Origin of the sequence: Clostridium sp. CCUG 7971 (assembly GCF_017590215.1) — a bacterium.
In the GTDB taxonomy this organism is placed as follows: Bacteria; Bacillota; Clostridia; order Peptostreptococcales; family Peptostreptococcaceae; genus Faecalimicrobium.
On record NZ_JAFFPK010000137.1, the window covers coordinates 1 to 47,762 of the forward strand.

Consider the following 47,762-nt stretch of genomic DNA (forward strand, 5'->3'; position numbering starts at 1 on the left):
AAATAATATTGAGTTAGTTAAGCCGGGAAGTAGAGAATTCAAAGAATTAGGAATGTAATGATATATATAAGACCTTAGAATATTCTAAGGTCTTTTTTATTTTATCCTTTGTCTAGTTCTGAAGTATACAGTTTAAATTCTTCTAAAAATATCTCTGCAGCTTTAGATATAGTAATATTTTTAGGCAAAATATAAGAGAAATTATGAGTGTAAGAATCATCTAATTCAATTATAGAAAGTTCTTTATTTTTCACAGCAGGAGCAGCTACAAACCTAGACATAATAGTAATTCCTAGTCCATTTCTAACAGCCTCTTTAACAGCATAATTACTTCCCAAAACAATTACACCTTTAGGTACAATTTCGTTAGTTCCTAAAAACATATTAAAAAATTCTCGACACCCAGATCCATCTTCACGTACTATCCATTTTTTATCTTGCAACATATCTAAAGAAAAATCATTCTTAATTAAATTTGGGTTATATGGGAATGCTAGTACCATCTTATCTCTTAATAAATACTCTTGCGAAAAATTAGAGTAAGAAGAAATACCTTCTATAAGTCCAATATCTAGTGTTAAGTCTTTTAAACTAGAACAAATAGTTGATGTATTTTCTATAAAAATTTTAATATCGATATCTGGGAATTTTTTACAAAATGTAGTTAAAAACTTAGGGAGAATATATTCGCCTGTAGTTAAACTAGCACCGATTTTTAGATGACCTTTAATAGAATCAGAAGTATTTAAAACTTCCATAGAGGTTATATCTAAAAGATTAACTATCTCCTTAGCTCTCTTATATAAAGTGTAGCCGCTTTCTGTTATAAATATAGTTTTTTGTTTAACAGATCTATTTATTAATGTAACTCCAAAAGTATTTTCTAAATTTTTTATATGAGTACTGACGCTAGGTTGAGACAAGTTAAGATGCTCTCCAGCTTTAGTAAAATTTTTATACTCAACGACAGCGATGAATGTTTTTAATTCTTCAAACAATGATGTTACCTCCTAATTATTAGCATACTTAATAAATATATTATACACCTAATCATAAAAAAATTTAATAGTAATTATTTTTTTTATAAATTTTACTTATGATTAATAAAATTATATACTAATTACAGAGAATATATTAAGTCAGAAAGGAGTTATACATCATGTTAAATTATAAAGGTATTTTTAAAAGTATTAAAGAGATACTACCAGGATTTATAGTATCTTTAACTATAGGGATAGTAAGTATATTTATTTCGAAATTTGTACCAAAGTTAGGTGCAGCGACGATTTCAATATTTTTAGGTATGTTTATAGGTAATGTATTTTTAGGCCAAAAAGTATTTCAAAAAGGATATAAATTCTCAGAAACAGATCTGTTATCATATTCAATAGTATTATTAGGAGCGACTCTTAGTGTATCAACTTTAATGGAGTTAGGATTTAATGGAATTTTATTTATTGTTTTACAAATGTCAGTAACTATAGCTGGTGCATTATATATAGGTAAAAAATTAGGTTTCAGTCAAAATTTTAGATTTCTTATGGCGAGTGGAAATGCAGTATGTGGATCTTCTGCAATAGCCGCAACTGCTCCCGTTATTGATGCAGATGATAAGGATAAAGGAATAGCAATAACAATAGTTAATGTAACTGGAATATTTTTAATGTTTTTACTTCCAATTTTAACTCAAAAGCTATATAGCCATGAAGCAGTACAAACATCTGCGATGATAGGTGGAACGCTACAATCTGTAGGGCAAGTAGTTGCAAGTGGAGCTATGGTAAGTGAAGGAGTGAAAGATTTATCTACAATATTTAAAATAGTAAGAGTTATATTATTAGTTGGAGTAGTATTCTTATTTGGTCATTTAAAGAATAAAACTAATCATGATATATTAGAAGAAGAAATAGAAGATACTAAAAAAGGAAAAATAAAAGTACCTTGGTATGTAATAGGTTTCTTTGTAACTTGTGCTTTATTTTCTACTAATATAATATCTCCACAAGTATCAGAAATCTGCAAATCATTAAGTAATAAATTTGAAATAATAGCATTAGCAGCAATAGGATTAAGAGTCAACATAAAAGATTTAATAAAACAGGGAAAAGCTGTATCGCTATACGGATTATTTGTTGGTATACTACAAGTAATAACAGCTATAACTTTAATAGGAATATTATTATAAGAATATCTATATAGATATTCTTTTTTTATTTAGACAACTATAAATTAATTTTATTAATTATAGATTTATAATTAATTTTACTTATAATAAAAATGAATGTATACTATAAAGGGAAATTATTACACAAAAGGAAGGGCAATGTTATTTATGACAAAAGAAAGTAAAATAATGAACAAGATGAAAGAAATACTACCAGGATTTATAGTATCCTTATTGGTAGCATTAATAAGTATACAACTTTCAAATATAATACCTAAAATTGGTGCAGCAACTATATCTATATTTTTAGGTATTGTAGTAGGAAATTTATTTTTAGGACAAAAAGTATTTCAAAGTGGATATAAATTCTCTGAAAGTAATTTGTTATCATACTCAATAGTTTTACTTGGGGGAACCTTAAGCGTATCTAAGTTGATGGAACTTGGATTAAATGGAATACTATTTGTTATAATACAAATGACAATAACGATAGTTGGGGCGTTATATATAGGTAAAAAACTGGGGTTTGATCAAAACTTTAGGTTTCTTATGGCAAGTGGAAATGCAGTATGTGGTTCATCTGCAATAGCTGCAACTGCACCTGTAATTGATGCAAATGATAAAGATAAAGGAATATCTATAACTGTAGTAAATGTAACGGGAATATTCTTAATGTTTTTATTACCATTGATTTCAGGATATTTATACAATCATGAAACTATACAAACATCAGCTATGATAGGTGGAACACTACAATCAGTAGGACAAGTAGTAGCAAGTGGCGCTATGGTAAATGAAGGTGTAAAAGATTTAGCAACAATATTTAAGATAGTAAGGGTTATAATGCTAGTTGTGGTAGTATTTATATTTGGTCACTTAAAACATAAGACTAATACTGAAATAGTTGCAGAAGAAATAGTTGATACAAAAAAAGGAAAGATAAAAATACCATGGTATGTAATAGGATTTTTTATAACATGTGCTTTATTTTCTTTAAATATTATAACTCCAGAAGTTTCAGATATATTTAAAAAGATAAGTCATAACTTCGAAATAATAGCATTAGCTGCGATAGGTCTTAAGGTAAATATAAAAGACTTAATACAGCAAGGTAGGGCAGTATCATTATATGGTTTATTTGTAGGTACGCTTCAAGTTGTATCCGTTATGGTTTTAATAAATGTATTTTTATAAAATTTAGATTGGCTTAAATTAAAAAAGTATTAGGAGTGTAGTAAACTACATTCCTAATACTTTTTTTATTTCATCGCATAATAAATCAAGATGTTCTGGATTTTTTATTAGATCAACTTCATTTATATTTACATATAAAACTGGAGATTGATCATACTCTCCTATCCATCTTTCGTATCTATTGTGAAGATTTCTCCAATAATCTATATCAACAGATTTCTCCATTTCACGTCCTCTAAGGCTTATTCTATTAACTATAGTATCTATAGAACCATTTAAGTATATCATTAAGTCCGGTCTTCTTAAATAAGGCACCATATCATTGAATAAATCTCTGTAAGTTATATAATCTCTTTTGCTCATTTTTCCGTTATCAAATAAGTTTCTAGCAAATATTTCTACATCTTCATATATACTTCTGTCTTGTATGTTATTTAACCCGTTAGTATCTATTTCCTTTTGTTGCTTAAATCTTTGAGCAAGGAAGTATAATTGTAAGTGGAATCCCCATTTTTCTTGATCTAAATAAAAATCTTCTAAGTATGGATTTCCATCAACTTTTTCGTAGTGAGTTTCAAATCCTAATCTTTCACCAACTAATTTTGTCAAAGTTGACTTTCCCGCTCCAACATTTCCGGCTACTGTTATAAATAAGTCTCTGTTTAAAGGCTTATTGCACTGGTTTACTAATTTAAACATTACGCTTGTCCTCCTAAGGTCTTTATTGCTTCTTCTACTTTATTTATTATAGATTGCCTGTCCTTATCATTATTTAAGAAATCTAAATCTGAGTTATCGACTTCTATTATAAGAGGCTCTTTACCCATAAAGTTATGTTTTATAGATAATGGATCGAAATAATATTTATACTCTAATCTTAGTTCATTTATATAATCTCTAGCCATTTGTCTTTCGAAACTTCTATCTCTCATAGCTATTCTTTTCATTAAAACATCCGTATCTGAATTTAAATATATTATTATATCTGGCTGAGGTAAATCGTTAACGAAAATATTATACATTTGCTTATATCTATGAAACTCCATCTTATCAAGAGTTATTCCTGCAAATATAAGATTTTTTATAATATGGTAATCACTAACCACGCCTTGAGAATTGCTTAATACATCTTTTTCTATATCACTTAATTGTTTTAATCTATTAAATAGAAAAAATGCTTCTGTTTGTAAAGCATATTCTTTAATATCCGTATAAAATTTCGATAAAAAAGGATTTTCTTCAACTATTTCTCTTAAAAGAGTATAGCCAAATGGTCATTAAGTATAGTTGCAAGTGTAGTTTTACCTACGCCTATAGGACCTTCTATTGCAATAAATATACCTCTACTGTTCATTTAAAATCACCCTCTAAAAATAATGTCTTATGTATTTTATCAAAAAAATATTTTAAATTCTACTCTAGACTTTTAAAATTATATTTGTATATACAAAAATAGTTTATTTAATTTACACGAAAATAGGGTAAATTAATAGTATTAACAATTATTACATAGATATAAAGGAGTAAAAAAAAATGAATGTTTATGAAAAAGATAATTCAGTAATATTAGAGGGAGTAGCAGATTTTGATTCAAAGCATATATTTGAATGTGGGCAATGCTTTAGATGGCACAAAGAAGATAATGGATCTTATACAGGTGTTGCTAAAGGAAAAGTTATAAATGTATTAAGAGAAAATGATAAAATTTATTTAAATAACACTAATTTAGAGGATTTCAATAACATTTGGTATAATTACTTTGATTTAGGAACAAATTACACCGATATAAAAAATACTTTAAAAAATATGGATGAATACTTAGATAAAGCTTGCGATTTTGGATGGGGAATAAGAATACTTAGACAAGATGGATGGGAAATGCTTATTTCATTTATTATTTCTTCTAATAATAGAATTCCTATGATACAAAAAGCTATAGAAAATTTATCTAGGAATTTTGGAAAATACATAGGGAACTATAATGGTAAAGATTATTATGCATTTCCAACACCAGAAGAGCTAAATAAAGCAACAGTAGAAGAAATAAGAGCTTGTCAAACTGGATTTAGAGATAAGTATATAAAAAGCACTACTGAAAGAGTGGTAGAAAATAATGAGAATGTATCGAAATATTCAAGCTTAAGCACAGACGAATGTATAAAAGAATTAACTAAGTTTAACGGAGTAGGTCCGAAGGTAGCAGATTGTATAGCATTATTTGGTATGACTAAAATAGATACTTTCCCTGTTGACGTCTGGGTTAAGAGGGTTATGCAAGAATTCTATGTAGAAGAGGATATGAGTTTGCCTAAAATAAGAAAGTACGCAATTGATAAATTTAAAGATCTATCTGGATATGCCCAACAATATTTATTCTATTATGCAAGAGAGCTTGGAATAGGAAGATAACTAAAAGAGGGATGAAACATGAGTGTTGTAGGTATTTTATTTTTAGGTTATTTGATTATATCATATTTAGCTAGTGCAGCAATTTCAATGGTTATTATACTTGAGAATAGAGACCCTGCTAGAACTGTAACATGGTTATTAATATTTTTACTACTTCCAGGAGTAGGGTTATTAATATATGCAGTATTTGGTAGAAATATAAGAAAAATAAAAATATTTAAAACTCAAAAGTTAGCAAATGACATAAAAGAAGAAAAATTATTTGAAAATCTAGAAGAAATACAAGAATTAGTAAAATTAGAACAAGACTCAATAAAAGAAAGAAGTTTAGCAGACGATGAACTAGCAGATTATTCAAAAAAGAGAGTAATAAGTTTACTATTAAATACAGGCATGTTTCCATTTACAACTAATAATAATATAGATGTTTATATAGATGGGAATCAAAAATTTGAAAATCTTATAAAAGATATTAAATCGGCTAAAGATCATATACATTTAGAGTACTTTATAATAAAAGATAGTGAAATAGGTAGAAAAATAAGAGATTTATTAATAGAGAAAGCTAAAGAAGGGGTAAAAATAAGAATTCTATATGATGATGTTGGATGTTGGAGGTTTTGGTTCCATAGAAAATTTTTCAATGAAATGAAAAAGCATGGAATTGATATAATGCCATTTTTACCAGCCAAGTTTCCTATAATAGGAAGTAAGTTAAATTATAGAAATCATAGAAAAATAGTAGTTATAGATGGAAAAGTAGGATATACAGGTGGTATTAATATTGGTGATGAGTATGTGGGTAAAAATAAGAAATTTGGATATTGGAGAGATACCCATATAAGAATAGAAGGAACATCAGTATATTTACTTCAAATGACATTTTTAATAGATTGGTACTATACTACTAAAGAAATTATATTAATAAAAAAATACTTCCCGAAAATGAGCTATTGTGGTGACAGTATGGTTCAAGTAGTAGCAAGCGGTCCAGATAGTGATTGGGAAGCTATACATTATGCATATTTTTCTGCAATATGCCAAGCTAAAAAGAATATATATATAGAAACTCCGTACTTTATTCCAGATGAGAGTATATTAAGAGCTCTTAAAAGTGCTGCACTTAGTGGTGTAGATGTAAGAATTATATTCCCTAAAATAGCTGACCATAAAATGGTGAATAGTGCATCATACTCATACTTTACAGATATATTAAAATCTGGAGGAAAAGTTTATTTATATACTAAAGGATTTATACACTCTAAGATAGTAATAATAGATGATAAGATATCGTCTACTGGATCTGCTAACATGGATTTAAGAAGTTTTATGCTTAATTTTGAAATAAATGCATTTATATATGATAAAGATGTTATAGAAATAATGACTAAAGATTTCTTTGAAGATATGAAAAATAGTGAAGAATTAGATGAAAGTGATTTTGAGAATAGAAATATAATTATAAAGGCTAAAGAGTCAATATCTAGGTTATTTTCGCCAATATTATAAAAAATTTCTATGTGTTATAAAAAATAGTTGAAACTTATTAGCAATTAATATACTATAATAATTGTTAGCACTCTATTGTTTAGAGTGATAAAAAAGCTCGCAAACGCGTTGCTCAAATTATTATAGTATTTATTTTTGGCTATAAATATTTAAAAATGATAACATGGAATTTAAAATTCCTTTAATAATACAAATAAATCACTAGGAGGTAGAGATTATGAAAATAAGACCATTAGCTGATAGAGTAGTTATAAAAAAAATAGAAGCCCAGGAAAAAACTGCAAGTGGAATAGTTTTACCAGGTGCGGCTAAGGAACAACCTCAAATGGCTGAAGTTGTAGAAGTTGGACCAGGTGGTATTGTTGATGGAAAAGAAATAGTTATGGAATTAAAAGTAAATGATAAGGTAATATTTACAAAATATGCAGGTACAGAAGTTAAAATAGAAGGTAAAGAATACACAATATTAAGACAAAGTGATATATTGGCTGTAATAGAATAATTTTATTAGGAGGGGTTAAAAATGGCTAAAGAAATTAAATTTGCTCAAGATTCAAGAAAAGCTTTAGAAGCTGGTGTAAATAAATTAGCAGATACAGTAAAAGTTACATTAGGACCTAAAGGAAGAAATGTAATATTAGATAAAAAATTTGGTGCACCTCTAATAACTAATGATGGTGTTACAATAGCTAAAGAAATAGAGTTAGAAGATAGATTTGAAAATATGGGAGCACAATTAGTTAAGGAAGTTGCCACTAAGACTAATGATGTTGCAGGGGATGGTACTACAACTGCTACAGTACTTGCTCAAGCTATAATAAGAGAAGGGCTAAAAAATGTAACAGCGGGTGCTAATCCAGTACTTATAAGAAAAGGAATGCAAAAAGCAGTTGATGTTGCTGTTGCTGAATTAAAATCTCAATCGAGAACTATAGAAACTAAAGAGTCTATATCTCAAATAGCTTCTATATCTGCTGGAGATGAAGAAGTAGGTAAGTTAATAGCAGAGGCTATGGAAGTAGTAGGAAGAGATGGAGTTATAACAGTTGAAGAATCAAAAACTATGCACACTGAATTAGAAACAGTTGAAGGTATGCAATTTGATAGAGGGTTTGTTTCTGCATACATGGTAACAGATGTTGATAAAATGGAAGCTGTTTTAAATGACCCATATATATTAATAACAGATAAGAAAATATCTAACATACAAGAAATATTACCAGTTCTAGAACAAATAGTTCAACAAGGTAAAAAATTATTAATAATAGCTGAAGATGTAGATGGAGAAGCATTATCTACATTAGTAGTTAATAAATTAAGAGGAACATTTGAAGTTGTAGCTGTTAAAGCTCCAGGATTTGGAGATAGAAGAAAAGCTATGCTAGAAGATATAGCTACACTTACAGGTGGTAAAGTAATATCTGAAGAATTAGGATATGAATTAAAAGAAGCTGATGTAACTATGCTAGGTAGAGCATCTTCTGTTAAAGTAGCAAAAGAATCTACTACTATAGTTGATGGATATGGTGATAAAACTGCTATACAAAATAGAGTAAACCAAATAAAGAACCAAGTAGAACAAACTACTTCAGAATTTGATAAAGAAAAGTTAATGGAGAGATTAGCTAAACTTGCTGGTGGAGTAGCTGTTGTAAAAGTTGGAGCTGCTACAGAAGTTGAAATGAAAGAAAAGAAATTAAGAATAGAAGATGCACTTAATGCTACAAGAGCAGGTGTTGAAGAAGGAATGGTAGCTGGTGGAGGTACTGCGTATGTAAGTGTTATACCAGCATTAGATAAACTAGTTGAAGAACTTGATGGTGAAGTTAAAATTGGAGCTAGAATAATAAGAAAATCTTTAGAAGAACCATTAAGACAAATAGCTAAAAATGCAGGTCTTGAAGGAGCTGTAATAATACAAAACGTTATGAGTGAAGATCCTGAAATAGGATTTGACGCTTTAAATGAAAAATATGTAAATATGATAGAAGCTGGGATAGTTGACCCTACTAAGGTTACTAGAACAGCTCTACAAAATGCTGCATCGATAGCAGGAGTATTCTTAACTACAGAAGCTGCTGTTGCTGATCTTCCATCAAAAGATGAACCTATTCCAGGAATGGGTGGCGGTATGCCGGGAATGATGTAATTTAACAATGCATATATTAGAAGGAGTAACTATTGTTACTCCTTTTATAATACAAAAATTCGATTTGTCCATTTTGTTCAAGTAGTTCTCAATACATTGCTCAAACGACTGTGTATGTTGATCCAAATTAGTAGATGGTATTATAAAAGATATCTATTAATAACAACTACTAATACTAAAATGTGGTAAAATTATTTTAAAGTCAATTATAAAGAGGTAAAAATATGGATTTAAGAGAGTTACTTCAGGATGTAAAAAATAACCAAATAAATATAGATGAAGCTTTAGGGAAGCTTAAAAACTTACCATATGAAGATTTAGGATATGCAAATATAGACCATCACAGGGAAATAAGAAATGGATACCCAGAAGTTATATATTGCGAAGGAAAAAGTGATGACCATATACTAGGTATAATAGAGAAAATGAATGAAAAAGGATCTAATATACTTGGGACTAGATGTAGAAAAGAAACATTTGAAAAAATAAGAGTAATTTATAAAAATGCAGAGTATGAAGAATTGTCAAAAATATTAAAAATACAAAACCATGAAATTTTACATAAAGGAAAAGGTAAAATTGTAATAGTAAGTGGTGGAACATCTGATATACCAGTTTCTGATGAAGCTTATTATACAGCTAAATTTTTAGGAAATGAAGTAGAAAGGGTTTATGATGTTGGGGTAGCGGGCATACATAGACTTCTTAATAAAAAACATATATTAGATGAAGCAAGAGTGGTTATAGCTGTTGCAGGTATGGAAGGGGCCTTACCAAGTGTAGTCGGAGGACTTATTGATGTTCCTGTTATAGCTGTTCCTACATCTGTAGGTTACGGAGCTAATTTTGGAGGATTATCAGCTCTTCTTACTATGCTAAATAGCTGTGCATCAGGAATTTCAGTAGTTAATATAGATAATGGTTTCGGTGCTGGGTACTTGGCATCTATGATAAATAAATTAAAATAGTTGAGTTCAAGGAGAAAAAAATGAAAGAAAGAATACTTTATTTTGATATAGTAAATGGAATATCAGGGGATATGACACTAGCAAGTTTATTGAATTTAGGAGTTCCAACAGATATATTTTTAGAAGAATTAAAAAAACTTAGTATATACAATGAATGTGAGTTAAAGATAACTTCTAAAAATGAAAGTGGAATAGTAGGAACTAATGTAGAAGTTATAACACAGGAAACCAATGTACATAAACACTTAGTAGATATATTTGAAATTATAGATGAAAGTACCTTAAATGAGAACGTAAAGAGTATGGCAAAGAAAATATTTATGATAATAGGAGAAGCTGAGGCGAAGGTTCATGGAACTACTATAGATAAGATACATTTTCATGAGGTTGGAGCAATAGACTCAATTATAGATATAGTAGGAGCCTCTATATTAATAGATTTATTATGTATAGATAAAATATGCTCAACCTCTGTTCCGGTAGGTTCAGGATTTGTAAAATGTGATCATGGAATAATGCCAGTACCAGCTCCTGCTACAATGGAAATATTAAAAGGAGTTCCAATTAAATTAAATACAGTTAAAGGTGAATGTAGTACTCCAACGGGAGCTGCTATAATAAAAGCTTTATGTGATGAATTCGTAGATATATTAGAATTTGAAGTAAATCAGATTGGTTATGGAATTGGACAGAAAAAATTTGAGCTGCCAAATATATTAAGAACTGTTATAGGTGTAAAAAAAAACAAGAAGTAATTTATGAAATAAACACGAACATTGATGATATGTCACAAGAAATATACTCATATCTTTATGACAAGATTTTAGATGCGGGAGCTTTAGATGTTTATACAGAAAGTATATATATGAAAAAAAATAGACCGGCAAATAAAATTACTATATTATGTGAAGAAAATGATTTGGAGAAATTTGTAGAAATATTAATTACAGAAACTAGTACATTTGGAGTAAGATATCATAAATATAATAGAGAGAGACTAAAGAGAAAATTTGCTAAAATAGATACAATATACGGTGAAATAAGTATCAAACTAGGCTATTACAATGATAAGCTAATTAAGGTTACACCTGAGTATGAAGATTGCAAAATAATTAGCAAAAACACAGGAATACCATTTCATCAATTGATATATAAAATAAACTGTATTATAAATGAAAAATTTGACGTAAAATTATTGACATAACTTATAAATTTTGATAAATTAGTAGTCACTAAAAGAAATTATATGTTTATAACTAAATAACAATATGTCACTCGTATATACTCGGAAATATGGTCTGAGAGTTTCTACCGAGATACCGTAAATGTCTCGACTATGAGTGAAATTATTATAGCAGAATATCTAGATCAAGTAAATTTGTAGGCTGATTATATATCCCTATAGGTTAGCTATAAGTAGAGATATTTTGGAAACCTGTATAGTAATTTCACTTTTATGAGAATAAGAATAGAAGTTAATATACAGGTTTTTTGTATCTTAATTTAAGACGAACAAAAAAACAAAAAAAATATTTTAAATTCGTATAAAATATATATAATAAGAGAAGGGAGAACTACTATGGCAACTATATTAAAAGAAGGTTTAACGTTTGATGATGTTTTATTAGTTCCACAAAAATCTGAAGTACTACCTAAGGATGTTAATATAGAGACTTACTTAACTAAAACAATAAAATTAAATATTCCTCTAATGAGTGCAGGTATGGATACTGTTACAGAATCTAAGATGGCTATATCAATGGCTAGACAAGGTGGTATAGGTATAATACACAAAAATATGTCTATAGAGGAACAAGCATTAGAAGTAGATAAAGTAAAAAGAAGTGAAAGTGGAGTAATAGTAGATCCTTTCTACTTATCAAAAAATCATACTATACAAGATGCTGATGATATAATGGCGAGATACAAAATATCAGGTGTGCCTATAGTAGATGAAGATAATAAATTAATAGGAATAATAACTAATAGAGATATAAAGTTTGAAGATGATATGACTAAGAGTATAGAAGATGCTATGACTAAAGAAAACTTAGTTACAGCTAAAGAAGGAGTAGATTTAGCTGAAGCTCAACAAATACTTAAAAAACATAAAATAGAAAAATTACCTATAGTAGATGATGAAGGTCATTTAAAAGGTTTAATCACTATAAAAGATATAGAAAAGAAAATACAATATCCTAATTCGGCTAAAGATTCGCATGGCAGATTATTATGTGGAGCTGCAGTAGGAATAAGTGCAGACCTAATGGATAGAGTAGATGCTTTAGTTAAAGCTAATGTAGATGCAATAGTATTAGATAGTGCACATGGTCATTCTAAAGGGGTTATGGATGCTGTTATAAAAGTAAAAAACGCTCATCCACAGCTTCAAGTTATAGCAGGAAATGTAGCTACACCAGAAGCAACAGAGGACTTAATAAAAGCTGGAGCAGATTGTGTTAAAGTTGGTATAGGACCTGGTTCAATATGTACTACAAGGGTTGTAGCAGGTATAGGGGTACCTCAATTAACAGCTGTAATGGATTGTGCAGAAGTTGGTAAGAGATATGGAATACCAGTAATAGCAGATGGAGGAATTAAATTCTCTGGAGATATAGTTAAAGCATTAGCAGGTGGAGCATCAGTATGTATGATGGGATCATTATTTGCAGGTACAGAAGAAAGTCCAGGAGAAACAGTTCTTTATAGAGGTAGATCATACAAGACTTACAGAGGTATGGGATCTATAGGAGCTATGGAAAAAGGATCTAAAGATAGATACTTCCAAAATGATGCTAAGAAGTTAGTTCCAGAAGGTGTTGAAGGAATGGTAGCATATAAAGGAAAAGCGGAAGATATAATATACCAAATGATAGGTGGTATAAGAGCTGGTATGGGATACTGTGGAGCACCGACATTAAACGATTTAGCAGAAAATGCAGGATTTGTTAAGATCACAGCAGCATCTTTAAAAGAAAGTCATCCACATGATATAACAATAAGTAAAGAAGCGCCAAACTACAGTATGCAAGGGGAGATATAATATGAAGCATGAATTAGTACTTGTTGTTGACTTCGGAGGTCAATACAATCAATTAATAGCAAGAAGAGTTAGAGAAAACAACGTATATTGTGAAATAATACCGTATACTACAGATATAGAAAAAATAAAAGCAATGAATCCTAAAGGAATAATATTCACAGGTGGACCTAATAGTGCTTACCTAGAAAATTCACCTAAAATAGCTAAAGAAATATTTGAAATAGGGGTACCTATACTTGGAATATGCTATGGTATACAAGTAATGAGTCATATACTTGGTGGTAACGTAAGAAAAGGAAACACTAGTGAAAAAGAATACGGAAAAACAGAAATAACTTATAATGAATCAGCTATATTTGAAGGAATATCTACAAATATAGTATGGATGAGTCATACTGATTTAATAGACAAGCTTCCACAAGGATTTAAATCAATAGCTCAAACTAAAGATTGTCCAGTTGCAGCTATGGAACATACAGAAAATAAATTATATGGAGTACAATTCCATCCAGAAGTTGAGCATTGTCAAGAAGGAGATAAAGTACTTAGAAACTTCTTATACAATGTTTGTGAGGTAAGTGGAGATTGGACTACAGATTCATTTATAAATGATAAAATAAAAGAATTAAAAGAAAGAATCGGAGATAAGAAAGTATTGTGTGCTTTAAGTGGTGGAGTTGATTCATCAGTAGCAGCAGTACTTGTTCATAAAGCAATAGGAGATAACTTAACTTGCGTATTTGTTGATCATGGTTTACTTAGAAAAAATGAAGGTAATGATGTAGAAAGAATATTTAGAGATAAGTTTGATATGAACTTAATAAGAGTTAACTGTGAAGATAGATTCTTAGGTAAGTTAAAAGGCGTAACAGAACCAGAAGCTAAGAGAAAAATAATAGGTGAAGAATTCATAAGAGTATTTGAAGAAGAATCAAATAAACTTGGAAAAATGGACTTCTTGGTTCAAGGAACTATATACCCAGACGTAGTTGAAAGTGGACACGGAGAAGCTGCAACTATTAAATCTCACCACAATGTTGGTGGAATACCTGAAGATATAGAATTCCAAATAGTAGAACCGTTAAGAGAACTATTCAAAGATGAAGTTAGAAAAATAGGTTTAGAATTAGGTATAGACGAAGACTTAATATTTAGACATCCATTCCCAGGACCAGGCCTTGGAATAAGAGTTATAGGTGAAGTAACTAAAGAAAAATGTGATATATTAAGAGAAGCAGATGCTATATATATGGATATATTAAGAGAACATGGATTATATAAAGAAATATGGCAAGCATTCGCTACTTTACCAGATGTAAAAACAGTTGGAGTTATGGGAGATGAAAGAACTTATGCTTACTTAGTAGGTATAAGAGCGGTAACATCTTCTGACGGAATGACTTCAGATTGGTATAAAATGCCTTATGATGTATTAGAAAAGATATCTAATAGAATAGTAAATGAAGTTGATGGAGCAAACAGAGTAGTTTATGACATAACTTCAAAACCACCAGGAACAATAGAGTGGGAATAAAAATAAAATAGAACAATTAATGTATCGAGGTATATGATTATAAATATTTACCTCGATACTCTGTTTTATGATACAAATGTATACAATATTCAGAAAACAATACTATTATATATATAAACAACTGAAAAAGTAAATATATAGAATATAAATTGAAAATATTATGCAATATATAGACATATTGAAATATTTAAGACGCCAGGAGGAATAATATGAAATTTAAGAAATTATTATCATTAGGAACAGCAGTTGTAGTATCATCAGCTATGTTAGTTGGATGTGGTAACGGAGATTCTAAAAAAGAATCAAGTAAAGCTATAAAGGTAGGTATGGTAACAGATGTTGGAGGTATAAATGATGAATCATTTAACCAATCTGCTTATGAGGGTCTAAAAAAAGCTGAAAAGGAATTAGGTATAGAAGTAAAAGTAATAGAATCAAAACAAGCATCTGAATACATAACTAATTTAGAAAGTCTTGCTGACCAAGATATGGATTTAATCATAGGTGTAGGAAACACTATGAAAGATGATATTAAAAAAGAAGCTGAAAACTATTCAGATCAAAACTTTGCTATAGTAGATGAAACTTATGATGAAATACCATCAAATGTAACGCCTATATTATTTAGAGAAAATGAAGCTACATACTTAGCAGGTCTTATAGCAGGAAGAATGACCAAAACTAATAATATAGGATTTATAGGTGGAATGCAAAATCCAGTTATATCTAGATTTGAATATGGATTCAGAGCTGGTATAAAAGAATCTAACAAAGATGCAGATGTAAAAGTTCAATATGCTGGTACTTTTGGTGATGCAGCTAAGGGTAAATCAATAGCTAATCAAATGTATAATAGTAATGTAGATATAATACTTCCTGCAGCAGGTGGTACAGGATTAGGTGCTATAGAATCTGCGAAAGAGCAAAAGAAATTTGCAATAGGTGTTGATAGAGACCAAAGTAACTTAGCTCCAGATAATATGTTAACTTCAGCATTAAAGAAAGTTAATGTTGGTGTATATGATACAGTAAAAGAATTAGTTGAAGGTAAATTAAAAGGTGGATCAGAAAAAGTATACGGACTTAGAGAAGATGGTGTTGGTATAGTTGAATCTAAATTAATACCAAAAGATGTATTAGAATATGTAAATGGAATAAAAGAAAAAATAGTAAAAGGTGAAATAAAAGTACCTGCAAATGAAAAAGAATTTAATGCTACACAAAAATAAATAATAAAAAAGCCTAATATCATATGATATTAGCTTTTTTATTATTTATTTTAATTAAAATAGAATAAATTTTTACATAAACTGATAATTTAGCAAGAAATAAAAGGTAATATTAAGGCTATTACGAACTATTTACATAAAAATATATATAAAGTTTAAAAAACTATTGATAAAATATGAATTATAATATATAATAAGTATGTAAAGTTAAGAATAAAACGAACAATTTATACTATAAATAATGAATCAGGAGGTATTATATGCAAGTCACACAGACGGCTAATAGAAATATATTAGATAGAGTATTTAAACTATCAGAAAATAATACAAATGTAAAAACAGAAATTATAGCAGGTATTACGACATTTATGACAATGGCATATATATTAGTTGTTAATGCGAATATATTATCAGATGCTGGTATGGACAAAGGAGCTGTATTTGCAGCAACAGCAATAGCAGCATTTATAGGAAGTTGCGTTATGGGACTTCTTGCAAATTATCCAATAGCATTAGCACCGGGTATGGGGCTTAACGCATTCTTTGCTTATACAGTAGTATCATCAATGGGGTATAGCTGGCAATTTGCTTTATGTGCAGTTTTAATAGAAGGAATTATATTTATATTACTTACAGTAACAAATGTTAGAGAAAAAATTATAGATTGTATACCATCAGTATTAAAGCATGCTGTTACAGCTGGTATAGGGTTATTTATAGCATTTATAGGATTATCAAATGCAGGAATAGTTGTTAACGGAGCAACAATACTTGCTTTAGGAAACTTAAAAGATCCATTAGTTTTATTAACAATAGTAGGACTATTATTAGCAGCAGTTTTAATAGCTAAAAATGTAAAGGGAGCATTCCTTTTAGCAATGATTACAATATCTGCAATAGGTATGGTCGCTGGTTTAGTAGAATTACCTAAAGGTATAGTTTCAGCAGCTCCATCATTAAAGCCAGTATTTTTACAAGCTTTATCAGTACCAACAGAACAAATATTTAGTTTTGATATGGTAGTAGTAGTATTTACATTCTTATTCGTAGATTTATTTGATACAGTGGGATGTTTAGTAGGTGTAGCTTCAAAAGGAAATATGTTAGATGAAAACGGAAAATTACCAAGAGCTAAGCAAGCTTTATTTGCAGATGCAGTAGCAACTACTTCAGGAGCTTTACTTGGAACTTCAACTGTTACAGCTTACGTTGAAAGTGCGGCAGGAATAGGTGAAGGTGGAAGAACTGGATTAACAGCAATTACAACTGGATTATTATTCTTATTATCATTATTCTTTGCTCCAATATTTACATCAATACCAACTCAAGCAACAGCTCCAGTACTTATATTAGTAGGAGTTATGATGGCGAGTTCTCTTAAAGAAATAGATTTTAGTGATTTTACAAATGCTATACCAGCATTTTTAACATTTGCTATGATGCCACTTGCATATAGCATAGCGGATGGTATAATATTTGGAATAATATCTTATGTAGTTTTAAAAATAGCAACTAATAGAATTAAAGAAATAAATTTATCATTAATAATACTTTCGATACTATTTATATGTAAGTTTATATTCTTATAAAATACTAAAAAACAAAAATCCCGAAAATGTAATCTATATAGGTTACAACTTCGGGATTTTTTTATTAAATAACAAAGTTAAAGGAATAAATAATGTTTGAGTGCACAAAAAGGCCATATTAGTCCATATATATTGACTTTGGATTTGTACTAGTATACTTATATAGTTGATATAACCATAAGTGTATTAAATTCAATTATTAATATATGTAGTTATAGAGTAAAGTATAAGATTTAAATTATTAATATAAATAGGAAATAGGGGTGAATATTAATGAACAATATATCATATCTCATAATTTTACTACCGACGATGTTTTTTGTATATATTGCTTCAGTATATGCAGAGTATGCCGGTGGATTTAATTGTTTTTATGGAATAAAAATAAATGAATTAAGTTTAAATGAAGAGGATAAGGTTAGTATTAGAAATAAATATAAAAAAAGTATAAGAATAATAACTTTAATAATGTTATTGGCAAGTATATTTGCTATTTATACTTTTGATAAAAATTTTGAAAAAGTTATGAATATTATACTTTTTGTTTATGCAGGATCAATAATGTTATTTCAGTTTATAACTTATTCTAAAGTTAAAAAGTTAAGATGTATATTAGGAAAAAATATAGATAATGAAAAAGATATAATACAAAATAAAATTAAAACTATAGATACAATTTTATTAAGTGAGAAATCAAAAATACAAAATAAATTTAGTATTATATTTTTAATATTATTATTTATATCAGCAGCATCAATATTTTATTTAGCATCGATTTACAATGAATTACCAAGATTAATACCTCCTAATTTTATAGAAAATCCAAGTGAAACAGATTTTGTTGTTAAAAGCTTAAAAAATGTATTTGGATTGGAATTAGCAGGGTTTATAATGGTAACTTTATTAGGATTTATAGCTGTATCTTCTATAGGAAATATAAATTCTATAAGAAAAGATAAGCTAGAAAATGAAAAGAAACGAGTGATTAAATACATAAATAAAATGGGTAAATCCTTTGTATTAATAGCTCTATGTATAGAATATCAAACTACGATAATACCGATAATATTACTTAATCAATATAAATTTCCTCTATATACAATTATATTTGCATGGTTTTTAATTATGGCAAATATTATAAATGTTTTATATTCTTATGTAATGTTGAGTTCTTTTAAATTTAAAGAAAAGTTCAATTATAGTGATGATTATAGTAAGTGGGTTTTTGGATATTTTTATTTTAATAAAGAGGATCCTTCATTTATAGTAGATAGAAAAATAGGTATGGGGTACACTGTAAATTTAGCAAACCCAAAGATTAATACATTGATAGCTATAGTTTTATTACTTTTCGTTATGGATATAACGCTAAAGATATAATAGGGCTAGAGCATTAAAAATATAAATAGTAGGAGGATTTTATTATGGGGATTTTTATAAACATACTATTAATAATACTAGGAGTTGGTTTTATAATAAGTGGATATAAACTTAATAGGTATAGAGATTTAAGTATAATTCCTAACAAATGGATATCGGTAGAAAAAATAAAAGATAAAGATGGATACATAAAGTTTAATTCTAAATGGTGTTACTTAGGAGGAATATTTTCAATATTAATAGGAGTAACATCTACAGTAGATAAGTATATTATGGAAATTGATACTATAGTTTGTATACTGGATTTAGTATATATGATAGGCATATTTATTTTTATGTACCAGAGTGTTGGTAGTGCATCAAAATTTCAGAAATAAAGTAAGAGTCACCAGTTAAGGTGACTTTTTTAATATAAAGAAACTATATTTATTATATTGTTAAAAATAGGAATAATTAAAACATATACATAAATAATATTTTAAATATGTCGAATGAATTTAATCTAAATTAAAATAAACACTTGAAAATAAATGAATATTATTATAATATTTAAATATAAAGTTCATATAATTACACGAACATTAATAATTAATGTTCGTGTAATGAATGTAAAGGGGGAATAATAATGAAAGTAGCAGTAGTTATGGGTTCCAAATCGGATTATCCTAAATTAGAGGAAGGAATAAATTTATTAGAAAAATATGGTGTAGAAGTTAAAGTGAGAGCATTATCAGCACATAGAACACCAAAACAACTTACTGAGTTCTTAGAAGAAATAGAAAATGATACAGATGTAATAATAGCAGCTGCAGGCAAAGCAGCACATCTACCGGGAGTGATAGCATCACACACGTTAATTCCCGTTATAGGCTTACCAATAAAATCATCTACAATGGATGGACTAGATTCACTTTTATCAATAGTACAAATGCCAAAGGGGATACCAGTAGCAACAGTAACAATCGACCTAGGTCTTAATGCAGCATTAATGGCACTTCAAATAATGAGTATAAAATATCCAGTTTTAAAAGAAAATTTAAAGTCATATAGAAAAGAAATGGAAGAACAAGCATTAGAAGATGATAAAAATTTAAGGGGGTAATAATGATGTTATTATATGAGGGGAAAGCAAAACAAGTATACAGCACAGATAAAGAAAATGAATTTGTAGTTTATTTTAAAGATGATGCAACAGCATTTAATGGAGAAAAAAAAGCAGAGATATTATCTAAGGGAATTTTAAATAATAAAATATCTACAATAATGTTTGAAATGTTACACAAGGAACAAATAGAAACACACTTCATAAAAAACTTATCAGAAAGAGAAATGTTAGTAAAGAAAGTTGAAATTTTACCACTAGAAGTAATCGTAAGAAATATAACAGCAGGATCATTTTGTAAGAGAGTAGGAATAGAAGAAGGAATAGTATTAGATGAACCTATATTTGAAATATGCTATAAAAATGATGATTATGGCGACCCTATGTTAAATGATGACCATGCAGTAGCAATGAAATTAGCTACTAGAGAGGAATTACAGTTCTTAAGAAATGAAACTCTAAAAATAAACAAATTAATGAAAGAATTTTTCTTAAAGATGAATTTAAAGTTGGTAGATTTTAAATTAGAATTTGGAAAAGATTCTGATGGAAATATAATATTAGCTGATGAAATATCACCAGATACTTGTAGACTTTGGGATGTAGATACAAATGAAAAGTTAGATAAAGATAGATTTAGAAGAGATCTTGGGGATCTTGTACAAGGGTATGAAGAAGTTCTTGCAAGAATGAGTAATTAGGGGGATATTTTATGTGCGGAGTTGTAGGTATTTATTCTGATAAAGATATATCTAAAGAATTATATTATTCATTATATTCAATGCAGCATAGAGGGCAAGAAAGTTGTGGTATTGCTGTATCTGATGGAGAAGATATTAATTACAAAAAAGGTATGGGATTAGTTGGAGACGTATTCAACGAAAAAGAATTAAACGATTTAAGTGGAAATATGGGAATTGGACATGTTAGATATTCAACAGCAGGAGGAAGTCACTTAGCTAATTGCCAGCCTTTAGTAGGTAGATGTAGAAAAAGAAAATTAGCCCTTGCTCATAATGGAAACTTAGTTAATGCAAATTATTTAAAAGATATGTTAGAAGAAGATGGATACATGTTTCAAGCTAACTCAGATACAGAAGTAATTTTATATATACTAGCTAGATATTATAAAGGTGACATAGTAGAAAGTTTAAAAATTACTATGGATTATATAAAAGGTGCATACTCTCTTGTAATAATGGGAGAGGAAGAGCTGGTAGCAGTCAGAGATCCACATGGATTTAGACCTCTTATATTAGGTAAAAGAGGAGATGAATATATATTCGCGTCTGAAGATGCAGCTATAGATATACTTGGTGGGGAAGTAATAAGGGATGTTGAACCGGGTGAAATAATAGTTGTTAAAGATGGGAAAATGAAATCTTATTATTACTCTGAAAACTATAAGCCATTAAAGAAAAGTTGTATATTTGAACATATTTACTTTGCTAGAAATGATGCGACTATAGATAAGGTTAATGTATATGATTTTAGAGTTAAATGTGGGGAAATATTAGCAAAAAATGAAAATATAAAGGCTGATATAGTAGTCCCAGTTCCAGATTCAGGATGGGCAGGGGCAATAGGATATTCTAATGAAAGTAAAATTCCTATTAGTGAAGGTCTTGTTAAAAATAGATATGTAGGAAGAACATTTATAAAGCCGACTCAAGAAGAAAGAGAAATAGGAGTAAAGATAAAATTAAATCCATTATCTAGTGTGGTTAAAGGAAAATCAGTAATATTAGTTGATGACTCTATAGTTAGGGGGACAACATCAAAATTAATAATTAACTCATTAAGAGAAGCGGGAGCAAGTGAAATACACCTTAGAATAACATCACCTCCAGTTCAGTACTCTTGCTACTATGGAATAGATACTCCAAGGCGTTCTAATTTAATAGCATCACAAAATTCTGTTGAACAAATTAGAGAGTACATCGGATGTGATTCTTTAGAGTTTTTAAGTATAGAAGGAATACTAGATGCTGCTGAAAATAAAGCGACATTCTGTAAAGCTTGTTTTGATGGAGAATATCCAGTTAAAAAAATTGATAGGGAGGAACTACTTTCATGTTAACTTACAAACAATCAGGAGTAGATATAGACGAAGGAAATAGAGCAGTAGATCTTATAAAAGGGAAGATAAAATCTACTTATGATAATAATGTTATAGGAGATTTAGGAAACTTTAGTGGATTATATAGTCTAAAAGATTTTGTAGGCATGAAAGATCCAGTATTACTTGCATCTACAGATGGTGTTGGAACTAAATTAAAATTAGCTCAGATGATGGATAAACATGACACTGTTGGTATAGATTTAGTAGCAATGTGTGTAAATGATTTAATATGCCAAGGTGCAAAGCCACTGTTTTTCTTAGATTATATAGCTACTGGAAAGTTAGTTGCAAAGCAAGTTGAGGAAATAGTTGGAGGAATAGCTGACGGTTGTAAAATGTCAGGATGTGCATTAATAGGTGGAGAGACTGCTGAGATGCCTGGAATGTACAGTAATGACGAATATGATTTAGCAGGTTTTTCAGTAGGAATAGCTGATAGAGAAAAGGTAGTATCTGGACAAAATGTTAAAAATAGTGATGTATTAATAGGAATATCTTCAAGTGGTGTTCATAGTAATGGATTTTCATTTATAAGAAAGATTTTTTTAGAGACCTATAATTATAAATTAGACCAACATGTAGAAGAGTTAGGAATGACTTTAGGAGAAGCGCTTTTAACTCCTACTAAGATATACGTTAAGTTAGTATTAGAATTACTTAAAAAATATGATATAAAAGCAATAGCTCATATAACTGGTGGTGGGGTTATAGAAAACATACCAAGGGTTATACCTAAAGGTCTAGGAATAGACATAAATAAAAGCTCTTGGGATAAACCAGCAATATTTAAAATGATAGAAAAATTTAATGCTATAGAAGAAAAAGAACTTCATAAGAGTTTTAATATGGGCGTTGGATTGGTTTTAGTAGTAGATAAAGAAAAATCAGATGAAATTGTAGCGTTTATAAATAATAGAGAAGTTAAAAATGAAGTTAAAATAGATGAAAAGTATAATAATTTATTAAAAGATAGAGCTTATGTAATTGGTGAAGTAGTAGATACTCATGAAGGAGTTAAATTATGTTAAATATTGGAGTCTTAGTATCTGGAGGAGGAACAAATCTACAAGCTATTATAGACGAAGAAAAACTTGGAAATATAAAAGGTAGCATTAAAGTAGTTATCTCCAACAAAAAAGACGCTTTTGGACTAGAAAGAGCAAGACATAATAACATAGAGGCTATATATGAAACTAATGAAGATAAGGTTATAGAGATTTTAAAATCACATGATATAGATTTAGTAGTACTTGCTGGATATTTAAAAATAATTAGTCCTAAGTTTGTAAATGAATTTAGGGATAAAATAATAAATATTCATCCATCATTAATCCCTTCTTTCTGTGGAGAAGGGTATTATGGAAAGAAAGTTCATCAAGGCGTTCTTGATTATGGAGCTAAGGTAACTGGTGCAACGGTTCACTTTGTAGATGAAGGTGCTGATACTGGACCGATAATAATTCAAGAATCAATAAAAGTAAATAACAATGATGATTGTATATCTTTAGCTAAAAGAGTACTAGAAATAGAACATAAAATTTTAAAGAGAAGTATAAAGTTATTCTGTGAAAATAAATTAAGTATTCATGGTAGGAGAGTGTTTATAAATGAGTAAAAGAGCATTGATAAGTGTGACAGATAAAAGTGGAGTAGTTGAGTTTGCTAGGGAGTTAAATAATCTAGGTTATGAAGTTATATCTACAGGAAATACATTTAAAACATTAAAAGAGAATGGAATAAATGCAATAACAATAGATGAAGTTACTAAATTCCCAGAAATGCTAGACGGAAGAGTTAAGACCTTAAACCCATATATACATGGAGGAATACTTTATAAAAGGGATAATAAAAACCATGTTGATACAGTAGATGAATATAAAATAGAATCTATAGATCTAGTAGTAGTTAATTTGTATGACTTTGAGGGAACTTTAAAAGCTGGGAAAAGTCATGAGGAAATGATAGAAAATATAGATATCGGTGGACCATCTATGATACGTTCTGCTGCTAAAAACTATAAGGATGTTACTGTAATAGTAGATGTAAATGACTACAATATGATAATAGAAAAACTAAAAAATGATGACTTAACTTTAGAAGATAGAAAGAGATTATCTTATAAAGCTTTCTCAACAACAGCAAGGTATGATGCTCTTATATCAGCCTATTTTGCAGGGGAAGTAGGAGACGATTATCCAGAAATATTTAATTTAACTTTCCAAAAAGAACAAACTTTAAGATATGGTGAAAACCCACACCAAAAAGGTGTACTATATAGCCAACCGAACGCCAAAAATCCAATACTAAATTATGAACAATTAAATGGAAAAGAACTTTCTTTCAATAACTTAAATGACTTACACGGGTGTTTAGAAGTAATGAGAGAATTTAAAGATAATAGTGATGTAGTATCAGTAGCAATAAAACATACGAATCCATGTGGAGTAGGATTAGGAAAAGATGCATATGATGCATATACAAAATGCTATGAAGCTGACAAGGTTTCAATATTTGGTGGAATAGTAGGAATAACTGGGGCAGTAGATGTAGAAACTGCGAAGAAATTGAATGAAATATTTTTAGAAATAGTTGTAGCGTATGATTACACTGAGGAAGCTTTAGATATATTAAAGCAAAAGAAAAATTTAAGAGTGTTAAAACTTGCTAATATAGAAGATAGTTTACAACCATACGATATGAAATACTTAGATGGAAAGTTATTAGTTCAAGATAAAAATAATTTATTAGTAGAAAAGTATGAAACTGTAAGTAAAATAGAACCAAGTAAAGAACAATTAGAAGATATGGAATTTGGAATGAAAGTAGTTAAAAATATGAAATCAAATGCTATAGCAATAGTAAAGAAAGGTCAAACTTTAGCTTTAGGATGTGGTCAAACATCGAGAATATGGGCTTTAAAAAATGCTCTTGAAAATAATAAAGATAAAGATTTTACAGGTGCAACTTTAGCATCTGATGCATTTTTTCCATTTGATGATTGTGTAACTTTAGCTAATGAATATGGTATTGTTTCAGTTGTTCAACCAGGTGGATCTATGAATGATAAAGATTCAGTAAAAGCTTGTGACAAATATAAAATGACTATGGTGTTTACTGGAACAAGACATTTTAAGCACTAGGGGGTAAAGTATGAAAGTATTAATAATAGGTGGTGGCGGTAGAGAACATGCTATTGCTTGGAAATTAAGTAATGAGGATAATGTGAAAAAAATATACTGTGCACCGGGTAATGCGGGAATATCTGAAGTTGCAGAGTGTTTAAATATAAATGATAGCGAAATAGAAGAATTATTACAATTTGCTAAAGAAAATAAAATAGATTTAACTATAGTTGGACCAGAGGTACCTTTAGTTAAAGGTATTGTAGATGAATTTGAGAAAGAAGGTCTTAAAATATTTGGACCTAATAAAGAATGTTCTAGGCTTGAGGGAAGTAAAGCATTTTCAAAAGAATTTATGGTAAGACATAATATACCAACAGCAAAATATAAAGAGTACACAAATATAGAAGATGCTATAAATGGAATAGATAATTTTGGATACCCTGTTGTTATAAAGGCTGATGGATTAGCTGCAGGAAAAGGTGTTGTAATACCGCAAAATAGAGAAGAAGCAATTTCTACATTAAAAGAGATGATGAGTGACAAGAAGTTTGGAAATGCTGGAGATAAAATAGTTGTAGAAGAATTTCTACAAGGGATAGAGACTTCAATACTTGCATTTGTAGATAAGGACACGATAGTTCCGATGGTAAGTGCAAAAGATCATAAGAAAGTATATAACAATGAACAAGGTCCTAATACTGGTGGAATGGGAACATTCTCTCCTAGCGAAATCTATAATGAAGAATTATCTAAAGAAGTAGATGAAATATTGTATAAAACGCTAGAAGGGTTTAAAAAAGATAATTTAAATTATAAAGGAATATTATTTGTTGGATTTATGATAACAAATGATGGAGCTAAAGTCCTTGAATATAACGTAAGATTTGGAGATCCTGAAACACAGTCTGTTTTATTTAGATTAGAAACAGATTTAAACAAAATAATGGAAGCCATAATAGACAACAAATTAAAAGATATCTCTATAAATTACCAAGATGAAGAAGCTGTTTGTGTAATGCTTACATCTGGAGGATATCCTGATAATTATGAAAAGGGGAAAGTTATCATAGGACTTGAAAATTTAGACAAGGATATAGTAGTTTTCCATAGTGGAACAAAGATAGTAAACAATAATATAGTAACTAATGGTGGTAGAGTAATAGGTATAACAGCTAAGGCTAAAAGTGTTGAAGATGCAGCTACAAAAGTATATGAAAATATTAAAAAGATAAATTTTGAAGGAATGCATTTTAGAACAGATATAGGAATGATTAATCAATAGTAGTAAAATTAATTTTTCTAAAAGGGAGAACTGATATGTTAAAAGCTATAAGTTTAGAGTCAGATGTTAAAAGAATATTAGTAGAAAAAAGAAAGGGATTTGACCTTGAAGCTAGAGCTTTAAAAAAAGATTTAATTCAAAGTTTGCATATAGATAGTATAGAAAATATAAGAATTTTAAATAGATATGATATAGAAGGTATAGATGATAGTGTATATGAAAGTGCATGTAATACAATATTTTCAGAGCCGAATTTAGATGTAGTTTATCATGAAACACTAGATATAGGTAAAAGTGAAAGAGTATTTTCAATAGAGTATTTACCTGGTCAATATGATCAAAGAGGAGATTGGGCTGCTCAATGTATTCAAATAGTAAATCAAGGGATAAGACCTATAATAAACACAGCTAAGGTATATATACTAAGTGGAAACATAACCGATGAACAATTTGAAGATATAAAAAAATACTGCATAAATCCTGTAGACAGTAGAGAAGCATCTTTACAAAAACCGAAAACTTTAAAAATGGAAACAGAAATACCTACAGAAGTTAAAGTTTTAGATGGATTTATAGATTTAACTAATGATGGTCTTGAAAGCTTTTTAAGTAATCAAGGACTTGCTATGACACTAGGCGATTTAAATCATATACAAGAATATTTTAGAAATATAGAAAAGAGAAATCCTACTATAACAGAAATAAAAGTACTAGACACATATTGGTCAGATCATTGTAGACACACAACTTTTATGACTCAAATAGAAGATGTTAAAATAGAATCTGGAAAATATACAGATATAATTAATGATACATATGAAATGTACCTTAATTCTAGAAAAAATGTATATGAAGATAGACAAAAAGATATATGCTTAATGGATATAGCAACTATAGCTATGAAAGAATTAAGAAAAGATGGAAAGTTAGAAGACTTAGATATAAGTGAAGAAATAAATGCTTGCAGTATAAACGTTGATGTTGAAATAGATGGTAAGATAGAAAAATATTTAGTGATGTTTAAAAATGAGACACATAACCATCCAACAGAAATAGAACCTTTTGGTGGAGCGGCAACTTGTTTAGGTGGAGCTATAAGAGATCCATTATCAGGTAGAAGTTATGTATATCAAGCTATGAGGGTAACTGGAAGTGCAGATCCAAGGACTACATTAGAAAATACATTACCAGGTAAGCTTATGCAACGAAAAATAACTACTGAAGCTTCTAATGGATACAGTTCATATGGAAATCAAATAGGTTTAGCTACAGGACAAGTTTCAGAAGTTTATGATGAAGACTTTGTTGCAAAAAGAATGGAAATAGGAGCGGTAATTGCAGCAACTCCTAAAGAAAATGTAATAAGAGAAGTACCTAAAAATGGAGATATAGTGGTTTTACTTGGAGGTAAAACAGGAAGAGATGGTTGTGGAGGAGCTACAGGTTCTTCAAAAGAACACAGTGAGGAATCTATACTTACTTGTAGTGCAGAAGTACAAAAAGGTGATGCACCTAATGAAAGAAAGATACAAAGATTTTTTAGAAATAAAGAAGTAGCACAAATGATAAAAAGATGTAATGACTTTGGAGCAGGTGGAGTATGTGTTGCTATAGGTGAAGTTGCAGACAGCTTAGATATTAATTTAAACTTAGTTCCTAAAAAGTATGAAGGTCTTGATGGAACAGAAATATCAATATCTGAATCTCAAGAGCGTATGGCTGTAGTTATTACTAAAGAAAATAAAGAAAAGTTCATAAATCTAGCTAAAGAAGAAAATTTAGAAGCGACTCATGTAGCTACTGTAACAGATAGTGGGTATATGAGAATGTTTTGGAATGATAAGGCTATTGTAAATGTAAAAAGAGAATTTCTAGAAACTAATGGTGTTAAACAAACTACAAAAGTACATGTAGAGAAAGTTGATGAAAGTAATACGTACTTTAAGTCCAATGCAAAAGATAATGAATTTAAAGAAATATCTGTAGACATGGAAGTGAGTTTTAAAGATAAATTTATAAACGTATTATCTGATTTAAATGTTTGTTCTCAAAAAGGATTGGTAGAAAAGTTTGATAGTAGTATAGGAGCAGGTACAGTTATTATGCCATTTGGAGGAAAATATCAAGCCACTCCATCTCAAGGAATGGTTGCTAAAATACCTATTCTTAATGGTGAAACAAATACTTCTACTATAATGACATATGGATACAATCCGAAGATAGGTAAATGGAGTCCATTCCACGGTGCTTTATATGCAGTGGTTGAATCTGTGTGTAAAGTTGTGGCTATTGGGGGTAATTATAAAAATATAAGACTTACATTACAAGAATATTTTGAAAAGCTTGGGTATAATCCAAGTAAATGGGGTAAACCATTTGCAGCTCTTTTAGGCGCATATTATGCTCAAAATAAGCTTGAAATACCTGCAATAGGCGGAAAAGATAGTATGTCTGGTACATTTAAAGATATAGATGTACCACCAACATTAGTATCATTTGCTGTGGATACTGTGGATGCAAAACATGTAGTTTCACCAGAATTTAAGAAATATAACTCAAAAGTTGTTATGTTATACACAGATAGATTAGAAAATGATGTGATTAACTTTGATAAGTTAAAGAAAAATTTATCGAAAATAAATGAACTTATACACAAAAGTAAGGTATTATCAACATATGCATTAGGATATGGTGGAATATGTGAAGCAATAAGTAAGATGGCATTTGGTAATAAAATAGGATTTGTATTTGAAAATGTAGATAATCTATTTAGTCCAGGCTATGGAAATATAGTTTTAGAATTAGCGGATGATGATTTAAGTATATTAGATGGATATGATTATATTGTACTTGGAACAACAAGTGGTTGTGATTCAATAGTTATAAATAATGAAAATATAAGCCTAAATGAATTATATAAAGCACATTGTAGTACCCTTGAATCAGTTTTTACAACTAAGGCAGATACAATAACAGAAAAAATTGAAACTATAAATTATGTATCAAAAGGTGAATCTAGAAAATCATCTATAAGTATAGCTAAACCGAGAGTATTTATACCAACATTCCCTGGAACAAACTGTGAATATGATTTATCTAAGGCTTTTGAAAAAGCAGGAGCAGAAAGTAATATAAGAGTATTTAAAAATCTAAGTGAAAATGATATAAATGAATCTATCGATGCAATAGTTAAAGAAATTAAAAATTCACAAATAATAATGTTACCTGGAGGATTTAGCGCAGGGGATGAGCCAGATGGTTCAGGTAAATTTATAGCGACTGTATTTAGAAATCCTAAGGTAGCGGAAGCTGTAAGTGAATTTTTAAATAATAAAGATGGACTTATGCTGGGTATATGTAATGGATTCCAAGCTCTTATAAAACTTGGATTACTACCATATGGTGAAATAAGAGAAGCTGATGAAAATGCACCAACTCTTACTTATAACAATATAGGAAGACACCAATCTAAAATTGTTAGAACTAAAATATCATCAAATAAATCCCCATGGCTAGCTAATACCGAGGTAGGAGATATTCATAATATAGCTATATCTCATGGAGAAGGTAGATTTGTAGCTAATGAAGAAGTTATGAGAAGTATAATTGACAATGGGCAAATAGCAACTCAATATGTTGATTTTGAAAATAAAGCAACATATGATATAGAATTTAATCCAAATGGTTCATTCTATGGAGTAGAAGGTATAACTAGTTTAGATGGTAGAATATTTGGAAAGATGGGTCACTCTGAGAGAATCGGAGAAAATGTAATGAAAAATATTATTGGTGAAAAAGATCAAAAAATATTTGAAGCAGGAGTTAAATACTTTAAATAATAAATAAAAAGCTGGGCTAGATTTATAGTTCAGCCTTTTTTATATACTTTTTAGAATATATAAAAAATTTAAAAATTATGTATATAGAATAAATTTTACAATTTAATCAAAGTATAACTACTATAGATTCTTGTATTAAAATGTTTCATAGTAATTATTTTAAAATGTTTCTTAATGAAGCCAGGCAAAAAATCTACCTAAAAATTTAAATTTTTAAATTAAAAAGGAGTTATCAACATGATTGAAATGAGAAGTCAAAGTAGAGAAAATAGGTTTATGTTTGGATGGTTAGTAGTTATTGGATGTATGATTATACAGGCAATACCTTTCGGAGTAGCATCTAATATACATCCTCAATTTATAAGTTATGTAGTAGAAGGTGAAGGGTTTACACTTGCACAATTTTCTTTGATGTTTACAATAGGTACTATAGCATCTTCTATAGCATCACCTTTAATAGGTAAGGGATTTAATAAATATCCAGCCAAGCTAATATTTGTAATAGGATCTATACTTTCTGGTGGAGGAATATTATTACTGGCATTTTCTCACGAACTATGGATGTTTTATTTAGGTTATTCAGTATCTCAAATTGGTACAATTGCTATATCTTCTATAGGAGTACCTCTTTTAATAACAGCATGGTTTGATGATGATACAAAAGGTAAAGCTATGGGGTTAGCATTTGCAGGTGGATCTATAGGGAATATATTTTTACAACAAGCTGTAGTTCGTATATTAGCTAACTATGGTTATGGTAAGGCTTATTTGTGGTTTTCTATATTATCTTTAATAGTAGGAGTAGCGACATCTTTATTATTAATAAGAATGCCTAAAGATGAAAGTGAGACTATAAAAAGTAAAGCAAATAAGGCTAAAATAAAAGAAAAAACACATATTTCTGTGGACTGGGGATATACATTTGGCGAAGTTAAAAGTATGGCATCATATTGGATTTATGCAGTAGGATTTATATTTATAGGTATATATGTATCAGCACTAGCTGTTCAATACCCAGCATACTTGAGATTTATAGGTTTTGCACCGTCTTCTTTAGCTATGGTAGGATCGTTATTTGCACTTGCTTCTTTATTAGGAAATATTATAGGTGGTATGCTATTTGACAAAATTGGAATGATTAAAACTATGATTATAGGATTTATATTGGCGTCTTTAGCATGTATATGTCTAATACTTTCACCTCAAGTGCCAATACTAGCATATGTTTTTGCTACAAGTAAAGGACTTTCAGTGTTTGCTTATATGATAGCACCTTCTTATTTAGCAGGTTCCTTATTTGGGAAAAAAGATTTTGGGACGATATTAGCTGTAAGTAATATATTCTTTGCAATAGGATTTGCTTGTGGTTCAACATTATTTGGTATAATTGTTGATAGTATGGGATATATAGTTGCATGGCCAGCTATGTTAGTATCAATAATAATAGGATATGTAATGGTATTATCAGTAATAAAAAGAATGTCTGAATTGAATAAAGATAGGATAGCAAAATTACAAAAATAAATAAAAAAACTATCTCAAAATTTGAGATAGTTTTTTATTTATTTAAACTAATTTAAAATCTATATGTAAACATTCATCTTTAATTCCATCTATTTGTACATCTGTAATTATGCAGTTATATAAATCACCATTTAAATTTAATTCAATAGAACCTTTATGATTATTAGACTCAACTAATCTTTTAAAATCAGTTTTATATACTTCTATAGGAACACTTTTATCTAATTTAGAACTATAAATTATAGCTGGAATGTAACCTCTAGCTCTTACAAATCTAGTTTTTTCATTTAAATCTCTACTTGATACGTTTAACATTTTTATCCCCCTTGGTAAATTATTATAAAGCTTGTTTCCTTTAATAAATCATATTAAACAAATAGTAAATTTATTCATTGAATTTAAAATAATATATAAATTTTAAAAATTAGAATATATACGCCTAAAATAAAGAAAATAAGAGTAAATAATTTAGTATAAATGAGGTGGAAAATTTGTTTAAACCTAAAAGGGTAATATTTGAAAAAAATACATTGGAAACAGATGTAGGTAAAAATATTTATAATAAAGTTAAGGAAAATAAGGAAACTGATATAATAAAGATTTCATCAAATCATATAAAAGGTTATATACCAGGAGAAAATCTAAACGAACAATACAAAGAAGGAAAGCAAACTTTAGTAGTTGGAATTAAAAAAAGTTTAAAATTTCAAAGTTGTAAACCTTCTGCACATTATCAATTGCCATTAGTAAGTGGATGTATGGGAAGATGTGAGTATTGCTATCTAAATACTCAATTAGGAGATAAACCATTTGTGAGGGTATTTGCCAATGTAGATGATATACTAATTCAAGCTAAAAAATATATAGAAGAAAGAAAACCAAGCATAACTATATTTGAAGGAGCTGCAACTTCAGATCCTATACCGGTTGAGCCATATACTCATTCATTAAAAAAGGCAATCGAGTTTTTTGCTAAAGAGGAATACGCAAGATTTAGATTTGTAACAAAATATAATGATATAGATGAACTTATCGGAATAGATCATAACAACCATACTGAAATAAGATTTAGTATAAATACAGATAAAGTAATACAGACATATGAACATTATACAGCTTCTATAAATAAAAGAATTGAAGCTGCTGTAAAGTTAGCTAATGCTGGATATCAGATTGGATTTATAATAGCTCCAGTCTTCCTATATGATGGATGGAAAGAAGAATACTCAAATTTAATAAAAAGTATAAAATATAAATTGCCAGAAAACTTCAGTGATAAAATTTTATTTGAAGTTATTTCTCATAGATATACAACTAAAGCTAAAAATAGAATATTAGAAATATTTCCAGAGACTGTATTGCCTATGGATGATGAAAGTAGAAAGTTTAAATATGGTCAATTTGGATATGGAAAATATGTATATGAAAAGGAAGATTTAAATGATATGAAAGAATTTTTTAAAACTGAAATAGAGAGTACATTTACTAACTTTGAAATAAAATATATTATATAAAAAATTAACGTACTAGAACAAAATTGTAGCTCTTTGAGTAACATTAGAACTAAAATAACTAAGTATTACCTATAGAAATAATAAATTTCATATTTTATAATAATAGTATTACTCAAAAGATATGGGGATGTATATAAATGATAAATGAAATTACTAAATTTGTTTTAGATAATATGCCATTTACAATATGGGTTAAAGATTTAAATAAAAACTTTATTTTCATTAATCAAGCTTTTAAAAATTTATACAATATAGAAGTAAAGGATTATAAAAGTATAAAGTGCGAAGTATGTGATAAATGTACTATAAGATTAATATGTGATCAGAAAATAGATGATGTTTTGAAAAGTGGAGAAATATCAAAATTTGAGTTCAAAGCTGGTGGTATAGAAAGCCAGTGCTACATAAGTCCTTACTTTGATGAAGATAATAAATTAATGGGTGTATTTGGTGTTTTAGTAGATATTACAGAAGTTAAATCTAAACAAAGGCAGTTAGAAGAGAGGGAAAATATATTACGTACTATAATAGATACATTGCCGAACTATATTTTTTATAAAGATAAAGATTGTAGATATGTAGGTTACAATAAAAAATGGTCAGATCATTATAAAAAGTTAGGTATAAGAAGTATGATAGGGAAAAATGATTTTGAAGTAGAGTCTATTTCAAATAGTTTAGCCTTAAAATATATGAAGCAAGACTTAGAAGCTATGGAATCTAAAAAAATGATAAGAGACGTGCGTAAAATTACCACACAAGCAGGTGAAAATCGGATTGAAGAAACAATAAAAGTACCTGTAATTAATGAGGATGGAGAAGTTTGGGGAATTGTAGCTTTATCTACAGATGTTACAGATACAATAGAGCTAAAGGAAAAATTGACAAAATTAAGTTATACAGATAGTTTAACCGGTGCTTATAATAGGGCTTGTTTTGAAGAAAAAAAAGAAGAACTAAATAGCTCAAAATATCTTCCGATTGGAGTCATAATGGGAGATGTAAATGGACTAAAATTTGTTAATGATACATTTGGTCATTTAGAAGGGGATAAGCTATTAAAAAAGATTACTAGTATCTTAAGAGCAGTAACTTGTAAAAATGATTTTATTTTTAGATGGGGTGGAGATGAATTTATTATACTTATGCCAAATTGTGATGAAGATAGGTGTGAGCAAGTTATAAATAACATAGTAGACGGTTGCAAAAAATCTGATTTTAAATTAATTGAAATGAGCATATCTCTAGGATCATCAATTAAACATTCTTTAGAAGAAAGTATATATGAAAACTTGAAAGAGGCTGAAGAAAAGTTATATAGACAAAAGTTCCTTCAAGAAAGAAGTATAAGAAGTTCTATAATTTTTTCGCTAAACCAATCATTAAATGAAAAGAATGTAGAGACAGAACAACACACACGAAGATTAGTAAACTATGCACGTCAAATAGGAAAGGTATTAAGACTTACTACATCTCAATTGGATGAACTAGCTTTAGTTACAAAACTTCATGATATTGGAAAGATTGGAATTAGTGAAGAAATACTATTGAAACCTGGAAAATTAACAAAAGAAGAATATGATATTATAAAAACTCATACGGAAAAAGGATATAGAATATTACAGGCATCAGGAGAGTTATCTCATGTATCAAAAGGAGTATTAGCTCACCATGAAAGATATGATGGCTTAGGATATCCTTTAGGTCTAAGTAAAGAAGAAATACCTATTACATCTAGAATAGTAAATATAGTAGATTCTTATGATGCAATGACTAGTGACAGAGGTTATAATGCTGTAAAAACTAAATCAGAGGCAATAGAAGAGATAAAAAGGTGTAGTGGCACGCAATTTGATCCTAATATAGCCAAGATATTTATAGAAATATTAGAAAGTGAAGATTAATATAGATTTATTTTAGGTGAAACCTCTTAAAGTAGATATAAGTAAACAAACTTGAAAAACATTGCTTTAAGGGGGATTTTTATGTAAAAAAAAGGTAAAACATTATATATAATCAATTTAAGGGAGAGTAAAGTATGTTGATATATTTAAATTTAATAGATTGCGACGAAGATATCTCAAAGTTTGAACTATTATACAATACATACAGACAAACAATGTTTTATGTTGCTAATGATATTTTAAAAGATAATCACTTAGCTGAAGACGCAGTACATATGGCATTTTTAAGAATTATTGATAATTTTAATAAAATAGATGATATTAAAAGTCACAAAACGAAAGGTTTAATCGTTATTATAGTAAAGAATATTTCTATTGATATATATAGAAAAAATAAAAGAGAGAGAGAAAAAATAGATTTACTTGAAAATGAAATATCAATTAATAATACTGAACATATCGAGTCAAGTGAGCTTGGGGAATTAGAAATAGCAATTTCTAAGTTGCCTGAAAAGTATCGTCAAGTCATATTGTTAAAGTTTAGTCACCATTTTTCCGATAATGAAATAGGGAATATTCTTAAAATAAAACCTGATAATGTAAGAAAAAGAATATCTAGAGGAAAGGAAAAACTAAAAAGTATTTTAAAAGAAATGCAGGTGTATAATATTGAGTAAATTTGAAATTACAGATGAAATGCTTTATAGGAGTTGTGAAAATGTCGAAAACTATTTGCTAGATCAACTACCGAATGAAGATGAATTAAATCATGATTTTTCTGATAAGTTCAATGGAAAAATGAATAAACTGATTAAGTATGAAAAACGAAATCCGGTAGTGAATAAAATATACAAATATTCAAAAAGTATAGCAGCGATACTAGTTGTTACTACTATAGGGCTATTTACATTAACAATGAGTGTAGAAGCATTAAGAAATCAATTTTTTGATGTTGTAAAAGAGGTATATGATAAATTTACATCATATGTATTTTCAACTACTGTAGATATTGGTGAAGACAGTTTTGAAATTAAAGTTCCTAAATACTTGCCTGAAGGATTTAAAGAGATTGAAAGGTTAGAGGGACCTAATGAAGTAATAATAATTTACAAAAATAATCATGGAGAGGAAATAACTTATCAAAATTATAAAATTAATGATGTTCATATAGTTAATGACACAGAGGATATACATAAAGATATAGTATTAGTAAACAATATAGAAGCAGAGTATTATGCAAAAGATACTATGAACAAATTAATATGGCATGACGATGAAAAACTGTATAATATAAATTTTCATTCTATGCAGAATTCAAAAATAGCTGATAAAAAGAAAGAAATTATAAGTATTGCAGAAAGTATAAAATAAAAAATAAAAATTTATAAAAAAATGTCACAAAATGACTTTCAATATCGTTATATATGTAAAATGACATTAGGAGGGGATTTTTATGCGTTTAAAAAAATTAGTTTGTTTTGGTTTAATGCTTTCTTTATTAACATTAAACTTAGGGGCAACAAAGACTTTTGCAAGTGAAATTATAGGAGGGGATATAGAATCTCATGATGCTAGATTCAAATATATAGATACTGGTAGTTCTAGGTTATCTATATCAAATGGAGTTGCAAATGTATCTTCAACTGTGACAGGACAAAGTATGGTAACTAAGACTGGTCTAACAGTTAGGTTACAGCAATATGTAGATGGAAGATGGAAGACTATACAAGCATGGACAACAACATCAAATAGTAAAGCTTGCATGTTATCTAAAACTTATTCAGTAAGAAAAGGATATTCATATAGATTGTTAACAACACTTGAAGCATATGTTAACAGTTCTTCAGAAAGACAAGATATAACTAGTAATGTAGTAAAATATTAGAATATATTAAAATAAAGAAACTATAAATAAAAAAGGAACTTTATAATAGAGTAAAGTTTCTTTTTTATTTATAAGAAATACCTATTAAATGGTAATTTATAATAATGAAACAACTAAAATCATAGAATTAGATTGTATTATTTTTATCATAATGACGAAATTAAATTCACTTTATTAAGGATTTTTACATTGAGATTAATTTAAGATAAAACAATAAAAAACCTTAGTAATATAAAATATGTAAATTATATATACTTTTAATAGGATTAATATAATCAACTTTTGGAGGATATATAATGAGAATGTATGTAAGAAAAAAAGGATATAGAAAGGGAACTGATAGTAATATCCCTAATCTATTTGCTTTCACATTTATTAGAAATTTTTTAACAGATAAACAGTACGAAGATATGAGACGAGAGTACTTCATCAACGATCTAAATAGTAAACAAGTAAGTCAAGCGATGCAAGATATAAAGTGGTTATTTAAAGAGTATAAAGGATTAGATGTTGTAACAATAGAGAATGCTGACGGAGATATAAATAAAATTATATTATAGTTGAAAAAGCACTTTTGCAATATAAAACGTAAAAGTGCTTTTTTTATGTTTTTGGTAAACTTAATTATATATTTAGGTTGACGAAAAGAAGTTTTAAAAGTAAACTGAAGTTATAAAAGCATATAAAAATAGGAGAATTTAAAATGATAAAAAAAATAGTTGAAGACATAAAAAATGGTTACTTAATAAATAAAGAAGAAGCTAATAAGTTATTAAAATATGATCTAAGTACGTTAGCAAAATATGCAAATGAAATAAGAAGATACTTCTTAGGAAATAAGTTTGATTTATGCTGTATAGTTAACGGGAAAAGTGGTAAGTGCAGTGAGGATTGTAAATTTTGCGCTCAATCAGCTTATCATAAAACTAATATAGATGTTTATCCTTTACTGACTAAAGACGAGTTTATAAAAGATGCAAGGTATAATCATGATAAAGAAGTTAAAAGATACTCAATAGTAACATCAGGAAAAAGACTAAGCAAGAATGAAGTAGATACAGTCTGTAAATCTTATGAATCAATAAAAAATGAAGTAGGTATAAAAACATGTGCATCACATGGTTTATTAGACGAAGAAGATATGATAAAGCTTAAAAATGTGGGAGTAGAAAGATATCATAACAATTTAGAAACTTCAAGAAACCACTTTAAAAACATATGCAGTACTCATACATATGATGAAAAAATAGCCACTATAAAAGCAGCTCAAAAAGTGGGCATTGAAGTCTGTAGTGGAGGAATCATAGGCCTTGGAGAGTCTGAGGAAGATAGAATAGATATGGCCTTTGATTTAAGAGAACTAAATATAAAATCAATACCACTAAATATGCTGAATTTTGTTGAAGGTACTAAAATAGGAGATGCTAAAAAAGTAAGTGAAGAAGAGTTTTTAAAAATTGTAGCTATATTTAGGTTTATAAATCCTGATAGCCAAATAAGATTAGCAGGGGGAAGGAATCTTTTAACCGAGAACGGAAAGAAAGCTTTTGAAGGTGGAGCAAATGCAACTATAACGGGTGATATGCTTACAACTTGTGGAAGTGGAATAACTGAAGATGTAAAAATGATAAGAAATCTTGGATTTGAAATATAATAGTAATATTTTTTTAAATACACGGTAAACTTTTTATAAATATTAGGTTTACTAAAAAGAGGTGCTTTATGGGTAAAGGGATTTTTGTAATAGGAACAGATACTGATGTGGGTAAAACTTTTGTTACAGGAGGTTTGGTTTATAAATTAAGAGAACGTGGATACAATGCAATAGCTTTTAAGCCGATCCAAAGTGGAGGAATTTTAGAAGAAAATGATAAATTGATTCCACCAGATATAAAGTATGTAAAAGAAGTATGTGATATTAATAATAATTACTATGAGATGAATACGTACTGCTTAAAGGAGGAGGTTTCACCTCATTTAGCAGCAAAGATTGAGAATCTGGATATTTCAAAGAAAAAGATAATAAATCAATATAATAATCTTATAAGTAAGTATGACTATGTAGTAGTCGAGGGCGCTGGAGGTATAGTAGTTCCTTTAATAGAAGATAAGTATTTTGTATATGACTTAATAAAAGATTTAAATCTTGATGTTGTAATAGTAGCTAGTGCTGGTGTTGGAACTATAAATCATACAGTACTTACAAATGAGTTTTTAAAGCAAAATAATATAAACTCTAAAGGAATTATTATAAATGGATACAATGATAAGTTTTATGAAAAAGATAATATACAGATGATAGAAAAGCTAACAAATTTAAAAGTGATACAAACTATTAGAAATATTAAAAAGCCAAATATTAATAACATAAAAAACGAATATAGAAGTTTATGCCTAGAAAAAATATTAAACATATTTAATTAAAGGAGTGTTGATATGAGTATGAAAAAGCTTCAAGAAAAAGATTTAAAATATGTTTGGCATCCATGCTCTCAAATGAAAGACTATGAGAAATTTCCTCCTATAGTGATTGAAAAAGGTAAAGGTATTTATCTTGAGGATATAGATGGAAATACATATTTAGACGCAGTATCATCATGGTGGGTAAATTTATTTGGCCATTCAAATCAAAGAATAAATGATGCACTTTATAAACAAGCAAATACTTTAGAGCACGTAATATTTGCTAACTTTACTCATAAGCCAGCTATTGACCTATGTGAGAAGATGATTTCTATATCCCCAGATAGACTTAAAAAGGTATTCTTCGGCGATAATGGATCTTCTGCAATAGAAATAGCATTGAAATTAAGTTTTCAATACCACCAACAAATAGGTGAAACTAATAAAACTAGGTTTGTAAATATATCAGATGCATATCACGGTGAGACAATAGGAGCATTATCTATGGGAGATGTTGATTTGTATAGCAAAGTTTATAAGCCAATATTACTAGATTCTATAAAAGTTGAAGGTCCAGACTGTTTTAGATGTAAATTTAATAAAGAAAGAGATACTTGTGATGCAGAGTGTTTTGTAAATATGGAAGAAAAAATAAAAGTAGTCCATGATGAGGTAAGTGCAATAATAATAGAGCCACTGGTACAGTGTGCAGCTGGTATGAAAATATACTCTTCAAAGTATTTAGTTAAGCTAAGAGAACTTTGTGATAAATATGATATCAATTTAATTGCTGATGAGATAGCAGTTGGTTTTGGAAGAACTGGTAAGATGTTTGCATGTAATCATGCACAAATTTCACCAGATATAATGTGTTTATCAAAGGGGCTGACAGCTGGATATATGCCGCTTTCTCTGGTCCTAATGAGTGATAAGATTTACGATGCATTTTATGATGACTATAATACTATGAAGGCTTTTTTACATAGTCACAGTTATTCAGGTAACCCTTTAGGATGTAGTGTTGCAGTTGAAACATTAAAGATATTTGAAGATGAAGATATAATAAATAAAAATAAAATAAAGAGTAAATATCTAAGAGAAAAGGTGGAAAGTGTTCTTAAGGATATACCTTATGTAGGAGAGTATAGACAATTAGGAATGATTGGAGCTATTGAACTAGTTAAAAGTAAAGAAACTAAGGAACCTTTTGAAAGTGAGAAAAGAGTAGGATATAAAATATACCAAAAGGCATTGAAAAAAGGAGTACTTTTAAGGGCATTAGGAAATATAATTTACTTTATGCCACCTTATGTTATAAGTGAAGAAGAAATTGATTTTATGGTAGATGTAGCTAGAGATAGTATAATAGAATATTTTAATGAATTTAAATAATTATTAATTAGAAGAGGTAAAAGTATGAATAGTAAAACTAAAGAAATAACATTAATAGCTTTATTATCAATCATAATTGCCATATCAGGAACATTTAAATTACCGGGATTAATTCCTGGTACAGAATTTCAAATGTCAGCACCAATAGCAATCGGTATATGTGCTACATTTGGGTTTAAAAAGTATATAACCTCTGGGATAATAGCAAGTTTTATAAATTTAATCATGGGAACTCACACGATACTAAATGTAGTTGTAGCAATGGTATTTAGAATTATAGCTGGAGGTATAATAAGTTATCTAGGAACGGGAATTTTAATAATTTCATTAGCTGGGCCTATAGGAACAATTGTAGGTAGAATAGTTATGCATTTTATAGTAGGTACTCCTTTAAAGGCGCTAATTATAGCTGCATTTCCAGGTATGGTTTATACCTTATTATCATCTTATTTTATTTATAAAGTAATAAAAAATATAGTCAAAAAAACACCATACAATAATTATTTAAATTATATGGAGATGGGATAAATATTATGGGATTATACAGTATAAAAATGAGATCATCAAAGGATGATAATCATATATCAGGAGCTGAAAAGATAATTAAGGAAGAGAATATAGAAGAGGCAGTTAATTTACTTTTAAAAAGAGCATTATTGCACTCAAAGGGTAAATCTGACTTTATAAATATAAAAATAGAAAAAGTAAAAGAAAGTGAATTAGAAACTATAAATCCTTTAGATGTAACTACTGTAGATGTAAATAATTATATAGAAGGATTAGACGCAGCTAAAACTATGCTAATGAAACTAGGAATAAATAAAGAAAAGTCTCAAAATATAATTAATTTATTAAGAGAAGTATCAAATATGAGAGGCGCAATTTTACTAGATATTAATACTATGGAGAGGTTAGAACCAGATAAGCAAAGAGGTATAAGAGCAACATATATGGATTTTGAAGATTCTAATATAAATCATTTAACGAAGGAAACTAAATATAATGGGCACTTTATAGAGGCATTGGCTCTTGCTAGTAAGGTAGTAAACTGTCCATATATAATAGGAGAAGTATGTTATTCAGATGACCCAAATTATACAGCTGGATATGTAGCATCTAAAAAGTATGGGTATGTAAGATTTCCTCATCTAAAAGAATTGGGGAATGAAAATGGAGGAAGAGTATTTCTATATGACTCATCGATTTCTAATCTGCAAAACTGCATAGATTATATTGAAAAATCAAAGGTAGTTATAAAAAATGATATTAAGATTAATAGAAATTTATCATACAAAAAATTTATTCAAAATGGAATATAAAAAGGGCTGGTATAGGTCCTTTTCTATTTTATAGAGATTGTCTGCTAGGAGAAAATTAAGCCATGAATAATATAAAGGACAAGCTAAAAAATATAAAAGAAAGTAATTTATATAGAGAAATGAAGTACCTAAGTAAACCTCAAGACAAATTTACAACTATTGATGGAAAAGATGTACTTTTAATGTCATCTAATAACTATTTAGGACTTTGTAATAATGAAGAAGTAAAAAAGGCTTCAATAGAAGCTATAAATAAATATGGATTAGGATCAGGTGGATCAAGACTAACGACAGGAAGTTATGATTTACATAAAAAATTAGAAGAAGAAATATCTAAATTTAAAAATACTGAAGACACACTTATTTTTAATACTGGATATATGGCCAATGTAGGTGTAATCTCAGCTATATGTGATGAAAATTACTATATATTTAGCGATGAGTTAAATCATGCTAGTATAATTGATGGGTGCAGGCTTTCTAAAGCTAAGACTATTGTATATAAACATAATGATATGAAAGATTTAGAAGCTAAAATAAAGTCTAATGTTCCCAAATATGGAATGATAGTAACAGATAGTGTGTTTAGTATGGATGGAGATATTGCTAAATTAGAAAAAATTATAGAAATAGCTAAAAAATATAAACTACTTACTTTAGTTGATGATGCACATGCAACTGGAGTTATAGGAAAAACAGGAAGAGGTAGTAGTGAATATTTTAACTTAAAACCAGATATTATAATTGGGACTTTAAGTAAAGCAATAGGTAGTGAAGGTGGTTTTGTATGTGCAAAAAAGGATGTAATCGATTATATAAAAAATAAAGCTAGAAGTTTTATTTTTTCAACAGCACTTTCACCAGCAGTTATAAATGGAGCTATTAAAAGTGTAAATATAATAGATACGAATCCAAATTTGGTAGAAAAGCTTCATAAAAACATTGATTATATATGTGAAGGATTAAGGAATATAGGATTTGATATAAATAGTGAAAGTCCAATAATACCAATATTAATAGGAAAAGAAGAGCTAGCACTTGAATTTAGTAAAATGTTACTAGAAGAGGGGATATATATTCCGGCTATAAGGTATCCGACAGTAAAAAGAGGAAAAGCTATACTTAGATTAACACTTATGGCAACACATGATTTTAAAGATTTAGACTTTGTATTAGATAAAATAAAAGATATTAAATATAAATTAGAAATATAATAAAACTCCTATGGACATTATATAAGTTCATAGGAGTTTTATTATTAAGTAAATTATGGATATAATATATATATGAAATAAAAATTAGGAGATAAACTATGATTATAGGATTAATATCAGATACACATGGATTATTGAGAGAAGAAGTTATAAATAACTTAAAAGGCTGTAACTTAATACTTCATTCAGGTGATATAGGAAAATTAGATATAATAGAAAATTTAAATAAAATTGCTAAAACCGAGGCAATATTAGGAAATATAGATAAGAATATAGATAACAAAACTATATTAAATGAAAAAATTATAGAGGTAATGGGCAAACGTATATATTTGGTTCATGACATAAATAAAGTAAGTATAGATTTAAAAAAAGAAAATATTGATATAGTTGTATATGGGCATTCACATAAAAGTAATATATATGATAAAGAGAATATATTATATATAAACCCTGGATCAGTTGGACCTAAGAGATTTAAGTTACCAACAACTATGGCAAAGCTTGTTATAAATGATGAAAGCATATATGATGAATATAATGAAGATTTAACAAATAATACAGTTAAATTTAAAAATTTTATGGTAAAATTTATAACTATATAGAATTAATATTTAGTAAAAAGATAGTAGCTTTAGAATATAAAAATAGTAGAAAGGAATAAATATGTTTGGATATGTAAAAGTAAATAAGATGGATTTAACTTTTAGAGAGTATGAACATTATAGAGGATATTACTGTGGGTTATGTAAGTACTTAAAAGATAACCATGGAGAAATATCAAGACTTTCATTAAATTATGATATAACATTTTTAATATTAGTATTAACATCAGTATATAGGCCAAAGCCTAATGTAATAGAAGAAGGTTGTATCGCAAATCCATTTAAAAAGAAAAAGAAGATAATAAATGATATTACAGAATATGCAGCAAGTATGAATGTACTTCTTACATATTATAAATTAGAAGATAATTTAAGAGATGATAAAGGCATAAAGGATAAATTAGCATATAATATATATAAGGGGAAATTAAAGCTTGCTTATGAAAAATATCCTCAAAAAGCTGAATTTATAAAGAACCAATTAGAAATACTATATAATCTAGAACAAGAAAAAAATCTAAATATAGATTTAGTATCTAATACTTTCGGAAATCTTATGGGAGAAATATTTGCATATAAAGAAGATGAGTTTGAGAAAGATTTAAGGAAAATTGGATTTAATGTAGGTAAGTATATTTATATATTAGATGCATATGAAGATTTAGATAAAGACTATGAAAAAGGAAGATATAATCCATTTATAGAGTACATAGACAAAAGAGAAGAACTAAGAGAAAAGGCAGATAAACTTATAAGTATGTCCTTAGGAATGCTTGCTAGAAGTGTAGATAATTTAAACTTAAAGGTTAATACAAATATAATAGAAAATATAGTTTATTCAGGAGTATATCTTAGATACCAAAATATATTAAAAAAAGGGTGTGAAACTAATGTATAGCAATACTTATAACAATGATAATTTTATGACTATTAGAAAACTTATAGACAATAATGAATTTGATAAGGCTTACAATTTTTTAAGAAATATAGGTGAAAAATGTGCTAACTGGTATTACTTAAATGGAATATCTGCTATGAATTTAGGTTACTATGAAGAGGGTGAAAATAGTATAAACAAAGCAAATACTATGGATCCAGAAAATTTAGAGTATAAAAAAGCGCTAGATAATTATGTTTTCTATAGAGATGATTACAGAGATAGATCATATAGATATAATAGAAGAAGACGTAATGATTTGGATGGATGTTGCTGCTGTTGTTGTGATGATTTATGCTGTTGTGGTGGGGATTGTTGCGAAGATTGTGGTAAGTTATGGTGCTTAGACACTTGTTGCGAATGCTTTGGTGGCGACCTAGTAAGCTGTTTTTAGGTGAAATATGAGTAAAAAAGTAGCTTTTGGAGGAATATTATTAGCTTTAAATATAATTTTATTAATTCTTATAAATATAATACCTATAAATACATTGTTTATTATGGGTCTAGCATCTTTACCAATTTCAATAATAATAATGGAATTTGGACCTAAAAGTGGTGTTATTTTTTATATGGGATCTATAATTTTAGGATTTATAGTTATGACTAATAAATTCCAATGGATTTTATATACGACTACATTTGGAGTATATGGGCTTATAAAATATATGGTAGAAAGAGATTTACCAATATATATCGAATATATATTAAAATTATTATTTGCAAATATTATAATGATAGTTTTGTATTTAACATTTAAACAATTTATATATATACCTGTAAATATAATAACAATAACTGGATTTGAAATAGCTTTTGTAATTTATGATAATGTGTATAGCTCATTTATAGATTATTACAATCATAAATTAAGAAAAAATATTAAAAATTTCTAAAAAAATCGCTTTGCTCAATAATAATTGAACAAAGCGATTTTTATATAATTAAAGCCCAAAGTATTCTTCTTGAGTTTTGTTTATTAGATTATCACAATTAGCACAGTGGAAAGATGTTGATTTAGAATTAAATTTATTAGATTCTTTATCATATACCATTTTTGATTTATCTATAATTCCTACATTTGTTAAATCAGCAGAACATTTGCTACAATTTTGAACCGTACAAATATTTTTAAGTTGATTTATAGATATATCTTTTATAATATTATTGCAATTACAACAAACTGTTTTATCAAGTAAATTTCTTGAAGTCTCAATGAGTTTATTTTTCTCTAATGAAAATTTATAAATTATATCTTCTGATGCCTTATAGCCAGATTCAAATATATTTACATTACAACTAGGACATATAAATTCAGGTCTATAAGACACATGGTTATTATTTTCATTACTTTCTATTTTAACTTCTTCTATAAGCATTTCATCATCATCTTGACCTAATAATCTTTTAAGATAATTATGAATATTAATGTTATTACTCTGAATAGCAACAGACATTAGATGTTCACCTATATTTTTATATGTCGTATTTTTAGATGGTAAATTTAAATCTATAAATTTACTTTCTACAGCATGCTTTAAAATAGGTAAAACATCATATTTAGTTGCAAAGAAAAGTACCATTTCATCGAAAATATGGTCATTAATTTTATCAGTAAGGTCTATCCAAATATCAGGTGATTCAAGATAGACACTTTTACTAAGTTTATCTATAGCCTCATCTAGAGACATATTAGACAAATTTTCGTTAACTTGCATTTTTAACCTCCCTTTAAAACAAGCAAAAGCCTAAGAAATATAATTTCAATAGCTATATACTATAATTTTAAAATTATATATCAAGTACATTAACGTTTGGAGATAAAGAATAAACTATATCTTTTCTCTCAACGATTATTTGAGTATGTTTTGATATATTAACATCAGTTGAAATATGATTTAAAAGCTCTTTCGTAGGATTTATCGCAATTGGATTACCTACTCTTCTAAGCATATTTATATCACCGTTAGTATCGCCATAAGCGAAGGATTTTGATAAATCTACGTTATATTTATCTACAAAATCATTTATAGCCGTGTTTTTACTTTTAGAGTCCCACATTGGTATAACTGTTCCATTAAATGTTTCATTTTCAAATATATAGTCACTTCCAATAAAATCTGTAACATTATATTTTTTAGCCATTTTTTCAACTAAAAAAATTAGGACTTCCAGATATAAATATTACTATATGACCATTATCTAAATGCCATTTTATTCTTGAACGAGTAATATTTTATAAACTCTGTCGGACTTTAGTTTTATTACTTGATCACTAGTAAAATCTATACAAGTTTTATCAAGACCTATTAAAGATTTTACATATAGTTCACATACATCGTCTAAGTAATCATCGTAATTTCCTTGTCTTTTATCCCAATCCATGAAAGTATCTCTAGCATGTTCAAACCATACCTTTTGGTCGATTAT

46 protein-coding genes, 1 pseudogene and 1 riboswitch are annotated in these 47,762 nt (G+C 28.3%); of the genes and pseudogenes, 40 read left to right on the top strand and 7 right to left on the bottom strand.

The features are described from left to right. Positions 1–101: 101 nt before the first annotated feature. On the bottom strand, positions 102–998 hold the full coding sequence (locus JWF52_RS15925; RefSeq protein WP_208334502.1) for a LysR family transcriptional regulator: 897 nt from the start codon (positions 996–998) through the stop codon (positions 102–104). Between the two features lie 161 nt (positions 999–1,159). Here JWF52_RS15925 and JWF52_RS15930 point away from each other — a divergent pair, with 161 nt between their 5' ends. Continuing rightward, on the top strand, positions 1,160–2,185 hold the full coding sequence (locus tag JWF52_RS15930; protein WP_208334503.1) for a YeiH family protein: 1,026 nt from the start codon (positions 1,160–1,162) through the stop codon (positions 2,183–2,185). Between the two features lie 168 nt (positions 2,186–2,353). Continuing rightward, on the top strand, positions 2,354–3,358 hold the full coding sequence (locus JWF52_RS15935; RefSeq protein WP_353654962.1) for a YeiH family protein: 1,005 nt from the start codon (positions 2,354–2,356) through the stop codon (positions 3,356–3,358). Between the two features lie 45 nt (positions 3,359–3,403). Here JWF52_RS15935 and JWF52_RS15940 read toward each other — a convergent pair whose 3' ends face one another. Together JWF52_RS15940 and JWF52_RS15945 are read right to left on the bottom strand one after the other, a co-directional pair. Next, on the bottom strand, positions 3,404–4,057 hold the full coding sequence (locus tag JWF52_RS15940) for a deoxynucleoside kinase (protein ID WP_208334505.1): 654 nt from the start codon (positions 4,055–4,057) through the stop codon (positions 3,404–3,406). Beyond that, positions 4,057–4,605, bottom strand: coding sequence for a deoxynucleoside kinase (locus JWF52_RS15945; RefSeq protein WP_353654964.1), 549 nt, complete (start codon positions 4,603–4,605; stop codon positions 4,057–4,059). The genes JWF52_RS15940 and JWF52_RS15945 overlap by 1 nt, the downstream gene beginning before the upstream one ends. Before the next feature lie 286 nt (positions 4,606–4,891). Between JWF52_RS15945 and JWF52_RS15950 the strand changes: the two genes are divergently transcribed. The 22 genes from JWF52_RS15950 to JWF52_RS16055 all read left to right on the top strand — a co-directional run bounded on the left by JWF52_RS15950 (position 4,892) and on the right by JWF52_RS16055 (position 32,162). Next, the gene (locus JWF52_RS15950) at positions 4,892–5,767 is read left to right on the top strand and encodes a DNA-3-methyladenine glycosylase family protein (protein ID WP_208334506.1); all 876 of its coding nucleotides are present in this window, start codon (positions 4,892–4,894) and stop codon (positions 5,765–5,767) included. Positions 5,768–5,785: 18 nt separating this feature from the next. Further along, on the top strand, positions 5,786–7,276 hold the full coding sequence (gene cls, locus JWF52_RS15955; protein ID WP_208334507.1) for a cardiolipin synthase: 1,491 nt from the start codon (positions 5,786–5,788) through the stop codon (positions 7,274–7,276). Between the two features lie 217 nt (positions 7,277–7,493). Further along, positions 7,494–7,778 carry a co-chaperone GroES gene (locus JWF52_RS15960; RefSeq protein WP_208334508.1) on the top strand — a complete coding sequence of 95 codons (285 nt, stop codon included), beginning with the start codon at positions 7,494–7,496 and terminating at the stop codon, positions 7,776–7,778. A gap of 21 nt (positions 7,779–7,799) precedes the next feature. Then, positions 7,800–9,425: a chaperonin GroEL gene (gene groL, locus JWF52_RS15965; RefSeq protein ID WP_208334509.1), complete on the top strand. Its 1,626-nt coding sequence runs from the start codon at positions 7,800–7,802 to the stop codon at positions 9,423–9,425. Between the two features lie 224 nt (positions 9,426–9,649). Continuing rightward, the gene (gene larB / locus JWF52_RS15970) at positions 9,650–10,393 is read left to right on the top strand and encodes a nickel pincer cofactor biosynthesis protein LarB (RefSeq protein WP_208334510.1); all 744 of its coding nucleotides are present in this window, start codon (positions 9,650–9,652) and stop codon (positions 10,391–10,393) included. A 20-nt stretch (positions 10,394–10,413) separates the two neighbouring features. Next, complete coding sequence (larC, locus tag JWF52_RS19895; protein WP_208334511.1) at positions 10,414–11,148, top strand: nickel pincer cofactor biosynthesis protein LarC; 735 nt, start codon at positions 10,414–10,416, stop codon at positions 11,146–11,148. A gap of 29 nt (positions 11,149–11,177) precedes the next feature. Further along, positions 11,178–11,597 (top strand): nickel pincer cofactor biosynthesis protein LarC2, encoded by a 420-nt coding sequence (larC2, locus tag JWF52_RS19900; RefSeq protein ID WP_502711267.1) that lies wholly within the window; start codon positions 11,178–11,180, stop codon positions 11,595–11,597. 51 nt (positions 11,598–11,648) lie between these two features. After that, positions 11,649–11,750, top strand: a riboswitch (purine riboswitch). A gap of 222 nt (positions 11,751–11,972) precedes the next feature. Then, entirely contained in the window at positions 11,973–13,436 is a 1,464-nt protein-coding gene (gene guaB, locus JWF52_RS15985) for an IMP dehydrogenase (protein WP_208334512.1), read from the top strand. A 1-nt stretch (position 13,437) separates the two neighbouring features. Beyond that, the gene (gene guaA, locus JWF52_RS15990; protein WP_208334513.1) at positions 13,438–14,970 is read left to right on the top strand and encodes a glutamine-hydrolyzing GMP synthase; all 1,533 of its coding nucleotides are present in this window, start codon (positions 13,438–13,440) and stop codon (positions 14,968–14,970) included. 209 nt (positions 14,971–15,179) lie between these two features. Beyond that, on the top strand, positions 15,180–16,199 hold the full coding sequence (locus JWF52_RS15995) for a BMP family lipoprotein (RefSeq protein WP_208334514.1): 1,020 nt from the start codon (positions 15,180–15,182) through the stop codon (positions 16,197–16,199). Between the two features lie 260 nt (positions 16,200–16,459). Continuing rightward, the gene (locus JWF52_RS16000) at positions 16,460–17,788 is read left to right on the top strand and encodes an NCS2 family permease (RefSeq protein WP_208334515.1); all 1,329 of its coding nucleotides are present in this window, start codon (positions 16,460–16,462) and stop codon (positions 17,786–17,788) included. Between the two features lie 273 nt (positions 17,789–18,061). Continuing rightward, positions 18,062–19,168: a DUF5808 domain-containing protein gene (locus JWF52_RS16005; RefSeq protein ID WP_208334516.1), complete on the top strand. Its 1,107-nt coding sequence runs from the start codon at positions 18,062–18,064 to the stop codon at positions 19,166–19,168. A 44-nt stretch (positions 19,169–19,212) separates the two neighbouring features. Further along, entirely contained in the window at positions 19,213–19,545 is a 333-nt protein-coding gene (locus tag JWF52_RS16010) for a hypothetical protein (RefSeq protein WP_208334517.1), read from the top strand. A gap of 248 nt (positions 19,546–19,793) precedes the next feature. Further along, positions 19,794–20,270, top strand: coding sequence for a 5-(carboxyamino)imidazole ribonucleotide mutase (purE, locus tag JWF52_RS16015; protein WP_208334518.1), 477 nt, complete (start codon positions 19,794–19,796; stop codon positions 20,268–20,270). A gap of 2 nt (positions 20,271–20,272) precedes the next feature. Further along, on the top strand, positions 20,273–20,971 hold the full coding sequence (gene purC, locus JWF52_RS16020; RefSeq protein ID WP_353654963.1) for a phosphoribosylaminoimidazolesuccinocarboxamide synthase: 699 nt from the start codon (positions 20,273–20,275) through the stop codon (positions 20,969–20,971). A gap of 11 nt (positions 20,972–20,982) precedes the next feature. Further along, the gene (purF, locus tag JWF52_RS16025) at positions 20,983–22,350 is read left to right on the top strand and encodes an amidophosphoribosyltransferase (RefSeq protein WP_208334519.1); all 1,368 of its coding nucleotides are present in this window, start codon (positions 20,983–20,985) and stop codon (positions 22,348–22,350) included. Further along, positions 22,344–23,420, top strand: a complete 1,077-nt coding sequence (purM, locus tag JWF52_RS16030; protein ID WP_208334520.1) for a phosphoribosylformylglycinamidine cyclo-ligase — start codon at positions 22,344–22,346, stop codon at positions 23,418–23,420. The genes purF and purM overlap by 7 nt, the downstream gene beginning before the upstream one ends. Further along, a complete protein-coding gene (gene purN / locus JWF52_RS16035) occupies positions 23,414–24,007 on the top strand; it encodes a phosphoribosylglycinamide formyltransferase (RefSeq protein ID WP_208334521.1) in 594 nt (197 codons plus the stop codon). The genes purM and purN overlap by 7 nt, the downstream gene beginning before the upstream one ends. Beyond that, positions 24,000–25,532 carry a bifunctional phosphoribosylaminoimidazolecarboxamide formyltransferase/IMP cyclohydrolase gene (gene purH / locus JWF52_RS16040; protein ID WP_208334522.1) on the top strand — a complete coding sequence of 511 codons (1,533 nt, stop codon included), beginning with the start codon at positions 24,000–24,002 and terminating at the stop codon, positions 25,530–25,532. The genes purN and purH overlap by 8 nt, the downstream gene beginning before the upstream one ends. Before the next feature lie 10 nt (positions 25,533–25,542). After that, positions 25,543–26,799 (top strand): phosphoribosylamine--glycine ligase, encoded by a 1,257-nt coding sequence (gene purD / locus JWF52_RS16045; RefSeq protein ID WP_208334523.1) that lies wholly within the window; start codon positions 25,543–25,545, stop codon positions 26,797–26,799. A 35-nt stretch (positions 26,800–26,834) separates the two neighbouring features. Beyond that, positions 26,835–30,638: a phosphoribosylformylglycinamidine synthase gene (locus JWF52_RS16050; protein ID WP_208334524.1), complete on the top strand. Its 3,804-nt coding sequence runs from the start codon at positions 26,835–26,837 to the stop codon at positions 30,636–30,638. Between the two features lie 237 nt (positions 30,639–30,875). After that, positions 30,876–32,162, top strand: coding sequence for a conjugated bile salt MFS transporter (locus JWF52_RS16055; RefSeq protein ID WP_208334525.1), 1,287 nt, complete (start codon positions 30,876–30,878; stop codon positions 32,160–32,162). Positions 32,163–32,204: 42 nt separating this feature from the next. Here the strand turns inward: JWF52_RS16055 and JWF52_RS16060 are convergent, their stop codons facing one another. Next, positions 32,205–32,477 carry a hypothetical protein gene (locus tag JWF52_RS16060; protein ID WP_208334526.1) on the bottom strand — a complete coding sequence of 91 codons (273 nt, stop codon included), beginning with the start codon at positions 32,475–32,477 and terminating at the stop codon, positions 32,205–32,207. Between the two features lie 176 nt (positions 32,478–32,653). Between JWF52_RS16060 and splB the strand changes: the two genes are divergently transcribed. The 16 genes from splB to JWF52_RS16140 all read left to right on the top strand — a co-directional run bounded on the left by splB (position 32,654) and on the right by JWF52_RS16140 (position 46,228). Beyond that, positions 32,654–33,676 carry a spore photoproduct lyase gene (gene splB, locus JWF52_RS16065; protein ID WP_208334527.1) on the top strand — a complete coding sequence of 341 codons (1,023 nt, stop codon included), beginning with the start codon at positions 32,654–32,656 and terminating at the stop codon, positions 33,674–33,676. A gap of 137 nt (positions 33,677–33,813) precedes the next feature. Beyond that, positions 33,814–35,580 carry a sensor domain-containing diguanylate cyclase/phosphohydrolase gene (locus tag JWF52_RS16070; protein ID WP_208334528.1) on the top strand — a complete coding sequence of 589 codons (1,767 nt, stop codon included), beginning with the start codon at positions 33,814–33,816 and terminating at the stop codon, positions 35,578–35,580. A 134-nt stretch (positions 35,581–35,714) separates the two neighbouring features. After that, positions 35,715–36,257, top strand: a complete 543-nt coding sequence (locus JWF52_RS16075) for an RNA polymerase sigma factor (RefSeq protein WP_208334529.1) — start codon at positions 35,715–35,717, stop codon at positions 36,255–36,257. Next, positions 36,250–36,951 carry a DUF4367 domain-containing protein gene (locus tag JWF52_RS16080; protein ID WP_208334530.1) on the top strand — a complete coding sequence of 234 codons (702 nt, stop codon included), beginning with the start codon at positions 36,250–36,252 and terminating at the stop codon, positions 36,949–36,951. Before JWF52_RS16075 ends, JWF52_RS16080 begins: the two co-directional genes overlap by 8 nt. Before the next feature lie 82 nt (positions 36,952–37,033). Then, a complete protein-coding gene (locus tag JWF52_RS16085; protein ID WP_208334531.1) occupies positions 37,034–37,465 on the top strand; it encodes a hypothetical protein in 432 nt (143 codons plus the stop codon). A 296-nt stretch (positions 37,466–37,761) separates the two neighbouring features. Continuing rightward, complete coding sequence (locus tag JWF52_RS16090) at positions 37,762–38,025, top strand: hypothetical protein (protein ID WP_208334532.1); 264 nt, start codon at positions 37,762–37,764, stop codon at positions 38,023–38,025. 143 nt (positions 38,026–38,168) lie between these two features. After that, the gene (bioB, locus tag JWF52_RS16095) at positions 38,169–39,119 is read left to right on the top strand and encodes a biotin synthase BioB (protein WP_208334533.1); all 951 of its coding nucleotides are present in this window, start codon (positions 38,169–38,171) and stop codon (positions 39,117–39,119) included. 68 nt (positions 39,120–39,187) lie between these two features. Beyond that, the gene (gene bioD, locus JWF52_RS16100; protein WP_208334534.1) at positions 39,188–39,889 is read left to right on the top strand and encodes a dethiobiotin synthase; all 702 of its coding nucleotides are present in this window, start codon (positions 39,188–39,190) and stop codon (positions 39,887–39,889) included. An 18-nt stretch (positions 39,890–39,907) separates the two neighbouring features. Then, the gene (gene bioA / locus JWF52_RS16105) at positions 39,908–41,260 is read left to right on the top strand and encodes an adenosylmethionine--8-amino-7-oxononanoate transaminase (RefSeq protein ID WP_208334545.1); all 1,353 of its coding nucleotides are present in this window, start codon (positions 39,908–39,910) and stop codon (positions 41,258–41,260) included. A 24-nt stretch (positions 41,261–41,284) separates the two neighbouring features. Continuing rightward, complete coding sequence (locus tag JWF52_RS16110; protein WP_208334535.1) at positions 41,285–41,788, top strand: hypothetical protein; 504 nt, start codon at positions 41,285–41,287, stop codon at positions 41,786–41,788. Positions 41,789–41,814: 26 nt separating this feature from the next. Beyond that, positions 41,815–42,579 carry a 6-carboxyhexanoate--CoA ligase gene (locus tag JWF52_RS16115; RefSeq protein WP_208334536.1) on the top strand — a complete coding sequence of 255 codons (765 nt, stop codon included), beginning with the start codon at positions 41,815–41,817 and terminating at the stop codon, positions 42,577–42,579. Between the two features lie 62 nt (positions 42,580–42,641). After that, positions 42,642–43,793, top strand: a complete 1,152-nt coding sequence (bioF, locus tag JWF52_RS16120; protein ID WP_208334537.1) for an 8-amino-7-oxononanoate synthase — start codon at positions 42,642–42,644, stop codon at positions 43,791–43,793. Between the two features lie 98 nt (positions 43,794–43,891). Then, positions 43,892–44,398: a metallophosphoesterase family protein gene (locus JWF52_RS16125; protein ID WP_208334538.1), complete on the top strand. Its 507-nt coding sequence runs from the start codon at positions 43,892–43,894 to the stop codon at positions 44,396–44,398. Between the two features lie 61 nt (positions 44,399–44,459). Then, a complete protein-coding gene (locus JWF52_RS16130; RefSeq protein ID WP_208334539.1) occupies positions 44,460–45,296 on the top strand; it encodes a DUF5685 family protein in 837 nt (278 codons plus the stop codon). Then, positions 45,289–45,729, top strand: a complete 441-nt coding sequence (locus JWF52_RS16135; RefSeq protein ID WP_208334540.1) for a hypothetical protein — start codon at positions 45,289–45,291, stop codon at positions 45,727–45,729. The genes JWF52_RS16130 and JWF52_RS16135 overlap by 8 nt, the downstream gene beginning before the upstream one ends. Before the next feature lie 7 nt (positions 45,730–45,736). Next, positions 45,737–46,228 (top strand): hypothetical protein, encoded by a 492-nt coding sequence (locus JWF52_RS16140; protein ID WP_208334541.1) that lies wholly within the window; start codon positions 45,737–45,739, stop codon positions 46,226–46,228. A gap of 48 nt (positions 46,229–46,276) precedes the next feature. Here JWF52_RS16140 and JWF52_RS16145 read toward each other — a convergent pair whose 3' ends face one another. From JWF52_RS16145 to JWF52_RS19470, 3 genes and pseudogenes are all read right to left on the bottom strand, one after another. After that, complete coding sequence (locus tag JWF52_RS16145; RefSeq protein ID WP_208334542.1) at positions 46,277–47,050, bottom strand: hypothetical protein; 774 nt, start codon at positions 47,048–47,050, stop codon at positions 46,277–46,279. 73 nt (positions 47,051–47,123) lie between these two features. Beyond that, entirely contained in the window at positions 47,124–47,477 is a 354-nt protein-coding gene (locus JWF52_RS19465) for an HAD family hydrolase (protein ID WP_502711268.1), read from the bottom strand. A gap of 69 nt (positions 47,478–47,546) precedes the next feature. Beyond that, positions 47,547–47,762 (bottom strand): annotated as a pseudogene (locus tag JWF52_RS19470) (HAD-IB family hydrolase); the annotation flags it as partial.

Bases quoted from the DNA above. Each gene is read 5' to 3' on its own strand.
- JWF52_RS15930 (WP_208334503.1), top strand. From the start codon at position 1,160: ATGTTAAATTATAAAGGTATTTTTAAAAGTATTAAAGAGATACTACCA.
- JWF52_RS15935 (WP_353654962.1), top strand. From the start codon at position 2,354: ATGAACAAGATGAAAGAAATACTACCAGGATTTATAGTATCCTTATTG.
- JWF52_RS15940 (WP_208334505.1), bottom strand. From the start codon at position 4,057: ATGTTTAAATTAGTAAACCAGTGCAATAAGCCTTTAAACAGAGACTTA.
- JWF52_RS15950 (WP_208334506.1), top strand. From the start codon at position 4,892: ATGAATGTTTATGAAAAAGATAATTCAGTAATATTAGAGGGAGTAGCA.
- cls (WP_208334507.1), top strand. From the start codon at position 5,786: ATGAGTGTTGTAGGTATTTTATTTTTAGGTTATTTGATTATATCATAT.
- JWF52_RS15960 (WP_208334508.1), top strand. From the start codon at position 7,494: ATGAAAATAAGACCATTAGCTGATAGAGTAGTTATAAAAAAAATAGAA.
- groL (WP_208334509.1), top strand. From the start codon at position 7,800: ATGGCTAAAGAAATTAAATTTGCTCAAGATTCAAGAAAAGCTTTAGAA.
- larB (WP_208334510.1), top strand. From the start codon at position 9,650: ATGGATTTAAGAGAGTTACTTCAGGATGTAAAAAATAACCAAATAAAT.
- larC (WP_208334511.1), top strand. From the start codon at position 10,414: ATGAAAGAAAGAATACTTTATTTTGATATAGTAAATGGAATATCAGGG.
- larC2 (WP_502711267.1), top strand. From the start codon at position 11,178: ATGTCACAAGAAATATACTCATATCTTTATGACAAGATTTTAGATGCG.
- guaB (WP_208334512.1), top strand. From the start codon at position 11,973: ATGGCAACTATATTAAAAGAAGGTTTAACGTTTGATGATGTTTTATTA.
- guaA (WP_208334513.1), top strand. From the start codon at position 13,438: ATGAAGCATGAATTAGTACTTGTTGTTGACTTCGGAGGTCAATACAAT.
- JWF52_RS15995 (WP_208334514.1), top strand. From the start codon at position 15,180: ATGAAATTTAAGAAATTATTATCATTAGGAACAGCAGTTGTAGTATCA.
- JWF52_RS16000 (WP_208334515.1), top strand. From the start codon at position 16,460: ATGCAAGTCACACAGACGGCTAATAGAAATATATTAGATAGAGTATTT.
- JWF52_RS16005 (WP_208334516.1), top strand. From the start codon at position 18,062: ATGAACAATATATCATATCTCATAATTTTACTACCGACGATGTTTTTT.
- JWF52_RS16010 (WP_208334517.1), top strand. From the start codon at position 19,213: ATGGGGATTTTTATAAACATACTATTAATAATACTAGGAGTTGGTTTT.
- purE (WP_208334518.1), top strand. From the start codon at position 19,794: ATGAAAGTAGCAGTAGTTATGGGTTCCAAATCGGATTATCCTAAATTA.
- purC (WP_353654963.1), top strand. From the start codon at position 20,273: ATGATGTTATTATATGAGGGGAAAGCAAAACAAGTATACAGCACAGAT.
- purF (WP_208334519.1), top strand. From the start codon at position 20,983: ATGTGCGGAGTTGTAGGTATTTATTCTGATAAAGATATATCTAAAGAA.
- purM (WP_208334520.1), top strand. From the start codon at position 22,344: ATGTTAACTTACAAACAATCAGGAGTAGATATAGACGAAGGAAATAGA.
- purN (WP_208334521.1), top strand. From the start codon at position 23,414: ATGTTAAATATTGGAGTCTTAGTATCTGGAGGAGGAACAAATCTACAA.
- purH (WP_208334522.1), top strand. From the start codon at position 24,000: ATGAGTAAAAGAGCATTGATAAGTGTGACAGATAAAAGTGGAGTAGTT.
- purD (WP_208334523.1), top strand. From the start codon at position 25,543: ATGAAAGTATTAATAATAGGTGGTGGCGGTAGAGAACATGCTATTGCT.
- JWF52_RS16050 (WP_208334524.1), top strand. From the start codon at position 26,835: ATGTTAAAAGCTATAAGTTTAGAGTCAGATGTTAAAAGAATATTAGTA.
- JWF52_RS16055 (WP_208334525.1), top strand. From the start codon at position 30,876: ATGATTGAAATGAGAAGTCAAAGTAGAGAAAATAGGTTTATGTTTGGA.
- JWF52_RS16060 (WP_208334526.1), bottom strand. From the start codon at position 32,477: ATGTTAAACGTATCAAGTAGAGATTTAAATGAAAAAACTAGATTTGTA.
- JWF52_RS16070 (WP_208334528.1), top strand. From the start codon at position 33,814: ATGATAAATGAAATTACTAAATTTGTTTTAGATAATATGCCATTTACA.
- JWF52_RS16075 (WP_208334529.1), top strand. From the start codon at position 35,715: ATGTTGATATATTTAAATTTAATAGATTGCGACGAAGATATCTCAAAG.
- JWF52_RS16085 (WP_208334531.1), top strand. From the start codon at position 37,034: ATGCGTTTAAAAAAATTAGTTTGTTTTGGTTTAATGCTTTCTTTATTA.
- JWF52_RS16090 (WP_208334532.1), top strand. From the start codon at position 37,762: ATGAGAATGTATGTAAGAAAAAAAGGATATAGAAAGGGAACTGATAGT.
- bioB (WP_208334533.1), top strand. From the start codon at position 38,169: ATGATAAAAAAAATAGTTGAAGACATAAAAAATGGTTACTTAATAAAT.
- bioD (WP_208334534.1), top strand. From the start codon at position 39,188: ATGGGTAAAGGGATTTTTGTAATAGGAACAGATACTGATGTGGGTAAA.
- bioA (WP_208334545.1), top strand. From the start codon at position 39,908: ATGAAAAAGCTTCAAGAAAAAGATTTAAAATATGTTTGGCATCCATGC.
- JWF52_RS16110 (WP_208334535.1), top strand. From the start codon at position 41,285: ATGAATAGTAAAACTAAAGAAATAACATTAATAGCTTTATTATCAATC.
- JWF52_RS16115 (WP_208334536.1), top strand. From the start codon at position 41,815: ATGAGATCATCAAAGGATGATAATCATATATCAGGAGCTGAAAAGATA.
- bioF (WP_208334537.1), top strand. From the start codon at position 42,642: ATGAATAATATAAAGGACAAGCTAAAAAATATAAAAGAAAGTAATTTA.
- JWF52_RS16125 (WP_208334538.1), top strand. From the start codon at position 43,892: ATGATTATAGGATTAATATCAGATACACATGGATTATTGAGAGAAGAA.
- JWF52_RS16130 (WP_208334539.1), top strand. From the start codon at position 44,460: ATGTTTGGATATGTAAAAGTAAATAAGATGGATTTAACTTTTAGAGAG.
- JWF52_RS16135 (WP_208334540.1), top strand. From the start codon at position 45,289: ATGTATAGCAATACTTATAACAATGATAATTTTATGACTATTAGAAAA.
- JWF52_RS16140 (WP_208334541.1), top strand. From the start codon at position 45,737: ATGAGTAAAAAAGTAGCTTTTGGAGGAATATTATTAGCTTTAAATATA.
- JWF52_RS16145 (WP_208334542.1), bottom strand. From the start codon at position 47,050: ATGCAAGTTAACGAAAATTTGTCTAATATGTCTCTAGATGAGGCTATA.
- JWF52_RS19465 (WP_502711268.1), bottom strand. From the start codon at position 47,477: ATGGCTAAAAAATATAATGTTACAGATTTTATTGGAAGTGACTATATA.